The organism is Dokdonia sp. Asnod1-B02 (assembly GCF_045063955.1).
GTDB lineage: Bacteria > Bacteroidota > Bacteroidia > Flavobacteriales > Flavobacteriaceae > Dokdonia.
Map to the genome: position 1 here is coordinate 2,012,888 of NZ_JBEFNW010000002.1, position 57,671 is coordinate 2,070,558.

Genomic DNA, 57,671 nt, shown 5'->3' on the forward strand with positions numbered 1-57,671 from the left:
TTGAGCTACCTGCGCGTTCATGCAAGTCGTCTACATTTTGAGTGATAATTGTAACGTTATAATCCTCTTCTAGTTGTACAAGGTCTTTGTGTGCGGCATTAGGTGTGACCTCTAGCAGCTGTCTTCTTCTATCGTTATAGAAGCGTAAAACAAGTTTTTGATTATTGCGCCATCCTTCTGGAGTAGCGACTTCCATCACATCGTGACCTTCCCAAAGACCATCTGCATCTCTAAAAGTTTTTAGCCCGCTTTCGGCACTTATTCCTGCTCCAGAGAGAACTACTATATTTTGTTTAGACATTCTAGTTTGTTTTGCATTTTAAAAGTACAGTATCTTTGGCGTGTAAACAACAATCATGGATCAAGAGCTTCTGGCATACTTACAATCATTTCTTACAGAAAGACGTGTTCAATTATTTGATAATGTACTTAAAGAGCGTACAAATCATTTTACTGTTGCGGTGGAGGATGTGTATCAATTACATAACACCAGCGCTGTGATACGTAGCTGTGAGTCTTTTGGCGTGCAAGAGTTACACGTGATAGAAGAGGTAAATGTAAAAAGTATAGACCGTGAGATTGCAATGGGTGCTCAAAAATGGGTAGATGTGCAACGTCATAACAGCGCAAAAAGCTGTATCGCTCACTTAAAAAGTCAGGGTTATAAAATAATTGCAACTTCCCCACACAAGGATGCTCATACACTAGAAAATTTTGACATTAATCAAAAGGCAGCGATATTCTTTGGTCGTGAGACAGAGGGATTAAGTGATACGGTGCTTGATATGGCAGACGACTTTATTTATATTCCTATGGTGGGTTTTACAGAGAGTCTCAATATTTCTGTCTCTGCGGCAATAACCATACAGCATATTATGACTAAGCTCAAGCAATCTAACGTGTCTTGGCAATATTCTGAGCAAGAGCTTTTTGATAAAAAACTCGAGTGGACACGTAAGATGATCAAAGATGTGGAAAGAATCGAGCAAAGATTTCTAGAAGAAAGAGGGTAGAAGTACGCTTTCGCGAAAACTTGAATTCCTGAAATATAAGCTGGAAATAAATGTAAAGTTGATGCACTTTTAAAGACCAACATTCAAATTGAAAACGTCAAATTATGAAACTTACCGCATCACTAAAAGAACTTGCAGATAACAGTATTAAACGTCATCCTGGCGCTGCCCAAGACATCATGAGAAAAGCCATTGAAGATCTTGAAGCTACAGATATATTGAAGCACGCAGTAAAGACAGGAGATAAATTTCCAGACTTTACATTGCCAAATGCTCAAGGAAAAACTATCACCCTGAGTGAGCAGTTACAAAAAGGTAAAGTAGTGATTACCTTTTATAGAGGTGGATGGTGTCCTTATTGTAACTTAGAGCTTAAAGCATTTCAAGAGGTATTACCTCAAATTAAAGAGAAAGGAGCAACGCTTATTGCTATTACTCCAGAAACACCGGACAATTCGCTATCTACTAAGGAGAAAAATGAGCTGGATTTTGAAGTCCTTACTAGTGAAAATAACGAATTAGCAAGATCACTCAATTTGGTTTTTAAACTTCCAGAGGCGCTTGCAGAATTATATGGGAAATTTGGTATTGATCTTTTGGAGAGTCAAGGTAATGATGCAAATGAGCTTCCTATCGCAGCCACGTATATTATTGACCAGAACGGAGAAGTTTCTTACCACTTTCTATCAGAAGATTATAAACTCAGAGCAGATCCAGAGGTGATTATAGCAGCATTGTAGCATCATATTTTCGCGAAAGCGTATCATTCAAGATGTTATATAAAACAGAAAGCCCGCTAAATATAGCGGGCTTTCTGTTTATGTATAATAGATAATTAATCTTTTCTTTGAAGAACTCTGTACTCTTCATAACATTCACTTATTGCGTCGAGAATTTGAAGATCATTTGCGCTCATGATAAAATTATCTGAGTAGCTACAATTTTTAAGTATTGCGTCTATATCAACACGATCTATTTGAAGTAAAGCACTTAGCGTCTCGCGGTCAAATTTACGTTCAAGTAGATTACGTACTTTGTCATCTTCCTTCATTTGCCTAAGCTTACGAAGTTGGCCTTTCTTTCTACTAAAAATATTATAAAGAAAATCTGCAGGATTAAAAATAGAGCTCAACACTCTAGATATTGCTCCTGGCTGACTTTTACCTACTTCATAACCAGAATTTAATCCAGATATACTGTATCGCTGATTGCTGTAAATAGGAACTCTCTTTGCGTCAATTTCTAGATATCCAGTAAGCTCAATTTCTTGAACCACAACTTCTTCAAGTGCGATACCTATCTCTGTCATTTGGATTTTTACGTCACCGTATTTAATCCAGTCACCGCTCACGCGTACTTTAAGAGATTTGTATCCTAGGTAAGAGAAGTATAACGTATCATTTACCTCAGCCTTAATTTCAAATTTACCATACTCATTAGTAGTAGCTCCTTTAAAATTTGAGAGGTTGAGAATGTTTACGTTCTGTAATGCAATATCTGTACTACTGCTTAATACTTTTCCATCGATAAATCCATCCTCTAGCTTTTCTTGAGCTTCGGTTGGGTCTGATGTAGTATCTATTTCTTGTGAATATCCTACTGCAACGGCAGAGAATATAAGTAGGTTTAGTATGATCTTCTTCATATGCTAAGGCAATTTATACATTCCATAGGGAAAATCATACCAAATCTATTTATTTACAATAATTCTAACATTTAACGTGCGTCAGACTAGCTTCTGCGACGTCTTTTACCAGAAAATGGGCTCTTATTTCCTTCAGATCTGTTATCTGGAGTTCGTGGAGAAGAACTGCGTTCTGATCTCTCAGATCTTGCTGGTCTTTCTGATCTGCTTCTAGAGCGACCACCTTGGTCATCTCCATAGCTCGATTTACGATCACTACGTTGTCTATCTGAAGATCCTCCGCCACTACGACGACGATCTCCGCCACCACTACGACGACGATCTCCACCACCGCTGCGACCTCCGCCACTACGACGACGATCTCCGCCACCGCTGCGACCTCCGCCACCGCTGCGACCTCCACCACCTTGAGTTTCCTCAACGCTTACACGACGACCGTCAAGTTCGAAGTTTTCAAAATGTGCTATGATTTTATCTTTGTGCTCTGTATCTGTATTGAAGAATGAGAAGGCATCTTTACAGTCTACTCGGTAAACACCATCTTGACCTAATCCTAATTCTTCTTTTAAGAAATCCTTAAGCTTCATCCAGTCAAAATCATCCTTGCTACCTACGTTAATAAAGTAACGAGTAGAGTCACCAGATTGCTCCTTAGCCGCTCCAACTGCATTTTGATTAAGATCTTTTGATTTCTTATAGTAATTAAAGAAACGTGTAAACTCTACAGAAAATACTTTTTTAATAAGCTCTTCTTTAGTGTTGTCTTTTAAAACTTCTTCTATTTCTGGTAAGTAAGCCTCGATCTCGTCATTAATCTCTGTAGTATTAATGCTGTTTGCAAGGTGCATTAACTGTACTTGAGTGATTTCCTTTCCGTCTGGAATGGTTTTTTGCTCAAACTTCTTACCTAAGATCTTCTCAAGTTGTTTGATCTTACGCATCTCACTTTTAGTAACAATTACTAAAGAGATACCTGTTTTACCAGCACGACCTGTACGACCAGAACGGTGTGTATACGTTTCTATCTCGTCAGGTAATTGGTAGTTTACTACGTGTGTAATATCATCCACGTCAATACCACGTGCAGCAACATCAGTTGCAACAAGCATTTGTATCTGACGGTTTCTAAAGCTCTTCATTACCAGGTCGCGCTGGTTCTGACTTAAATCTCCGTGTAATGCTCCTGCGTTGTATCCATCTTCAATAAGTTGCTCGGCAACTTTTTGAGTATCGCGTTTAGTACGACAAAAGATTACAGAGAAGATATCTGGATTTGCATCAGAAAGTCTTTTAAGTGCTTGGTAACGATCTCTCGTGTGTACTACAAAGTACTCATGAGATACGTTCTTTGCTCCTTCATTTTTATGTCCTACCGTTATTTCTAACGGGTTTACCATAAATTCTTTTGCTATACGTGATACTTCTCTAGGCATTGTAGCACTAAATAACCATGTAAGCTTGTCTTCTGGAGTATCTGCAAGAATATTTGTGATATCCTCATAGAATCCCATGTTAAGCATCTCATCTGCTTCATCAAGAACACAGTAGCTTAATTTTGTGATATCTACCATACGACGACGCATCATATCTTGCATACGTCCTGGTGTAGCTACTACAATTTGTGCTCCGCGAGAAATCTCACGAGCCTGCTCTTGTATGTTTGCTCCTCCATAAACTGCAACAACACGCACACCTTTCATGTGCTTTGCATACAATTTCATCTCGTTTGTAATCTGGAGACATAGTTCGCGAGTAGGAGCGATAATAAGACCTTGAGTAGTCTTACTATTTGCATCTATATTTTGTAATAGTGGAAATCCAAAAGCTGCTGTTTTTCCTGTTCCTGTTTGTGCAAGAGCAACCATATCGCGGTCTTCTGCAATAAGTTGTGGGATAGCTTCTTCTTGAATTTTAGAAGGTTTTTCAAAACCTAAATCGGCAATAGCCTGGAGTAAAGGCGCATTTAGGCCTAGTTCATCAAATGTCATAAGACAATAGTATTTATAAGTGTTAGCGTGTATAGGAAGCGCAACGACTTATAAACCAATTGCTTCGATCAACACGTGCCAGAAAAATATGGCAATACCTCACCCTGAGGGTTTTCAAGCTGCAAAAGTACTCAATAAAACTATAATGAAAGCATTAGGGCGTAAAAAACTTATTCCTGATTATGTAGAAATTCAAGAAATGCAGATACAGCAAGCCCTCTGTGGCTTATTTTTCCTTTTAAAGATGGAGCCATTTGTGCAAAAGTTGCATCGTAACCTTCTGGTCGGAAGATAGGATCATACCCAAAACCGCCATCACCGTGACGTTCTTTAGTGATTTCACCTCTGCATATTCCTGTAAAGGTTTCTGTTTTGTTTGCTTTCGCGAAAGCGATAACTGTTTTAAACTGTGCTCCACGATCCTGCTTAGTAGCAAGATTTATTAAGAGCTTGTTCATGTTATCCGAATCATCTTTTTGCTCACCAGCATATCTCGCCGAATATACTCCTGGCGCACCATCAAGTGCATCCACCTCAAGACCGGTATCATCTGCAAAACAATCGTACCCATAGTTAGTTAGCACATGATTTGCCTTAAGAAGTGCGTTACCTTCGATGGTATCTGCATCCTCAATGATTTCTTCTGTGCATCCTATGTCTGTTAAAGATAGGAGGGTAATATGATCAGGCACTAATGCTTGAACTTCGCGAAGTTTATTGTGATTGTGTGTTGCAAAAACTAGTTTCATTAGGATACAAGGCTAAAAATTGCTGCTCCGTATATTGCATATCTTACAAAACGAGCAAGACCAAATAATGCCCAATATTTAAACTCGAAGCGAATCATACCTGCAGCAAGACTTGCTACGGCAAAAGGAAGCGGAAGTAAAGCTCCTACTAGAATTAAAAAGCCTCCCCATTTACGAGCATTTTTTAAGTGCTTCTCCATTTTTACCTCTAGGTAATTATGAACGGATGGAATTTTTAAAGCTGCTCTTCCTGTAAAATAGGAAACTGCTCCACCAGCATATGATAATATTGCTATAAGAGATAGGTATAAAATAGGATTGCTTGTCTTGTCACTCCAGGCGATAAAAAGCTCTGGAGGAATTATACCAAGTATAGATTCTGAAACAAAAAATAAGGTAAGGACAAGCAGGTTTGAATAGTTGTCTATTACATATTGCAATGCCGTATTAAGGTCTATTACAAAGAAGTGAATAAGAACTATAGCTGCTACTACAAGTAAGATAGGAGGGAGTGCTTTTTTAAGAGCGTCCTTTAAAAAAGTATAAAAACCAGTGTACACATAGTACTGGTGCAATAATTGCAGCCTGTTTTTCTTTTTTGTACCTGATTGTGATCCCATTAAATTGTAGTCGTATTAAGGATACAAAAATAACACGTAGCGGTAATAATTATGCTACTTATGCTCATAAAAATAGGTTAAACCCAATAATTATCCAGCATTAATAAATTAGGGCAATTAAAAGACGATTCTAATTCTAGAAATTATGTTTATTGATGATGATATGGTTCACCTTTTAAGATAGTGTATGCTCTATAAATTTGCTCGGTAATAAATAGTCTTACCATCTGGTGAGAAAATGTCATAGATGATAATGATACTTTTCCTTGTGCTTTTGCATAAACCTCTTCAGAAAATCCATAAGGACCACCTATAACAAAGACTAGGGTCTTGATGCCACTATTCATTTTCTTTTGTAAAAATTTTGAAAAGCCTACGCTTGTAAACGTTTTTCCATTTTCATCAAATAGCAAGAGGTGGTCATAAGGGCCAATTTTTGATAAAATAAGGTCGCCTTCTTTATTTTTTTGTTCTTGCTCACTAAGATTTTTGACATTTTTAATATCCGGGAGAATTTCTATGGAGTATTTTACATAAAAGTTGAGCCGTTTACTATACGTGTCTACCAGCGCTTGTAACTGTTTATTATCGGTCTTGCCTACGCAGAGAAGTTTAATATTCATATGGCAAAAATACAAAACTACATTACAGAAGTAAGAAGCTTTACCTTTTGCTTATTTTTACATCAAAGGAACAATACAAATATGATTTCAGAAGCACAATTTCAGATTGAGATAGAAGGTATAATTGCAAATGCTATAAGAGAGGATGTAGGTGATGGAGACCACAGTTCACTGGCTTGTATACCAGCAACCGCCACTGGAAAAGCAAAATTACTTGTAAAGGATGAAGGTATTCTTGCGGGTTGCGCTTTCGCGAAAGCGGTATTTGCATACGTAGATCCTTCATTAAAAGTTGAGGATATATTAACGGATGGAGACGCTGTAAAATATGGTGATATTGCATTTTATGTATCTGGTTCAAGTCAGAGCATTCTTAAAGCGGAACGCCTAGTGCTTAATGCTATGCAGCGTATGAGTGCTATTGCGACGAAGACAAAGTTCTTTGTGAACCTTTTAGAAGGAACAGATACTAAAATTCTAGATACAAGAAAGACAACGCCAGGAATAAGAGCGCTAGAAAAATGGGCTGTAAAAATAGGTGGTGGTGAGAATCACCGTTTTGCCCTGTATGATATGATTATGCTTAAAGATAATCACATTGATTTTGCGGGTGGTGTAACAAAAGCGATTCTCAAAACAGTAGATTATCTTAAGGAAGAGCAGCGAGATCTGAAGATTATTGTGGAAGCAAGGAGTCTGGATGAGATTAAAGAAATACTTGAAAATCACGAGCATGTATATCGTATTCTTATAGATAATTTTAATTATGAGGATACTCGTACGGCAGTTGCATTAATAGGCGATAAATGCCTTACAGAATCTTCTGGTGGTATTAATGAAGAGACGATACGTGACTATGCTCTTTGTGGTGTAGATTATATTTCTAGTGGGGCGCTCACGCATTCTGTCTATAACTTAGATCTTAGTCTGAAAGCAGTTTAATGGCATCAGATAAGACGATAGAGCAACGTTTAATGAGATTCAAGCCATTCTGTTGGCTTGTAAGTATCTTGGATAGTATCGTTATTCCTGGGTTTGAGGGAATGACACTTCTTTACTTGCTACGCGCTTATTTTAATGGGATTATACAGGGAGCTCTGGGATCTCGTGCAAGTTCTATTGCCTATAGTTTTTTTATGGCCATTTTTCCGGCATTGCTGTTTTTACTCAATCTAGTGCCATATGTGCCTATTGAGAATTTTGATATCAAGTTCATGGCCTTTATTTATGAGTTGATACCTGCGCAATCCTTAGATTTCTTTAAACCTATCATAATCGATATCTCACAGAATGAGAGAGCAGGTCTTGCCTCATTTGCAGGTTTACTTGCCTTGTTCTTAACAGCAAACGGTGTTAACGCCATTTTTAGTGGTTTTGAGGGTTCTCATTACAATGAGATAAGCCGTAATTTCTTTAGGCAATATGCGGTTGCTTTAGGGACTTCCATTATTCTGGCATTGTTGTTGGTTACTACTATATCAGTAGTGATATATTTTGAATTGTTGCTTAATTCATTGAAAGAGCGTGACTTTATGAGTAACGATATGGATATCGCGCTATTACGTATAGGTAAGAACCTGTTTTTAATCATTATGATTTATTCGGTGATTGCTACGTTATATTATTTTGGAACTAAAGAAGGGCGTAAAAGTCGTTTCTTTTCACCAGGAGCATTAATGACAACAATATTATTTATGATAACCACTTATCTATTTGGTATTTATATTGATAATTTTGGCACATATAATGAGTTGTACGGCTCTATTGGTGCATTATTAATAATGATGCTTTATATTTGGTTAAATTCCAATTTAATTTTATTGGGTTATGAGCTGAATGCAACCCTTCAAAAATTACGAATTTTACATAAAAACCCTAATTCAAATTAAATAACTCACAAACACAAAGAAAAATTATGAAAAAGTATTTATTAGCTTTAGTAGCTGTATGTAGTCTTACAGTTAGCCAGGCACAAACAGTAGTAGGAGATGCAACCTTACCTAACTCAGTAACAATGGGAGGTACAGAACTTATCCTTAACGGTGCTGGTATGAGAGAGAAGGTAGTATTTGACCTTTATGCTGGAGGATTATATCTAGTGTCAAAAAAGAGTGATGCTGCAGCAATTATCAATGCAGACGAGACTATGGCACTTAAATTAGACATCGTTTCTGGAATGGTTTCTAGTAAGAAAATGATAGGAGCTGTAGATGATGGTTTTGACGCTTCAATGAATGGAAACACAAGTTCGCTAGATGCGAAGATTGAGCAGTTCAAAGGTTTTTTCAGCGATAAGATTGTAAAAACAAACGTTTTTGACATCGCTTATATCAAAGGAAAAGGAACTGTAGTTTACAAAAACGGAAAAGAAGTAGGATCTATTGCAGGTCTTGATTTTAAGAAAGCTCTTTTCGGAATCTGGTTAGGTAATGACCCAGCAGATGATGATCTTAAAGATGCGATGTTAGGTAAAAACTAATTATCACAATCATATTAAAAATGGCGATCACTTGTGACTCGCCATTTTTTATACATTATAATCTCTCTGTAAATCACATTAATTTTAGAATCTTAAAACTTGAATACTATGAAAAAACACATAACCCTACTTATGCTGCTATTTTTTGCAGTGAGCATACAAGCGCAACAAGGAACTATTTTTGGACAATGGAAAACTATAGATGATGAGACTGGTGAGGCAATGTCTATCATAGAAATTTATAAAAAGGATGGTAAAGTGTTTGGTAAGATTGTAGATATATTAAATCCAGCAAATCGTGACAAGACTTGTATTTACTGTAAAGGTGAAGATTATGATAAACCACTCATAGGTCTTGATATCATTAAGAATCTAGAAAAAGATGATGATGAATATGAGGGAGGAACCATCTTTGATCCAGAAAAAGGAAAAGAATATAAAGCCAAACTGTGGATTGACGAGGATGATAAAGATGTCTTAAACGTTCGTGGTTATATTGCATTCTTATTTAGAACACAACAGTGGATAAGAAGCTAGAAATCTAGCTGTCTAAAATTGAAAGCCGTTTCTTTTGGGAGCGGCTTTTTTTATGCTTTCACGAAAGCGTATGTCAAACATTAATATTCTTTTTATTTATGATTAGCACCTACGTTTGATCTGCTTCTGTAACTTTGTATATTCATACTTTCTTATCACAATTTACTATGCCTTATTTTATAGATGTTATACTTCCTATCCCTGTAGAGAATACGTTTACGTACCTTGTCTCTGAGGCAGAGTATAACTATATTCAAAAGGGGATGCGGGTTGCTGTTCCTTTTGGTAAAAAGAAAGTATATGCTTCTATCGTAAAAAACAAACATGAGCAGGCGCCTACCATTTATGAAGCCAAGGAAATACAGCAAATTCTAGATGAGGACCCAATAGTCACTGAAGAGCAGCTGAAATTCTGGAGTTGGATTGCAGATTACTATATGTGTACCGAAGGAGAGGTAATGCGTGCTGCGCTCCCTAAGGCTTTCTTACTGGAAAGTGAGACTGTGATAAGACTTAAGGAAGATGGGCTTGATATAGATGAGACATCACTTAAGGATGATGAGTTTCTTATTTATGAAGCATTGCAGCATCGTTCAGAATTAAAGGTTCATGAGGTGATGGATATTCTAGACAAGAAGAAAATCCTTCCATCTATACAGCGTTTAATTGATCAAGGTGTGATTGAGATGCAAGAAGAGATTTATGAGCAATACGTACCTAAACTTGTAAAATTTATCACTATTGCGCCAGCATATGAAGGCGAGGAAGGGCTCACTAATGTACTAGAAGAATTATCTCGAGCTCCAAAACAAAGAGAAATGGCGCTCACATTTTTTTCGCTTAAAGCGAAAACAAATAAACCTATCTCATCTCAAGAATTACAAAAAGCATCTGGCGCTACCGCTAGTCAGCTCAAGGCGCTGGTGGATAAAGGTGTTTTTCAAACGTATCAGAAACGTCAAGACCGCGTAGGCTTTGACGGTGAAGTTTTTGAAACAAAGGTTCTCAATGAATACCAGCAAACGGCTTATAATGAGATAAAAAGTCATTTTGAAACTAAAGATGTTGCCTTGTTGCATGGAGTAACTGCATCGGGGAAAACAGAGATTTATGTGCAGCTTATTGAAGAGATGCTTGAATCTGGTGATCAAACACTCTACTTACTTCCAGAGATTGCACTTACTACGCAGTTAATAACTAGGCTACAAACATACTTTGGTGAGCGCGTAGCGATTTTTCACTCCAAATACTCCGTAAACGAGCGAGTAGAGGTGTGGAATAATGTATTAAAAAAGCTAGATAAAGCTCAAATTATTATTGGAGCACGTAGTGCACTTTTATTGCCCTTTAGAGATTTAAAATTTATCGTAGTAGATGAGGAGCATGAAAGTAGTTTTAAGCAATACGACCCTGCACCTAGGTATCATGCTCGTGATGCTGCTATTGTGCTAGGAGCAATGTTTAAAGCAAAAGTATTACTAGGGTCTGCAACGCCATCTATAGAAACAGTATACAACGCACAGCAAGGGAAATATGGTTATGTGTCTTTAAAACAACGACATGGAGGTATTTTAATGCCTGAGATTAATCTTGTAGATATTAAGGAGAAAAGCAAAAAACGTGAGATGACGGGTCACTTTTCTGACACCTTAATACGCGCAATTACAGATGCACTAGCATTAGGGGAGCAGGTAATTCTCTTTCAAAATCGTAGGGGTTTCTCACCTATATTAGAGTGTACTACTTGTGGTCACGCACCGCAATGTCCTAATTGTGATGTAAGTCTTACCTATCATAAATACAGATCACAGCTACGTTGTCATTATTGTGGTTATAATATCGCATTACAGCAAAAATGTATGGCTTGTGGTAGCGCAGAGCTTACTACAAAGGGCTTTGGAACAGAGCAAATAGAATTAGAACTGAAAGAGCTGTATCCAGACAAATCTATTGCAAGAATGGATTCTGATACTACTAGAGGTAAGTATGGATTTGAAAAGCTTATTACTGCCTTTGAGCAAGAGCAAATAGATATTCTTGTGGGTACGCAAATGCTTACTAAGGGGCTTGATTTTAGAAATGTAACTCTTGTAGGGATTATGAATGCAGATAGTATGCTCAATTTTCCAGATTTTAGAGCACATGAACGCAGCTATCAACTCATAGCTCAAGTATCGGGTAGGGCAGGGCGAACAGAAAAGCAAGGTAAAGTACTTGTGCAGACGTATAATCCTTATCATCAAATCTTACAGCAGGTTTCTGCAAATAAGTTTGATGAGATGTACAAGGAGCAATTAGAAGAGCGTCGTAATTTTAAGTATCCACCGTTTCATAGATTGATACGTATTACATTAAAGCATAGAGATTATCAAAAAATAGAAGAGGCTAGTATTTGGCTCGCAAAAGCACTAAGGCAAACGTTAGGGCCAGACGCGGTCTTAGGACCAGAAACGCCTTCTGTGGCAAGGATACGAAATCAATATAGGCGTAATGTGCTAATTAAGATAAGTCGCCGCCAAAAGTTATTAGAGACTAAGAAAGCTATAAAGCGTGTTGTGACAAGTTTTAATGCAATTGCTCCTTACAGAAGTGTACGACTTGTGATTGATGTGGATTGTTATTAATAGTTTGGATTTTCAAGTGTAAGTCTCAAACTAAATTTAGTTGAATATAGAATATAGAATATAGCACTTATTTTACCTGGATATGGATATGGTCATCATGTCTAACAGCACGACAACCGTGAAATCTAATTTTATTATTAGAAAGGTTTAACCGACTTTTTAGATGAGGCTCTATAAATAGTTTGCTTAGATTATTATCCTTTAAGATTTCACTAATAAGGTTTTTTGTTCCGCTGTTTGAAAATATAATATCATCATTTATAGTTCCAAAAGATAAGTATTTGGGGAAGTCATATTGCCAAAACCCGCGTTTTTGGCAAGCCAAATTCTGATTATACTCTCTAAGCTGAGAATTCTCAAAAACACCATATCCACTTACTGACTTTTTTCTATTTGTGAGCGCTGCGTTGTCGTCTTGATGTATAAGGGAAATGTCTATTTTTTTTCCATCGTTATGACTTAAATGAGGGAGTAATGGAAATTTATCAAAAAATGGAAAGCTGGCGTCTAAATGAATTAGCTTTATGTTTTTATTACTTTTTGCATAGGCCTTAGAAGTGTTGTCAAGTAGTTGCTGTAATTCTGGCTTGACGTAATCCCTATTAGCTAGCTTGTAAAAGAAGGAGTGTGCTTCTAGAAATTCTGTTTCTTTAATTTTTTCTCGTCCAAAAATTGGCGCTAGAATTGGTGTAACTAGAAATGTTGTTATAAAATATAGAAAAATAAATAGAGAAGATCCTTTTAAAATTGATTTGCTCTTTACTTGTTGTAGCGTTATTAGTGTAACTACATAAACAACCCCGCCTATTTGAGTAACAATGGTTAGTGCTATGATTGCGATTAAGTGTAATAGATTTTTCAAAAATGGATAATGGTTATATTAAAACTACAACGTTTAAATATCACAACAATTATAATAAATTAAATTAACCGCATAAAAAATCCCACTCAACGAGCGGGATTTTTAATTTTATATCTAAATTTTATCTAACGTCTACTTATGCAGATAGAGCATCTATAAGTTCTGACTTTTTATGTCTTGATAAAGGAATTTTTTCTCCGTCTATCTCAATGTTTCTACTGTTGTATTTATCTACCTTATCAATATTGATAATGTAAGACTTGTGTATACGCATAAAACGCTCTGGTGGTAATTGTGCTACAAATGATTTCATCGTTGCAAGTACAACGATAGGATCATGCACAGTAACTAACTTTACGTAATCTCCAAGAGCAGTGATATATTTAAGTTCATTGAGCATCACTTTCTTTTTCTTTAGGTTACTTTTTACAAAAATATAATCATCATCTTCGACAGCACCTTCAGTTTTTAGTTTGTGTAAACTTATTGCTTTGTAAACAGCATTTGTAAAGCGATCCTTAGTAAGTGGTTTACGTAAGTAATCGATTGCGTTATAGTTAAAAGCCTTGTAAGCGTATTTTGTTTTACCTGTCACAAATATAATCTGTGGCTTATGGATAAGATCATCAAGTAAATCAAATCCAGAGAGGATAGGCATTTCAATATCAAGAAAAAGCAGGTCTACTTTAGTCTCGATGAGACCATTTTTAGTTTCTATGGCATTGTTATATTCGGCAACTAGTCGTAAGTTAGGGTGATCATTGATCATCTTTACGATAGCTAGACGTTGTAAACTTGAATCATCCACAACTGCGCAGTCTAATAGTACTCCTTCCACAGCAATTAGTATTTAAATTAGGTTAAGTTTGTCAATATTAAGTAAAAATAACCTATTTACCAACAAAATCATGACTTTCATCGGGTATTCGTGCGATTGGTCGAATGATTTTTCCTTTATTCTCATAGGGAACGGCGATTTTAACGTCTTAATCGGTAAAAATTTGACTATTGACGATTGGGCGTAGGTTTAGACGAATTAAAGAGACCTAGAATTACAGTTTTTAGACGACTTAGCTTTAACTATAATCTATGAACTAGATGATAATTAGAACTACTTTGAGAAGTGTCCTTATTATATAGTACTTGCGTGGTTTTATAAATTCACTTTTTCGCGAAAGCAAAGCTAAAAATGAGGTTTTATAATTAGGCAGCTTTTTTTTTAAATTTATAAACTAATTGCTATTTGAATATTAAAAGTAAATCGTTACTTTTGCACTCATTTTTAATTAAACTCATATTATATGAACCATTACGAAACTGTTTTCATCTTGAATCCCGTTTTATCTGATGATCAGATAAAGGAAACAGTAAAGAAGTACGAAGGTCTTCTTAAAGAAAAGGGCGCTAAGATGATTAGTAAAGAGGATTGGGGCTTAAAAAAGCTTGCATATCCTATCCAAAACAAGAAAAGCGGTTTTTACCACTTACTTGAATTTACTGTTGATGGACAAGCTATCAATGATTACGAACTAGCTTTTCGCCGTGACGAACGTGTGATGCGTTACCTTACGGTAGCACTTGATAAGCACGCGATCTCGTGGGCTGAAAGAAGACGTGAAAAACTAAAAAAGCAAAAAGCGTAAGTTATGGCATCTTTACAACAACAAGCAAAAGGAAAGAAGGACGGAGATATCAGATATCTTACGCCTCTTAACATTGAGACTAACAAAGCAAAAAAGTACTGTCGTTTTAAGAAATCTGGTATCAAGTATATCGATTACAAAGATGCAGACTGGCTAGCAGGTTTTGTAAACGAGCAAGGTAAATTGTTACCACGTCGTCTTACAGGAACTTCTTTAAAGTACCAACGTAAAGTGTCTGTAGCAGTAAAACGCGCACGTCACCTTGCATTGATGCCTTATGTAACTGATTTATACAAATAGAAACTAGATAACAGATGGAACTTATATTAAAGAAGGACGTTGAAAATCTAGGATTTGCAGACGATCTAGTAGAAGTAAAGAACGGATACGGTAGAAACTACCTAATCCCTAACGGTCATGCTGTACTTGCAACGCCTAGCGCAAAGAAAGTACTTGCAGAGAACCTTAAGCAACGCGCTCACAAAGAACAAAAATTTGTGGACGATGCACAGAAGCAAGCAGATAAACTTAACGGACTTGAGGTTAAGATTACTGCAAAAACTGGAGATGGAGACAAGCTTTTTGGATCTATTAACAATGCAGACGTTGCAGAATACCTAGCAAAAGAAGGTGTTTCTATCGATAAGAAATTTATTTCTATCGCAGGAAATGTTGTAAAACGCTTAGGTAACTATGAAGCAAAAGTACGTTTCCACAAGAATGTGGTAGCTACACTTCCTTTTGACGTAGTAGCAGAGGCTAACTAAGTCATTAGACATTATATGAAAAGCCGTTCTTACAACCGTAAGGACGGCTTTTTTATGAAATTTATTTTTTAATACGCTTACGCGAAAAAGTGATTCACAATGAAATACGCTCGCCTTACAAAAGAACAACTAGAAGAACTAAAGCCAGAATTTATAAATTTTCTAGCAACGCAATCTATCACTGGTGATGAATGGGCAACCATTAAAGAAAAACAACCACAAGTAGCCGAAGAGGAAATAGATGTTTTCTCAGATCTTGTGTGGGAAGGTGTGCTTACCAAAGCACAATACCTAGAGCACGTATCCCCTAACCAGATGCACTTATTCTTACTAGGAGAAAATAATATGTCACTTATTGCCGTAAAAATCAATAAGGAAGATATAGACATCACCACTGCCGAAGGCTATGCATGGCTTAAAGAAAACTTAGGGGATGATGATGTTGTCTTTATGAGTGCAAGCAAAGATTATAGCGCAGATCGTAATGTAGATAAGTTTAAACTTATAAGTGAGGGTGCTGTGATAACTAGAGGTGACCTTTATAAATGGTTTGCTCGCTTTGTAGAAGTAAAGTAATTCTTATAACCAAAATTGGTTATCATTAAAAAAGGATTGTAAAGACTACTTATTAAATGTAGTTTTTACAATCCTTTTCTGTTTTACAAATGCTTCTCTAGGCGTGTTGTATTCTTAGTTTTGCCTTTTTAAGTCGCTTATTATCTAGTCTTTGTATCATTTCTTCTGCAATACTTTTATGTACAGCTACAAATGATTGTAAATTTTTGACCTCTATAGTACCTAGATGTTCTCTATCTATGTTTCCTTCTTTAAAAAAGAAACCAGCAATATCACCTTTAGAAATCTTATCCTTACGTCCTCCAGAAAGCTCTAAAGTTCGCCATTGTGATCCGTCAGGGATACCTTTGTCATGTATGAACTCTTCATCCATTTGTGGCATAAACTCTGGAAGTTTCTCATCTTTCCAGTGTAATACGTATGCTGTACCTTCAGACTGCATACGAGCTGTACGACCATTACGGTGCGTAAACTCTTCTGCATGAATAGGTAAGTGGTAGTGAAGTATAAATTTTATTTCTGGCACATCAATACCACGGGCTGCAAGATCTGTAGCAAGTAGTAATTGGTGCGTACCGTTACGAAACTTAAGTAACGATAGCTCACGCTCTCTTTGTTCCATACCGCCATAAAAAGTCCCGTGAGCAATACCACGATCACTAAGGTATTCACTTATACGTGCGATAGTTCCTTTGAAATTACAAAAGATAATCCCTGGCTGATCGCCTAGATGGCACAACGCCTTAACAAGCATATCTAGCTTATCCTTATCTGGAGATACAATAGCTTTTATCTCAAGTTTTGATCCTCCTTCATGCAGGTAGTCTACTTCCACCGGAGTAGTAAGGCCTACAAACTTTGGGATCTCTATTCCTTGTGTAGCAGAGGTAAGCACTTTCTTTTCTAGAGCTGGTAGAAAACTAAGGATTTCTGTCATTTCTCCTTCAAAACCTACCTCTAGTGATTTATCAAATTCGTCTAGAATTAAAGTTTTAATGTGATCTGTAGAAAATGTCTCTCTACGCATATGGTCTGCGAGTCTACCAGGCGTACCTATTAAAATAGTTGGACGATGTTTTATAGCTTGCCTATCTGTATTAAAACTTTGCCCACCATAAGCAGCATGAATTTTATAGCCAGTTCCCATATTGCGAGCTACATTTTCTATCTGGATAGCAAGTTCTCGAGAAGGTACTACTATAAGTAATTGCACTTCTTCACAATTAGGATCAAGAGCCTCTATCACCGGTAATAAAAAAGCAAGTGTCTTACCCGTACCCGTAGGAGAGAGTAAAATCACCTCTCTTGCAGATTGTATTGCTAGTTGAGCTGCTTCTTGCATCTCATTGAGCTTCTTAATCCCTAGCTTGGCAAGGATTTGTTTTTGCGTTTTTTGGTTACTTGTCATAGACTGCAAAGATAATTATTCATTCATGAGTTATCATCTTTTATAGAGTACATGTGTAATTGTTGTTTGTGAATTAAATAAGTTATTTTAGGAAATTTTGGATTGATAACATGATGATAATGAGGTGTTATTGATATTGTTTATGATGATTTTACGCTTTCGCGAAAGCGCACCTAAAAAGTATTTAACAATTGTTAAGAAAATGCTAAAGAAATGTTACTAAAATGAACGTCTACCTTGATTTACTCTAGTATTTTTACGGGAAACAAATTCAAACTTTATGTTCAAAAAAATTTTCTTATTAATTGTAGTACTTGGCGCTTTTAGTTTGCAAGCACAAGTAACTACTTCCTCTATTTCGGGAGTAGTAAATGGAGGTAGCGAGACTTTGCCAGGGGCAAATGTACTTGCAGTACACACTCCTACAGGTACAAAGTATGGAGCTATTACAAACTTTGACGGTCGTTTTAGTCTATTAAACCTACGTGTAGGTGGACCTTATACGATCACAATGAGTTATGTAGGTTTCCAAAGTCAGGAATTTACAGGCGTAACTCTTAATCTAGGAGAAACGTACAACGTTGAAGTAACACTGAGTGAAGATAGCAATGCGCTAGAAGAGGTAGTAATTACAGGTTCTCGTAATAATACTTTTAGTGATGGCCGCACAGGTGCAGCGACAAATGTAGGTGAGAGACAATTAAAGTCACTTCCTACAATATCTAGATCTGCAGCAGATTTTTACCGTCTAGAGCCTAGTGCTTCTAGTAATGGATCTTTTGGAGGACGTAATGATCAGTATAATAACTTTAGTCTTGATGGGGCGGTTTTTAACAACCCATTTGGACTTGATGCAGCGACTCCAGGAGGACAAACAGGTTCTCAACCTATATCTCTTGATGCTATTGAGCAAATTCAAGTAAGTACAGCTCCTTATGATGTAACACTTTCTGGATTTACAGGAGCTTCTGTAAATGCAGTAACAAAAAGTGGTACTAATGAAGTAAAAGGAACTGTTTACGGTTTTTACAGAAATGAAGATCTTACAGGAGGTAAAGTAGGAGGAGATGACGTTTTTGTAGCAGACCAGAGCCAGAATACTTATGGTATCTCAATAGGGGGACCAATCATCAAAAACAAACTATTTTTCTTTGCAAACTTTGAAAAGGAATCTAGATCAGATCTTGGAGCTCCATGGGCACCTAACAGAAATACTGGAGCAATCAATGAGTCTCGCGTATTACCAGCAGATCTTGATGCTGTTTCTGCTGCACTAGGAAGTATCCAGTATGCAGACGGTTCTTTTTATGAGCCAGGAAGATATGAAGGATTTAACTTTGATGCAGGTTCTACAAAAGCACTTTTCAAGTTAGATTGGAACGTGAATGACAAGAACCGTGTAGCACTTGTTTATAACTTACTACGCTCTTCTAAGGAAAATCCAGCAAACCCAAATGCAATTGCACTTCGTGGACCTAATCAGACTACATTGCAGTTTGAAAATGCAGGATATGAAATTAACAACAACATAGATTCTTTCCAGTTTGAGTGGAATAGCGACATAGCTAGTAACATCTCAAATAAATTACAAGTAGGTTACACGTTCTTTGATGATTTTAGAAAGCCTTTTTCTACACCAGGTCCGTCTATAAACATTACAAAAGGAGGACAAAATTATATAATAGCTGGTCATGAGCCATTCTCAATTTCAAATGTACTTGAGCAACAAGTTTTCCAAATCACAAACAACTTGAATATTGTTTCTGGAAGTCACACATTTACTTTAGGAACGTCATTTGAGAAGTTTAGCTTTTACAACTCATTTAACTTAACAGGATACGGTTTTGATTTATTTGGAAGCGTATCAATCGATCAAGACATGGATTTTGATGGTGATGGAGTACTAGATACAGATTATGTAAATGATACAACTGGAGAAACTGACCTTGTAGCTTTTCAAGATTTCTTAGTAAACCAATATCAAGGAACTTTCTTATCTGCAGAGGAAACGTTTAATGATAATAATGGTCTTCCTATTGGTGATCCAGCAGGATGGGCACTTGCTGAAACTAACGTAGGGCAGTTCTCTCTTTATGGACAAGATCAATGGAAAGCAACAGATGATTTAACTCTTACAATAGGACTACGTCTTGACAAGCCATTATATTTTGACACAGAAGATAAGATTCAAGAGAATATCGAAAGAAAAATACAAGATTATCAACCTGATAACGTTTATGTAGATCCATCAACTGGAGAAGATATTCTTCTAGACAGTACAGTACTTCCAGACAATGGATTCTTATTCTCACCTAGATTAGGTTTTAACTGGGATGTAGAAGGCGATAAGACTTTCCAAGTACGTGGAGGAACAGGAATATTTACAGGTCGTTTTCCTTTTGTATGGTTAGGTAACCAAGTACAAGGTGTTGACTTTTTCTTCTACCAGACGGTAGATCAAGATTTCAAATGGCCACAAGTGTGGAGATCTAACATAGGTGTAGATTACCGCCTAGATAATGGTGTAGTACTTACAGGAGACTTCTCTTACACAAAAGATCTTAATGCTGCACACGTTCAAAACTGGGCACTTGATAATCCATCTGCTACATTACAAGGAGTAGATAACAGACCTATCTATCAAGCTTCAGATTTTTCTACTAATGCCTTTGGAGGACCTACAAATGCGTATGTATTTACAAACTCTGATAACGGTCGTACAATTAACGCTACGTTAAAAGCAGAAAAATCATTTGGTAACGGACTTTATGCAAGTGTAGCATATAACTACCTAGATTCTAAAAATGTAAACTCTATTGACGCAGAGATTACAGGTGATGCATTTAATGCAAATGCAATACGTGGTAATGCAAATGATGCAGTATTATCAAACTCACGTTATGGTGATCAACACAGAGTGATTGCTGTAGCTTCAAAGAAATTTGAGTATGGTGACGGAAAGTTTGCTACTACCATTTCTACATTTGCAGAGTGGGCTAGAGGAGGACGTTTTAATTATACGTATGCTGGAGATGTTAACGGTGACGGAAGTAACTTTAACGACCTTATTTACATCCCAACTGCTGCAGAAGTATCACAGCAAAATTTTGCTACACCAGAGCAAGCAGCAGCATTTAATCAGTACATCGAGCAAGATGATTACTTAAGTGATAATCGTGGTCAATATGCAGAGCGTTATGGAGCACTTGCACCATGGAGAAGCCGTGTTGACTTCCGTTTATTACAAGATTTTAATTTTGATGTAAAAGGAAAGAAAAACACAATCCAGTTTAGTGTTGACGTTCTTAACTTAGGAAACTTCATCAATTCTGATTGGGGACTTGTTGAGCAACCTAACAGTATCCAGCCAGTAAGTGTAAGCGTTGCAGACGGTGTACCTACATACACGTTCAACGAAGAGCTTACTCAAACATTTGGAACAGATGCAAGTCTTTTAAACAGATGGCAAGCACAACTAGGACTACGTTATATCTTTAACTAGTCTATTGTAGCTCTTTACTATTAGCAATAAAAATGCCCCTCATTGAGGGGCATTTTTTGTTTTATAATCTTCGAAAGGCTTAAACTCCTACGTAGTTGTAAACTGCAATAAAGTGAGAGGCTGTTCCTCCCAAAACAAATACATGAAAAATAGCATGATTATAAGGAATGCGAGAAATGCTATAAAGAACAGCACCTATCGTATATAAAATACCTCCAGTAAAAAGCCATTGCACACCAGCAGGGTCGAGATTTGCTAGTAATGGTTTGTATGCAAAAACGATAAGCCAACCCATCGCTACATAAAGTATGGTAGAAAGAATATCAAATCGTCCTGTAAAAAAAAGTTTTAATATTATTCCGAATAAAGCAATAGACCATGCAATCCCAAAAATCCACCACCCAGTAGTTCCTTCTAGAGTTACAAGTGTAAATGGTGTATAAGTTCCTGCAATGAGCACATAGATAGACGCATGATCAAATATCTTTAATCTTGCTCTAAGTATAGGTTTTACCGCGCTGTGGTAAGCTGTAGAGGCAAAATATAGCACAGACATACTTACTCCAAAAATGATGAGACTAACGGTTGCTGTGGTTGATACGCTTTCGCGAAAACATAAAAAACCCAATGCAACTACACTTGCAACAAAACCAAAACCATGTGTCCAAATGTTGAGTTTTTCCTCAAGTGGGGAGTAATCTGGAGTTGGTTCTACGGTGTTTTCCATTAGTTATCTGCGAGTAAGTAATCTAGGTGTTCCTTAAGAATTTCTGTAACCTCTGCTGCTGGGCCTCTTCCTTGAGCCATTACCGCATTTTCTACAAAACGTACGGTACCATTGCGATCCATAAATACGAGCTTAGGATACGTATTGGTTTTTAAGTCCTGTTTTAAATAGCTGGCACCATCTACTAGATGCTCAAAATCAAAAGGTTTCTTGGTTAAAAAATCGTCGATTTTGCTTTTTGGCTCAAAAGTGATGGCTACAAAATTTACGCGATCCTCATATTGCTTTTTTAGATCATTGAGATATGGAATCTCTGCGATACAAGGAGGGCAGCTCGTAAACCACAAGTTAATGAGTGTAATTTTATCATTATAACTCTCCTTAGACTTAAGCCCGTTTGCAAGATCTTGCAGCTGAAAGTCGGGTAGGGGTTTATTAATTAGTCCATTCACACCAACATTAATGTCTAGAGGCGCGCTATTAGATTGCGAAAGCATCACCTCGACCTCTTGTATAATTGAGTCTTGTCGCACACGAGAATGGCGAACTTTAAAGTTGGCTTTAGTGTATTTCCAGCTTCCTTGCGCACCATAAACCTCCTCAATAGATTTTAGTTTGGCTTGAAAAGCCTCCTCATCATAGGTGTCACCTTGAAAGGTATAGTAGTTTTGTTGAGCGTTTAAAGAGAACGCAACAAATAGTATAAATAGGAAAGGAATATTTTTCATGGTATATGTATGAGTTACAAAGATAGCTATTGCTATCAAACACACACCTATATACATTTATCATGCCTTAGTGGGGGTTAGGGTTATTTCTATTAGATTACGTTCCGTCTCCGATACAGTCAGAAGCTTGTTTTGTAATACATTTCTTTATGAGCTTTTAGTTTTGACGCTACAGATTGAGCACTTTTTATTGTTATTCCTCTTGAGTGATAATCCCTCTTTATTCAGTTAATTTATTGTAATATGGCATTATCAAATCTTCTAATTTTTTCCGTTGCGATTTAGTCAAAGAATTTCCTTTTGGTGGATATGCTTTGGTTGGTTTAATAGCCAATTCAATTAATAATTCTTTTATTATTTCGTTACGCTCAATTCCGCGTGATAATATTTTGAACGTTGTATTATTCTGAATAACTGGTCTGTCCCAATTCGAATTCTCAAATAATTGAGAAGAAATTGAAAAAATGGAAGCAATTCCAATCCAATCATTAGGAACAATTTCAATAATCGCTTTAACGTCCTTTTTCGAGATAGAATGATTTGGTTCGTTATTTATTTTTTCGGTTACGATTTTCTTTTTTCAAAACAATTAAAGCTAAATGACCACGATATAAAGAGGGCCACGCTCCCATTAGCTCTCAAGATTTACGGTGAGCCTGTTTCGTGATTTTTAATTGATTATTTAAATATACAGATATTTGCGTTTTCACGCATCGCATAGACAGTTTTCAATTTCCGGTGTAATCGGGACGCTTCATGTATTGTTGTGACCGTTGCAACCAATATTGAACTTTCTATAAATGAGACGTATACTCTTTGGCAAACAGCCGCAGTGGTTTTATGTATGGTGAGTTTTTTTAAATATCCTTTCTTAGTTTGTCAGGATTTTGTCTTGTATCAAAAATTGTAATGATTTCAATTTCGTCTAGTCCTGTCGAAATTCTATAATAAAAGGTAGTTTGTTTTGTTACAACACATTTATACAAGCCTTTGAGTTCTGAGGATTGAGGGCAGCTTTCTGGTTGAAAAGATATCTGTTTAATTTTTTCAGTTAGCTTTTCAATAAACTGATCACGTGTTTTTGAATTCCAATTTTCTAAAAGATATTCGGATAGTATCAGGAGTTTTCCTTCTGCTAATTCAGATAAGAATACCTTCATTAAGAAATCTTTTTCAAGAATGAATCAAAAGAAACTCGTTTTCCACTATCAAGCTGATTAATTCCTTCATTAATTTCACTTTGTTCAGAAGTAGTTAATTCATTCCAAAAATCAACTTTTTCAGCATTTACAAAGTCAGCTACTTTTTGAATAAAATCACTATTTTCTATCGCTAAGATAGTTTTTACTAATTCTATTTTTGTTGATTGAATATCCATATTAATTGAGTTAACTCATCAAATATACAAAAAGAGTTTTTATCAGTTTGATGAGTCTTATGCATCCCAGCATGATACTACATAAAGCAAGCGCATCTCCCGTTAGCTATCGGCGCTTCTAATATTCCTGTTTTATTATTTTTTAATTGATCGTTTATATACAAGTATTTAAGAAGGATGATGCTTTCGCGGGAGGGTAAATTGGAGAGGGCTCTGCGATGTGAATTATAAATCAAAATTAGCTTAAAAGCTTGTGCTAAGCGTAGCCGAAGTAGACTTGTTTTTTAACTCAGAACTTTGTTAGCACTAGTTTATTTCGTTTTCATTCGATATGCTAAATATAAAAACATAATCAGAATTATCGTAGACTTGAAAATTAGTCCCAATAAATTATCTCCATTCATAAGGTAGTCCGATAAAGTTATTAATAAATTTAAAGTCTGTGTATAAAACACAATCCCAATACAGACCAATGAAAATTTTAACTGATTTTTAAAATTAGCTCCAATGACTATTGCAAAGTAAACCAGAAAAAAAGTCAGAAAACTATTTATATACCGAGTGTTTTTTGTCCAATTAGATTTTCTTAATCGCTTTTTCAAGTGCGTGTTCTTTGTTATTTCGTTTTGTAATTGAAATAAATCTCTGCGATTAAATTCTGTTGGCAACTCGTTTTTTGAGATTCCATATTCGTTAAGCTCCGTTTTTGAAAAGTCACTTTGAATTATGCTATCAGGAATTTTTTTAAACAAGTCTGAGATGATTGTTTTTTGAGACTTGTTTTCAGTTTCTAAAGAGTCAGAATATTGGTTTATATATCCAATACTCATCATATCAACATTTGTTTTTTTGAATTCGGCAGCTTTTTCAATTCTTTCTTGGGAGGTAAATGGTTCTTTTCTTGCGTTTTCATACCTCTCCAAGTATGATGTCATTCGAAGTTTTGGCACCACACTATTAGATAGTAAGAATATTAGTCCACCAAAGATTAATGATGCTATAAGTCCGAATTGGAAAAATTGTGAGACAGATTTTTTCTCTTTTAATAATTCCGCTGTAACCAAGATTAAGGCAATGAAAACACCAAAATTAATTACTGCTGGTATTTGACTAAAACTAAAAAGTATTCCATTGGTTAGGTCAAATCCAAATTCGCTAAAATATAAGCTGATGGTCTCAACAACTAAAAAGAAGTAATAAACTAAACAACTTATTATAAAATATAATATAAATTTTCGCAGGATTATTGCCATAATTGTGCCTAACAGGCCACTACATTAAGCGAGTGCGTTGCGGTACTGCCTGTTTTATTGTTTTTTAATTGATTGCTTAAATATACACTTATTAGTGTATTCGTCACCGCACAAACAGCCCTAAAAATTTAGCAATCAGGCCACAAAAAAAGTGGATACCTATTGCTAGATATCCACTCTTCATCATCGTCAATTAATCCTTATTCTTCTTCTCCTGTAATTTCTGCTTCATTTCTAAAGACTAATTTATCGTCAAAAGAATCTACGAGTATCACACTGTCTGATGCAACTTTACCGCTCAAAATTTCTTTTGATAACTGGTTAAGCACCTCGCGCTGCATTGCTCGCTTTACAGGTCTTGCACCATATTCTGGCTGGAAACCTGCTTCAGAGATAAAGTCTATTGCTTGTTTTGTAGCATCTAGGGTAATGTTCTGTTGAGAGAGCATTTTTTGAATCCCTTTAAACTGCAACTTCACAATATCTCTAATATCTTTTCGCGTAAGCGGACTAAACATCACAATGTCATCTATTCTATTTAAGAATTCTGGTCTTATGTTTTGTTTGAGTAAACCTAATACGTCAACCTTTGCAGACTCCATCGCAGCATCTACATCCGGAATCGCCTCAAAACGTTCTTTGATAATCTCACTTCCCATGTTTGAGGTCATGATAATAATCGCGTTTCTAAAGTCGGCAGTACGTCCTTTGTTATCTGTAAGTCTACCTTCATCAAGCACCTGTAACAACACGTTAAAGGTATCTGGGTGTGCTTTTTCAATCTCATCGAGTAATACCACGGAGTAAGGACGACGTCGTACGGCCTCCGTAAGCTGGCCACCTTCATCATAACCTACATATCCTGGAGGCGCTCCTACAAGACGACTCACACTGTGACGTTCTTGATACTCACTCATATCAATACGCGTCATTGCATTTTCATCATCAAAGAGATACTCTGCAAGTGCCTTTGCAAGTTCTGTTTTACCTACACCAGTTGTTCCTAAAAATAAGAAGGAACCAATTGGCTTTTTTTGATCTTGCAATCCTGCACGACTACGTCGTACAGCATCACTTACTGCTACAATAGCTTCTCGTTGTCCCACTACACGTTTGTGCAGCTCGTCTTCTAGCTGAAGTAACTTCTCACGCTCACCCTGCAACATCTTTTGAACAGGAATACCTGTCCATTTTGCTACAACTTCTGCAATGTCTTCGCTTGTTACTTCCTCTTTAATAAGCGAGGTATCTGCATGACTTGCGAGATCTCTTTGAAGTTCTTCTAGATGTTCTTGAGCATCCTTGATTTTCCCATAACGCAACTCTGCTACAAGGCCATAGTTTCCTTCACGCTCTGCGATTTCTGCTTCTATTTTATAGTTTTCTATGTCTTGCTTTGCCGTCTGTACACTCTCTACAATGTCTTTTTCTGATTGCCATTGTGCATTGAGATCGTTACGCTCCTCCTTAAGGTTTGCAAGATCTGCACGTAGGCTTTTGAGTTTATCTTCATCTTTCTCACGTTTTATCGCCTCAATCTCAATCTCTAGCTGCATCACACGACGGTCTAATACATCCAGCTCTTCTGGCTTAGAGTTGATTTCCATACGCATTTTTGCAGCAGCTTCATCCATCAAGTCAATTGCCTTGTCTGGTAAAAATCTGCTCGTGATATAGCGTTGTGATAATTTTACCGCTGCGATGATTGCATCATCTTTGATACGCACCTTGTGGTGTGTTTCATATTTATCTTTAATACCTCTTAATATAGAGATGGCACTCTCTGTATCTGGCTCATCTACCACTACTTTCTGGAATCTACGTTCAAGTGCCTTATCTGCTTCAAAGTATTTTTGATACTCATCAAGCGTGGTAGCACCTATGGCACGCAGTTCGCCACGAGCAAGGGCGGGTTTTAAGATGTTTGCGGCATCCATCGCTCCTTGTCCGCCACCAGCACCTACAAGTGTATGTATCTCATCTATGAATAGTACGATATCGCCATCACTTTCTGTGACTTCTTTAATAACCGCTTTAAGACGTTCTTCAAACTCTCCTTTAAATTTTGCTCCAGCAATAAGTGCACCCATATCGAGGGCAAATATTTGCTTATTCTGCAAGTTTTCTGGAATGTCACCATCTACAATTCTATGCGCTAGACCCTCGGCAATGGCTGTTTTACCAGTCCCTGGCTCTCCTACGAGGATAGGATTGTTCTTTGTACGACGCGTTAAGATTTGTAATATGCGTCGTATCTCTTCATCACGGCCTATTACAGGATCTAGTTTGCCATTACGCGCAAGTTCATTTAAGTTTTTTGCGTATTTGTTTAAAGAATTATAGGTTTCTTCGGCACTTTGAGAAGTCACACGATTTCCTTTACGTACTTCGTCAATCGCGGCACGTAAATGCTTTTCTGTCACTCCTTGATCTTTTAAGATTTGAGCTACTTTGCTTTTAGTACTAAAAATAGCGAGTATCAAATGCTCGATAGAGACATACTCATCGTTCATTTTTTTAGCAATAATACTAGCCTCCGTGAGTGCTTTATTTGCCTCCCGACCTAGTACAATATCTCCACCAGATACTTTTGGATAGCTCTGTAACGTACTATCTAAAACTTGCTGGAATAACGGAATATTTACATCAAGCTTTTGAAGTAAGAATGGAGTAACGTGCTCATCTATTTCAAAAATTGCTTTAAAAATGTGCTCATTTTCTATCTGCTGGTGGCCCATTTCCTGTGCAATTTGCTGTGCTCTTTGGATGGCCTCCTGTGATTTTATGGTATAATTATTTATATTCATAGTATATGTTTAATAGACTTTAAAAGAGATAAGTACCTCTCTTTAATGTCTTGGTTTGTCCTTTGTTTGATGGACTAAAGTCAATTATTATTCCATAGCGGCTTATAGACAAAATGTCTTGTAAACTCTTGTATCAGCTGACTTTATGACTTATTTAAGAACTATTTCACGCTTTCGCGAAAGCGTAACACAGACACAACGACTACCTTTGTAAAAAAGAACTTAATTACAATGGGAATATTCAATTCAATGTTTGGAGGAGATAAGGAGCCAAAAGAGGAAAAAGCACCTATGCCTTGGAAGCAATTAACCACTTTAGAGCAACTCGATCAAATCGCAAAAGATTCTGAAACGAAGCCACAGGCAATTTTTAAGCATTCTACAACTTGTGGTATAAGCCGTATGGTAATACGCCAGTTAGAATCTCAGTATGATATAGACCCTAATCAGTTAGATATTTATTATTTAGACCTTAAGGCGTATAGAGAAGTGTCTAACGAAGTGGGATATAAATTTCAAGTAATACATCAAAGTCCGCAAATGATTTTAATCAAAAATGGGACAGCGGTTTATGCAGATAGTCATGGAGCGATAAGTGCACAAGCACTCGCCGAAAAGATTTAATCTAACGCTCTTTTTGTAACCCAGATTCTATACCCAAAAATCGCAAGCTGCACTTTACTAGCTTGTGTAAGGTCGAGACCACGTTTTGAATAGGAGGGAAGTACTGCCTTATTAACTTTGGCAAGAAATTTATAGAGTGTTTGCATACCGTCAAAAGTAGCTAAAAAACAAAGCCGTAACGCATAGCGTTACGGCTTTTATCTGTTTGTAAAGACTAGTTATTATTTCTTAGAATAATATCCTTAATGCGATTTTTAATGTCTTCACCAGCGTCGTACACCATTTGCTCATTAGTAGGAAACGGAACTGCTCTATTGCGAGTGCGATCATAAAGCTCATCTTCTAGTGCTCTTCTATCACCTCTATAGGTAGCATATCTGTGATCAAAAATAAACTCAGATGCTAGCGGAAGCGATTGTAGAACCTGATTTGTATTACTATCAGAGTAGCGCACGCGGCCTACTACATTTACAGCTTTGTTTTGGATAAACTCAAAGTACGTGCAACGTACCGTAATCATATTATCTACCAGAACTTTCTCTCCATCCTCATCATAAACCACATTACCATCTTCATCCTTTAGAACGATGGTACCGTCTTTAATGAGTTTTTCTTGTTGCACCTCTCTTTCTTTGATGCGTTCTGGTGAAATATTAATCTCTGTAAAAGCAACTTCCATATTGTAGTCGTAGGATACCTCATTAAGCGGATTGCTATGATACACGGTCCAGAAATCGTTAAGGCCATAAGTAGAAAAGTCTAACAGCTCGTTTTCTAATCGTACTGGTAACGCTATATTACTATCATTAAATAACGTCACGGCAACAAAGTCTGTCCCTTTAAGATGTACAGATTCCATCATATTTTTGATGTCCTTATAACCTGGCTTAAGCGTATTTAAGTAGGCTAGATCATCATAGATATTACGATAATCCTCTTTTGAAGATGCTGTAGTGATAGCGTCAAGGCTACTGTTATATAAGGAAGCAGCTAGCTTTTCCTTAGAAGATATGAGTTTGTCGGTGTAGTTTACAAAGTCAAAACGTGCAGATCTATTCTCGTTAATTACTTGTAAAGGTAAGATAGGTCTTATACGATCTTGACGTCTTTGTAACGATAAATAGGTCTCATAAATTTCCTCAAGATTTGCCTCCTGATTTTCTTTTACAAGAAATGAAATACGATCTGCATCGCGCGCAGATGCTTTTGCAAAAGCATCTTCAAGGAGAAGCACGAAGTCTTGCTTATTCTTTTTATCTGGATTGCGTTGCAACTTCTTAAGAGTAATCGCGATGGCATCATCATAATTACCGCTATTAAGCGTTGCAGTAGTCTTTTTTACCGAATTGCAGCTTACTACAAATACGGTAGTAAGGATTGCGAGAAATATATTTTTCATCGTACAATGGGTATTGATTGGTGATGACAACTCCAACGAGCGTGCCAAAATTATAAAAGCCCAAATGTAGCTGAAAATATACTATCGGAAAGAATGGGAGGGATGTGATTAGTACGCTTTCGCGAAAACGTGCTATATCTAAAGTAAGTTTTTAAAAAACACACACAGAGCAGGCCTTAACTCGGCGGTGTGAAGAGGTCAATTATTTATCCGAAGATAAGTTCTAATGCAGTGATGATAATTTGGATCATTTTTGATTGTTTTTAATTGATTGATAAAGATTGATAAAGATTGATGAATGTTGATTGATGATTGCTGATAGATGAATGATGAATGATGATTGATGAATGTCGGAGTGATTAATTCCCTAAATGTAAAAAGGTTGTGACTATATAAGAAATACTGAGGCTTACCATAAATACGGTATAGATTCCTAATACTTTATTTGTTTTTACTTGCGGCTTGTTGTTTGCTTGCGTTTTCATAATGGATGGTTTTTGATGGATTAGTAAAGATTGATGAATGCTGATTGATGAATGCTGATTGATGAATGCTGATTGATGAATGTCGGAGTGATTAATTCCCTAAATGTAAAAATGTAGTTACTATATAAGAGATACTAAGGCTCACCATAAAGATGGTATAGATTCCTAATACTTTGTTTGTTTTTACTTGCGGCTTGTTGTTTGCTTGCGTTTTCATAATAGATGTTTTTGATTGTTACTAGATACGTTGTTTGTTATTGATGAAGCAAAGAAGTCACCTTGAGCGCAGTAAAACAAATTGAAAAGAAGTTTTTAATGAAATTAACATGAATATTATAACTAGATTAATGACATAGATTAAAATGTGTAATACCAATGTCTTCAAGTTGGTTGATATATGTTAACCACAATGCTAATAATCATTCATTGTGTTAGTTCTGTAGGGACTTTTTGAGCCATTTAGATTTTTTGTAGAGAAAATATGGCTCATTTTAACCATATTAATATGATTCCATCATTTTGGAGTGAATTTTCATAAGTAGTATTTGAAAAAAACAGCGCATAAAAAAAGTCCGCTTTCTGATTGAAAGCGGACTTTTACTCAAGATTAATTACCTTTTACTCTTTTGTTTCTATTACGACAACACCATTAACAGCCTCTTTACCGTAGAGTTCAATTGCTTTTTCCCCTTTATAGACTGTTAGAGTCAAAATATTATTAGGAGCCACATCCATTTCTTTTAGTTGGCTCACTGACATCTTTTTATCGTTAACATAATAGATAGGTTTATCGGAGGAGTCAGATTTTAAAATATCTTCTTCAGGTAATTGTTCCATTAACTTATCCTGTGATAAACTAGATACAGTCGAGGAAGCTTCATCCAATAGCTTTTGATAAAGAGGAGTATCTTCTTTTATTTGTTTCCCCCATCGATCATAGAAACTCTTAGATCCTTCTGGGCTAACCACAAAGTAGTAAGTTTTTTCGTCGAGTGTTACGTAGCGCATGTCTCTTTGTTGTCTGCTATTTTTATAGTTTTCCCTATCGCCTTTTAAATTCTCCTGTCGCTGCTTCATTTGCATTTTCATGCTATCACGGCGTGATAGCATATCTTGTCTCATAGAGTCTACCTGAGCTCTCCCTTGTAGATTTCTACGCTCTTCCATACGAGCGCGCATATCCTGCTTGCGAGCTTCCATAATTGTACGCATACTATCTCTAGTATTCATCATAGTGTTACGTCGTTCTTCTAAGCTGGCTCTCCTGTTGTCATATGTATCTCTAGTATTGTTCTGCATGTTTACACTACCCATACCTGTACTACCGTCAGCATTGCGGTATATATAAATGTCATTGATAGGGTTAGAGCTCTTTAAGGTGTAATTTTTATTATTTCCATTCTCATCTCTAAGATCGATTGAAATTTTTTCTATTTCTTGATTTCTATTTCTCTTAATTCCACTTACTTTAAGAGCGACATTATGTGTATCCTTTAAAATGGTTACGAGATTTTCAATTTCTTGATCTGTACTATTTTTCGTGATTACGAAATTGTAGGTTTCTTGAATTGATTTTATCACTGCTTTAGTAGTATCTACCTTAGGACTGTTATGTACAATAAGAGCACCGTCTTGAGCCTTAGTACTATATTTCTTGACAGCTTGTGTAGGAGTTAGCGTTGTGATACTATCGGCAGTAAAACTCTTTTCTTTCTCTCGAACGATGTTATTATTTACAACTATTACCGGATTAGAACCTAGCGATTCATTTGTAACACTATCTTTTTTTATAGTGGTATCTTCTGTTACTGCTGTTATTTTATCATCTGCAATAGTTGTTTTATCTGGAGTAATGTTTATAAATGTGCCATCTTTTTGCTCCATCACGACAACCTCCTTTTCGGTATTAACCATGAGGCTATAGCCATCCCACTGTTTAATTTCTTTAGAATTAAAAGAAAGCTTATTTACAAAACCTTCCTCCTCGTCAAATTGTATCTGCAACGTAAAAGCTGACAAGTCATTTTCAGAGGTATAGCTTCTTTTTGAAAATTTGATTGCGACTTCTTTCCAATGGTCTGTGACATACTTTTCTATTCTGTCTAGTTTGTCATTTGTGGTCTCACGATCTATAAAGAAGACATCTCTTCCTTTATTAGATGGGGTTGTGGTTGTTTCCGCTTTCGCGAAAGCGGTATTGTCCTCTTCAACATAAGTGACTACTTCTTTTACATTAAAAGAATACAGAAAGAAAGAGACGAGCGGGATGATTAATCCCAGTTTCCAAAGATGGTGTTTACCTGATTGTGGTGTGTTGAGCATAACGATTCGTTTTTTGATAAATGATTGATAAAATTGATTAGTAAGCGCTGGTCGAATGGAGGGAGATGAAACCTTAACCAGTGTACGTTGATATTGCTGCGGATTATTAATGCGCTGGATAGCATGAGCGTCTGCAATATATTCTAAATTTTGTTCTAGACTCTGCTTATATAACCACGCCAGCGGATTGCACCAGTGAAGTGCTAATATAATTTGTGTGATTAGTATGTCTATGGAATGGCGTTGTCCTGCATGAATTTGCTCGTGAGCTAAAATCATCTCGAGCTCTTCTAGCGTATGAAGCTCGGGATTATATACGATATACGAGAAGAAGGAAAAAGGTGCTATATTATTTGTGACAGTTACATATGTGTATGCATTCCTTTGTACTAAAGTTCCGGAAGAAATGAGATTTCTAAGTGAGAATAGTTGCATACCTAATCTAATACACATGACAATAACGCCTGCAATATATATAAGCAAAGCAATTTGCCACCAATCAATTGTTGGCACCTCTACTGTGGTTGCCGTAGGAAGATATTCAACTTGCGATAATGGAACTATATTTGCAGTATCAAACACTTGCTGTGAAGGCAATACGATTTCTGTAACTTGAGTAAATTCTAAAAAGGGTAGCGTGAGCGCTGCAATGATACCAGCAATGAGAAAATGCCTGTTTGCTGTAAAGAGCGTGTTTTTGTGCAAGACGGAAATGTATATCACATAAAACAAGGATAGAATTCCAATACTTTTTGCTATTAAAATAAGGATTTCCATAAGTTACTTTTTTTCTATGATTGCTAAGATTTCCCTAAGCTCATCTGCAGAGATTTTTTCTTCTTTGGCGAAAAATGACACCATATTTTTATAGGAGTTCCCAAAAAACTTTTGACTCGTAGTTTCCATAAACTCTTTTCTATAAGCCTGAAGAGATACTACTGGAAAATATTGATGGGTCTTTCCAAACGCTTGGTAGCCCACATATCCTTTATCTGCGAGGTTACGCACAATGGTAGATATGGTATTGTAATGATTGCCTTCTGGCAAGCTAGCAACCACTTCTTTAACAAAAGCGCGCTCTAACTTCCATAGTGCGTGCATTACTTCTTCTTCTTTATTTGTTAGTTTTTCCATGTATAGAATTGATTATCTAATGATTGATAATTCAAACTTACAACGAAAAGTATAGTTACACAACTATTTTCATAGTTATTGAACGAAATTTATAGTTTTCATTCATTTTTCACATAAAAAAAACGACAGTTAACACATTGGTTAACTGTCATTAATATAATCTTTACTGTAATGATGGAGTAGGAGTTATTGCCCTAAATAGTCATGTGTAAGTTGTACAAATGTTTTTACTCCTAGCAGCATCCCGCTTTCATCAATGTAAAAATCTGGAGTGTGGTGAGGAAAAGCTTCTGTGCTTCCTGGTGTTTTACCTCCTAAAAAGAAATAAAGCCCTGGAACTTCTTTTTGAAAGAATGAAAAATCTTCGGCACCTGTAATGGCTTTTATCACAGAGACATTATCCTTACCAGCAGCTTTCTCAAGTGATGGAAGCATTTGTGCGGTAAGTGCTACGTCATTAAATGTGATAGGGTAGCCGTCAGGAATAGTTAGCGTAGCTTCTGTACGATAGGCTGCAGCAATAGCAGGAATCATCTCCTTCATACGCTGGTTTATAAAAGCTTGCATATCATAGTCTAGCGTGCGTAATGTACCTACTATATGTACTTCTTCTGGGATAATATTACTTCTCACACCTGCATTAATCTGTCCTATAGATAATACAGCCGCTTCTTCTGTAAGTGGGATTTCTCTAGAAATAATGGTTTGCAGTCCATCTATAATTTTTACAGCAGCCATGATAGGATCACGACTCGTCCATGGTGTAGAACCATGACTTTGCTTTCCTTTTACATGGATTTCAAAACTCTGGGAAGCTGCCATAATCCCTCCAGGTTTATAGGCGATGGTATTTACATCTTGACCAGAACCTATATGCAGTCCGAAGATGGCATCTACATCTGGATTTTTAAGAACATTTTCTTTTACCATCAACTCGGCTCCACCTTCTTCTCCCGGAGGAGCACCTTCCTCTGCTGGTTGAAAAATGAATTTTACCGTTCCCGCAAAATCATTATTTTTTGCAAGTACTTCGGCAACACCCATAAGGATTGCAATATGTGTATCATGCCCACAAGCGTGCATTACTGGAACTGGGTTACCTTGATATTCACCCATCGCTGTAGATTTAAATGGTAAATCTGCACGTTCCTTTACAGGTAGTGCATCTATATCTGCTCGCAAAGCAACTACTTTTCCTTTGCGTTTTCCTTCAAGAATTCCTACTACACCTGTTTTGGCAACTCCTGTCTGAACTTTAATTCCTAAAGACTTAAGATGTTTTGCAATTTTATCGGCAGTATTGAATTCACGATTTCCTAATTCTGGGTTTTGGTGAAAATCTCTACGCCACTCGATTACTTTTGATTCTATAGCTGTAATTTCTTTATCTAGATTTGTTTGCGCTTTCGCGAAAGCGGTAAACAGTAATACACTAGAAAATAGTAAAGTTTTTGTATACTTCATTTATGGTAATGATATTATTAATTAATCGTTTTGCTGAAGGCCGTTTCTCCGCCTACAACTGGTAGTGTAAGTTTGGTTTTTGATAGATCTACTGTTAGCTCTGTTCCAGGATTAGGAAGTACTGTAAACTCGCTATCACTAGAAAAAATCATTAAGCCTATTTGCTGTCCTTTTCTTATAATTTGATCATCTGGCATTAGGTCAAATGTCACTTCATAAAACTCACTTTTTTTAAGAGGCTCACTCTTACGTATGGAGGCATGATTTTGAGGATCTGCCCATCCACGAGTGATGAGATTATCTGTTATTTTAATTTCTTTTCCTTCTTCATAAGGTAATGAAACTAGATAGACGCTCAGGTTTGCTGCTTCCTTACTGCTAGATACACTAATAGTCACTTTAGGTGTTCCAGAAATATGTAATTTATCCTTAAGAGTAGGGGTGAGGTACAATAATCTGTTTTGAGATGCAGAAGCCTTCATCATATCTTTAGCGCTCACAGAAGCATCGTCTACAAGTGTTTCCTTAGGTAGTTTTTTTGCTTTTTGGATAGATAACGTTCCAGCTCCATTAGTACTTTTTCCTAAGTATAATGTAATATCCTTTGCCTCAGGATTTGGATAGTTTTCATAAGGTGTAGGTTGATCTCTAGCATCGTTTTCTCTTACAATTTGCGCTTTGGGATCATTTTCAACGCCATTATCTATGCCGTGTAAATATTTTGTAAACCATCGGTTCATCATATTCATAGGTGGTGGCCCTCCGTGACCATTCTGATGATAAAAAATCTGACTAGGGATTCCCATTTCTTGAGCTCTCTTGTAGATGCGGTAGCTATGTTCTGGCATTACATTCCAGTCATTAAAACCATGCGACATTAATAATGCTGCTTTCATAGGCTTCATATCATTAAGGTAATCTCTACCTGCCCAGAAATCATTGTAATCCCCTGTTGCACGATCCATTCCATTTTTAAGCTCGATATCTCTCACGAGACTATCTGCATACGCTCTTTTAGATTCGTCTCCGCTATGTATAAAGTTGTACAGTACATCGATATCTTCACCCAGATACCCTCCAGGAGAACGCACTAAGCCATTAGATCTGTAATAATGATAATATGAAGTGTTAGGAGCTATAGGAATGATAGCTTCAAGACCATCAACTCCTGTTGTTGCAGCAGCTAATGGTAAGGTGCCATTATAAGAAGTACCCGTCATTCCTACTTTGCCCGTAGACCAGAATGCTTTTACCTCTTCATTACTATCTATTTCTTTATAACCTTTTGCTCTACCATTAAGCCAGTCTATCACAGCTTTAGGCGCTAGTGACTCATTATCACCACCCACTGTAGGAGATCCTTCTGATAGTCCAGTTCCTGGAGAGGAGGAATGCACTACGATATAACCCCTAGGAATCCAAGTCTTAATGAGCGAATTTGAAATTACAGGACGCTTTCCTCTTCGTACAACCACTCCGTTTGCTATTGGTTTTTCTTGAGCTCCTATTTCATGCTTTACATCATAAAACAAGTTTGGATCATTTGCTGCAACACCAGCATAGTAAGGGCTTGTCTCATAAATAACGGGCAGTTTTAGTCCGCTTTCGGTTTGTAGGGGTCTTGTCACATCTACGTGCATGCGATCTAGCTCGCCATCACCATCTGTGTCAAATTCTGTTTCAACCCATAAATCCTCGCGAATCCAAGTTTTAGGCGTATCAAATGCAGGAACTACTTGCGCTTCTCCGTCCTTGAAAATTGGTTGGTCATTCTCTTGAGAATGTAAGGTGGTTGCGGCCAATGCAGCAATGGCAAATGGCATTAATGTTTTAAAAAATAACTTCATAGGGCTCAATTTTTATTTACCGTTTAAGTAGTCAATACTCATCTGGCTTAATGCCTTAACGCCTAGTTGGAATCCAGCTTCATCAATTACAAAATCTGGTGTGTGATGAGGAAAAGCTTCAGTACTTCCAGCGGTCATACCGCCTAAAAAGAAATAGAAGCCAGGTACTTTCTCTTGAAAGAAAGAAAAGTCTTCTCCGCCAGTAACCGCTTTCTGTAAAGACACGTTTTCTGTACCACCTACTTGTTGTAAGGTAGGTAGTATTTGTGCAGTAAGATCAAGATCATTGTAGGTCACGACAGTCATATTCTGCCAGTCTATCGTAGCCTCACCGCCATACGCTTTTGCTATGCCAGCAGCCATTTCATTCATACGTCGTATGATTTTCTCACGCATGTCTGGATCAAGTGTACGTACTGTACCTATCATTTCGGCACTTTCTGGGATGATGTTAAAGCGTGTTCCAGATGTAATTTTACCTACGGTAATTACAGCAGCTTCCTCGGTTAATTCACTCTCACGAGAGATAATACTCTGGAAACCATTGATAATCTGTGCAGATATTAGAATAGGGTCGACTCCTGACCAAGGCTGACTACCATGAGATTGCTTTCCTTTTACATTTACTACAAAACGCTCTGTAGCTGCCATGGTGCCTCCTGGTTTATATTTTATAGTATTTACAGGAGTAGCACTATTGATATGTAATCCAAAAATAGCATCCACCTTAGGATTGTCTAGCACACCTTCTTTTACCATAAGTTTTGCGCCGCCTTCTTCACCTGGAGGAGGTCCTTCTTCTGATGGTTGAAAGATGAATTTTACAGAACCTTTAATTTTGTCTTTATTTTTAGATAGCACTTCTGCCACACCCATAAGAATAGCAGTGTGCGTATCGTGACCGCAAGCATGCATTACACCTGTTTCTGTTCCTAAAAAAGAAGTAACTACCTCAGATTTGAAAGGAAGGTCATTTCGTTCTGTAACGGGAAGGGCGTCTATATCTGCTCTTAAAGCAACCACTTTACCTGGCATATCTCCTTTAAGTAAGCCTACAACTCCAGTTTTAGCAACTCCTGTTTGTACTTCAATTCCTAAAGATTCAAGGTGTTTTGCTATTTTCTCTGCAGTTTTGAATTCGCGATTTCCTAATTCTGGATTTTGATGAAAATCTCTGCGCCATTCTATGACCTTTTTTTCTACAGCGGCAATGTCTTTGTCAAAAGAGGTTTGCGCTTTCGCGAAAGCGGTACCAGCAATAAGGGCACTTAGTATTAATACTTTTTTCATAAGGTATATGTTGTGATGATTTAAAATCAATATGTATTGTTATCTAATAATCTGGCTAGGGAAAGCAACAGGACTTTCATGACCATCTTTACCTACTGCAGCAACGCCAAAGAAAAAGTTGTCAATTACGATTCCCTTTAGTGTAGCCGAAGTTCCATCTGTAATCAATCGTGCATTATCCCAAGTAGGAGAAGTGGTATCTCTCCAGTATATTTTATAAGCAACTGCACCTTCAACTTCATCCCATTGTAATCTTGCATTTGCCTCTACAATACCACCAATACCTACATTTTTAGGAGTAGGAGGAGCCCAAGCAATACTTGCAAGGTTAATCGCATTTACTGCGGTAAGCTTTGCGTTATATGGGAAGTTTACATGCTCAAACGTATCTCCGTAATTAATGCCATTTTCTGTACGGATATCTTGATGTTGTTGTGTGTAGTTTTCATGAGCTTCCATGATACGGATACCTGCAAAACCAGCGTCGTTAAAAGGTCTGTGGTGACCACCACGACCAAAACGATCTAAACGATAAACCATCATTGGGTTCATTTCTGGCATGTAGTCTTGTGTAGTTTTGTAAATAAATCTTGCTAGTTGGCGAGAGATTCCATCTACCTCACCACCATAAAAACGGCGAGCTCTGCGTTGCTGCTCTGTCTCTGTTGGAGGTACAGGCTCAGAGAAAATTCTAAACGTACGGTTATCAATAACACCATCTACACCTTCAATGTTACCTATCATGTCATTATTCATAATCCCGATGATTTCCCATCCTTTTTCTTTAGCATGGGCAGCAAGTCCTTTTCCACCATAAAGTCCTTGTTCTTCACCAGAAAGACCTACGTAGATAATGCTGTTCTCAAAAGAATATTTAGAAAGTACCCTTGCAGCTTCCATCGTTCCAGCCATTCCGCTTGCATTGTCATTTGCTCCTGGCGCGTCATCTGTATAATTATTAGGATCAGATATACGGCTGTCTATATCCCCACTCATAATTACATAGCGATTAGGATATTTAGTTCCTTTTTGCACAGCCACCACATTAACAACCATCACATCTTTTGTGATACGATCATTATCGCCTTTTTTTATAAGGTTACTTTGATAAAATACATCTAGACAGTTATTACAGTTTTGCGAAGTCTTTTCAAATTCGCTTTTTATCCATCTTCTCGCAGCTCCTATTCCTCTTGTGTTTGATACGGTATCACTTAATGTATGCCGTGTCCCAAAATCGGCTAATTTCTTTACATCTGCTCTCAAGCGATCTTCAGAGACAGCGTCTATGATTTCGTAGATTCTCTTATCGGTTTGTGCATTTGCTGTTACTACAGAAAAAAGTAGTGTAACCACCATAAAACCTAAGGTTATGGGTAGTCTTTTAGTAGCTCTAAATAGGGTAGAAGTATGCGTGTTTAACATTATAAAGTGTTTAATAAATTGTTATGTTTTAAAGATACTAAAACAATGTATGTGCTAGAAGTACGCTTTCGCGAAAGCAAAAAAAAATCCCAAACCTATGTTTGGGATTTTCACTGTCTTATTTTATTACTCTACTAGCTCTATGGTGCCAAAGATTCCAGCGTCTATCCAGCCTCTATTTTTATCTTCACCAGGCACAGCTACAGAACCTATAAAGTTCTCTCGTTCTGCACTGGTATCGTTATCACAATAAGCAAGCGCAAAACCTAGTCGCTGATGTACATCCAGAATTTTAGGTTCATTGACACCACCATCTTTGTAGGTGTCATTATAAACGGTCATCTTACATTCCCAAATCATGGTGTTTTCTCCTGTCTTTATAATCTTAGACTCCACATGATTATTATACAGCGTAGGGACTTGACCAGGAGCAACGTCTACCACATTTCCATCTAGCGCTACATGGTAAGCAAAAGCATTGTGTGTAAACTGGTGCCCACCACCAGAATTATCTGCATCTATAAAGATCTCAAGACAATCATCATCCCACCACAATGTAAGCGGATCATCTTCTTTATCATAAATAATATCGTCTGTAATCTCAGCTATGATGTATAAAGCCTCAGGCGTCCAAGTGAGTTTGTATTTACCTGAGAAGTCCTCTGCTGTATAGTCTTCTCCTAACCATTTTTGATCAAGTGATTCCCATTGTACGTCTTTCCAAGCCGGGTCTGTCGCTAGTCCGTCTAATTCTGGTGTGATGGTCGCCTTTGTTACTTGGCGTAATTGGTGATCTGTTTTTGAGTTGGGTATTTCTGAGGTGTCCTCAACAAGGTCTGATTTTTTTTTCTGTGTATTTGGGTTGTTCTTACAACTCGATAATGAGAGCGTAGTGATGCATATTGCCAAAAATAATTTCATAGTAATGCTATTAATTGTTGTGATCTAAAGAAATGTAACTCTGTTGATTTTTCCATTTAAAACTTCATTGATTGCCACACCGTACCATGTATTACCATTTGCAAATAGCTTTTCATGATCTATGGTTATGTTTCCTATTACGATTCTGTTATTAATAATGGCCTTGAGGTCTGGAAGCTGTGTAAACATATCTCCATAGGTCTTAGTAATAACTGATCTTTCCGTAAGTTCTGGAACGGTAGGATAGCGGTATAACGCGATGCTATCTGTATACAAATCCATAAACCCTTCTATATCGCCGTCGTTATAACTCTTTAGCTGCTTGTCTACTGTAGGCTCTGGATTTGTTGCATCTCTATTATCTCTTATAAATGACATAGAAGCTATCTTGCCATTGCGTACTTCGTAAATAGTCGCTTGCTTATTAGTAACACCATTCACTGTTACTTCCTCTTCATCAATAACTATATTACCCTTAATGATTCTGTTAAGTACAGCAACTTTTGATGTTGTCGTTTTCTTGAAATAAGCTTCATAATGGTCACGTAATGCATCTCTCCCTGTATAAAGTGTATCCTTAAAGAAATTGCGTACTACAACATCTTCAGTAAAAGAATTTGCAAAGGCATTTAAGTTCCTATCATTAAAAGGTTTTAAATGTTTATCTACCGTTTTACCTGGGGAAACCTCAGAAACGATTGCAATTTGAGAGCCATTTACAGCAATTGCAAAGCGTGAGATATTTTTTAAATCTTCATCATCAAAACTATAGAAAGATGTCCATTGCGCATCTTTCCTTTTTATAAATATGGTGTTTTCTTTTGCAGCAAGAAGACTCCCATCTGGCAACCACGCTATATCTTCTACTCCGGGAATGAGCGCTGTGATTTCTTCAATCTTAAGTGAAGATGGATCAATGGATTTTACCACCCACGCATCTTCAGATTTATCTATGAAGCTTACAAGATTTGTATTAGGTATTTTATGGAAAGACCTGCCTACAGCGATGCCAAGATCATTGCTGCGACCAGTTTTAATATTATGAATAACGAGGTGTAAATCATCTTCAACAATATCGGCAGAGACAATCGTTTGTGCATCTGCCCATGTGTAATAAGCAACCACTGCATCTTTTATGAGCATAGGAGTTTCCTCTTTTCTTGGAAGATAAGCGTACAGTCGCTGTAAGCCGGTAGTGTCCAACCGTACTGCCGAAATACCACGTTTACCAACAATAAATTGAGGAGAATACTCGCCACCGCTTGTGGTTTTGTTAAATACTCGAGTTGTACCTCGAGTGTATTGCATAATTTCTGTTTGCCCTTCCTGAGAACCGGCATATATAAGAATATCTTTTGCTAGAAATTGCGGCTGATTATCATATCCTTCGCTATTACTTATATTCTTTCCATTAACAAGCGATGTTGTTTTACCATCACTAACAATATCAAAAAGGTGAATCTCCGTATTGGTTTGTGCTGCTAGTGTGGTTGCGAGAAAACATAAAAGGTAACTGTGAAGTAGTTTCATAAATTGTTGTATTGAAGGTAGAAGTTAGTACGCTTTCGCGAAAGCGTACTTATTTACATTTTTCTTGGTTTTGATGAGTCGTAGTCTTGATCAAGTTCGTCAATTAGTTCCTCTTCACTTGAGTACGTTGTTGAAGTAGAATCATAGTTGCCCTTTACTTCATTTTGATTGGTAATATCTGGTTCAAGGCTATCGTAGTTATCTCTAGTATCGATATTTTTTGAAAAATAAGTAGTAGTAGTCATTTTATTCCAAACAGGAACCCCTAGAAAATCACCAAGAGCAACGGCATCTTGCTCTATGCTCTTACGATGGCCATGGTCTACCACATTATAACGCGTGCCATCTTCAAAAACGAGATTAATCTCGTAGCTAGTGTACGATCTTTTATCCCCACGAACTTTTTCAGGCAAGATTTGGAGTGCCTTTATAGTGTCTAGTTTAAAGGTATTTGCATCTTCTGTGATAGTAAGGCTTTTGATTTGTTGCTTTTTGCCTTTATGAAAATATCCTGTAGACTTATTAAACGTAGTTATAGTGTGTAATTTTTTTAAAAGGAAGATGCCTACACCTATAAATACTAAAGGAAACAGTGCGAAAAGTATTGATTCTATGCTAAAACCGTCATTAATAGTGGTTGTGATACCTACTCCAACGAATATGAGTGGAAATAGAATAAATATCCCGCTAAAAATTTTACCGAAGGATGAGGCCTTGTAACGCAACTCACTATCTGAAACCACTTCTAGTGTTTTGGTTTTAAAATTTGCACCACCGCCAGCCTTTGGAGACCAGCTTGTTTTTGAGGCTAGCTCATGGTCAAACACCGAAGGATCAAATACCGGAGTACTCGTAGATTGTACAAGGTTTTTTAAAAACGAAGAAAGTCCCATTGTACTAAAATAGGACTTTCGATAGAATAATATGTTTGAGAATGACTAGAGTTTTTCTTTCAAGTATTTTCCAGTAAAGGACTTCTTGTTTTTTGCGACCTCTTCCGGAGTTCCAGAAGCGACTAGAATACCTCCATTTTTTCCACCTTTTGGCCCCATATCAATAACATGGTCTGCGCATTTTACAAGATCCATGTTGTGTTCTACCACAATAATAGAGTGACCTTTTGCAATAAGTGCCTCAAAGGAAGCTAAGAGCTTTTTAATATCATGAAAGTGTAAGCCAGTAGTAGGTTCATCAAAAATGAACAGTGTTTTATCCTTTGTAGTTCCTTTTACTAAGAAACTTGCGAGTTTAATACGCTGCGCTTCACCACCAGATAGGGTAGAGGAGCTTTGACCTAGTGTTACGTATCCTAAACCTACATCTTGTAAAGGTTTAAGCTTGCGAGTGATTTTTGCCTCATTATGTGACGTAAAAAATGCCACGGCATCATCAATAGTCATCGTGAGAATATCATCAATATTCTTATCATTGAATTGTACCTCGAGTACTTCTTTCTTAAAACGCTTACCCTTACAAGTTTCACATTCTAAGTGCACATCTGCCATGAATTGCATCTCAATGGTTACTTCACCTTCACCTTTACAAGTTTCACATCTCCCGCCATCTACGTTAAAAGAAAAGTGTTTTGCTTTATAGTTTCTTATTTTGCTAAGCTTCTGACTTTCAAATAATTTACGAATGTCATCGTAAGCTTTAATATAAGTTACAGGATTAGATCTAGAAGACCTCCCAATTGGGTTTTGATCTACAAATTCTATGGTTTTTATATTGTCATAGTTTCCTTTAAGCTCCGTAAATTGGCCTGCCTTTTCACCATAGCCGCCTATTGCTTTAAGCATGGCAGGGTATAATATTTTTCTAACTAAGGTAGATTTTCCGCTTCCAGAAACACCGGTTACAGCGGTAAATACACCAAGTGGAAAACGTACGTTTACGTTCTGTAAGTTGTTTTCTCGAGCGCCAATAACTTCGGCATAAAACTTTGAAGTTCTACGCTTCTTAGGAACTTCAATTTCTAAGGTTCCGTTAAGGTATCCTGCTGTTAAAGAATCGCTTTTTAAAATCTCATCATAATCACCTACAGCAACCACATCTCCTCCAAAGGTTCCTGCTTCTGGACCAATATCAATGATAAAATCTGCTTTTTTCATGATATCCTCGTCATGTTCTACAACGATAACGGTATTACCGAGATCACGTAGCGATTGTAGCACCTCAATGAGCTTTTCTGTGTCTTTAGGGTGTAAACCTATACTTGGCTCATCAAGAATATACATAGAGCCTACAAGACTGCTTCCAAGAGATGTTGCTAGATTGATACGTTGCGACTCACCTCCAGAGAGTGTGTTTGATTTTCTGTTGAGCGTAAGGTAGTTGAGTCCTACTTTGTCTAGAAAGCTCAATCTACTTGTGATCTCTGTAAGTAATCTTTTTGCTACCGTAGTATCATAATCATTAAGCGTTAAGCTATTAAAGAAAGCTGCTACTTCGTCTAGTGGTAGCTCTACTAGGTCTACAATATTTTTACCACCTATTTTCACATAGGTTGCCTCAGGACGTAGGCGTTTTCCTTTACAGGTATTACACTTTGTTTTACCGCGGTAACGCGATAACATTACTCTGTTCTGAATTTTATACGCCTTAGACTCTAAGAATTTAAAGAACTTATTGAGCCCGTCAAATTCTTTATTACCGTCCCAAACAAGCTGTTGTTGTTCTGGAGTTAACTCAAACCAAGGCTTATGGATAGGAAAATCAAATTTATAAGCACGATTTACTAGCTGATCGCGATAGTGGCTCATGCTATCACCACGCCATGGGAATACGGCGTTCTCGTAGATTGATAGTCCAGTATTGGGTACTACAAGATCTTCATCTATTCCTATTACGTCACCATAACCTTCGCAAGTAGGGCATGCACCGTATGGATTATTAAAGGAGAATAAGTGAACATTAGGTTCTAAAAAAGTGATTCCATCAAGCTCAAACTTATTTGAAAACTGTCGGCGAGAATTATCTGCTAACTTTTCTATAAAAAGTTCGCCCTTTCCTTCAAAAAATGCCGTTTGTACAGCATCTGAGAGTCGGTTTATAAAATCTTCATCTTCTGGATTATTAATAATCCTATCTACAACGAGTAGTACATCTTTTGCTTTCAGTTTGCTTCCTATTTCGGCAACTTCATCAAGGCGTTTTACTTCGCCTTTTACTTGTATACGAGCATATCCTTGTTGCAATAATGCTTGCAGTTTAGATTCTATTTTTCTTCCTTTTTCTAAATGAATAGGAGCGAGTAGGAGGAGTTTTTCTCTTTTCGCGAAAGCGGAAACATGAGCAACCACATCTGATACTGTATCCTTTTTAACTTCATTTCCAGAAACAGGAGAATATGTCTTACCTATACGGGCAAAAAGTAGCTTTAAATAATCGTAAATCTCTGTAGATGTACCTACTGTAGATCGTGGGTTTGTGCTATTTACCTTTTGCTCAATGGCAATGGCAGGAGCAATTCCTTTTATGTAATCTACCTTAGGTTTATCAAGTCTGCCCAAGAACTGGCGAGCGTAGGAGGAGAGGCTCTCCACATACCTGCGCTGTCCCTCTGCATAAAGGGTGTCAAAAGCCAGAGAAGATTTACCAGATCCAGAAAGTCCCGTAATAACAACGAGCTTGTTACGAGGGATTACTGCATTTATATTTTTAAGATTGTGCAGTTTGGCACCCTTAATGATAATATTCTTCTTAGGATTTACATCCTTAACGTCTATAAGCATCGCAATTCTTTAGTTCTATTACAAAGATACCGAAAGTGCATTGCTATTGAAACCAAGTGCTAGTCGCATTTTGAACGTTATTTTTAATTTATTGTGCAAAATGAATGTTTTTTTGCAAATGTTAACAGATTTATTATATATTTACCGAAATATTCACTAACACATACTCTGCGTATAGCATAATACTACTTTATAAAATTTTGGGCTAAGGGAATTCCCCTTGCAATTTTAACCTACAAAGTAGTACTTATGAAAAGTGTATTAATAGACGATGCTACGCTCGTTAGCAATTACATCAAAGGAGACGAACAATCACTAGCTATGCTCATTGCGAGACATAAGCAACGTATATATAGTTTTATATACTCGAAGGTGTACGATCGCGATATCTCTGAAGATATTTTTCAAGACACTTTTATTAAAGTTATCAAGACGCTCAAGAAGGGCAAGTATAATGAGGAAGGTAAATTTTTACCATGGACGATGCGTATTGCGCACAACCTGGTGATAGACCACTTCCGTCGTAATAATAGGATGCCTAAGTTTGATAACGCAGGTGAGTTTTCTATATTTTCTGTTTTGAGCGATAATAGCCTCAATGCCGAAAAGCAAATGGTGCGAGATCAAGTAAACAGAGATGTTAAGCGTATTATTGAAGAGCTTCCAGAAGATCAGAAAGAAGTACTTAAAATGCGTATTTATCAAGAGATGAGCTTTAAAGAAATCTCTGAGCGTACAGGTGTGAGCATCAATACTGCCTTAGGTAGAATGCGTTATGCACTTATCAATATGAGAAAAGTAATTGATACCAATAATATAATTCTAACAGATTAATATAATATGCGGTACATATTTGCGTTCTTAATAAGAATCAAACAAAAACCGCATGGCAAAAACTTACACTACACCCTCGTCAGGTCATAATAAGACGAACCAATTTGAACCGAAACAAGAGACTGTAGATTTTCTCTTGAATTTTTCTAAGGCTTTAAGTGTTATGCATTATAAATCGATGAAGTTTGAAGCATTCATCAACTAAACTTTGATAAAACCTCGACCAGTCATCGAGGTTTTATTTTTTCTTCCTTTTTGCCATCATTTTCTCATAGTCGGCTATCACTGTCTTACGACCTATGGTTTTTGTAATAATGTCTTTTTCTAGATCCCAGCCTCTTGCTGGTGAGTACTGGCGACCATACCATATAATTTGTAAGTGAAGATCATTCCATACATGCTCTGGAAATAAACGCTTTGCATCTTTTTCTGTTTGTACCACATTTTTACCATTTGTAAAGCCCCAGCGATACATCAATCTATGTATGTGAGTATCTACAGGAAATGCAGGAATGCCAAATGCTTGAGACACCACAACACTTGCCGTCTTATGACCCACCGCAGGAAACTCTGTAAGTTTCTCAATGCTCGCAGGCACCACACCATTATACTTATCTATAAGCATATGTGATAAGCCATGAATTCCTTTTGCCTTCATAGGTGAGAGTCCTACTGGTTTTATGATATCTCTAATATCTTCAACCGTAAGTTTAATCATGTCATAAGGATTATCTGCCACTTCAAATAGGAGGGGAGTGATTTGATTAACCCTAACATCTGTGCTCTGAGCACTCATCAATACGGCAATAAGAAGAGTATACGGATCTTTATGATCTAATGGAATAGGTATCTGAGGATATAATTCTTGTAATGTTTTTATCGTGAAGTCTACCTTTTCTTGTTTAGTCATATGATGTGCATAATTATTCTTTATGGTGTAATCCACAAAGCTTAAACGTATTCCTTTATTGTAATAGCGAGAACTCGTAACTTTATAATTCTATGCTTTCACTGTATGTGATAGTTTACGCTTTCGCGAAAGTATAGAATTGCTATGTAAAGATAATTAACTAGTGCCAATGATGGATGAGATTTCCAGCATTGCCAAAACGAAACACAGATGAACACATTAAAAGTGGGCGATAAAGTCCCTGATTTTACAACAACAGATCAAGATGGAAACGAAGTAACACTTGCTAGTTTTAAAGGCAAGAAACTTATCGTTTTCTTTTACCCAAAAGCAAGTACACCAGGTTGTACCGCAGAGGCTTGTAATTTAAGAGATAATTATAAGGAATTACAGGCGCAAGGATATCACTTATTAGGAGTGAGCGCAGATTCTCAAAAACGCCAGAAGAATTTTGCCGCCAAATATGAGTTTCCTTTCCAGCTACTAGCAGATGAGGACAAAACAGTCATCAACGCTTTTGGTGTTTGGGGACTTAAGAAGTTCATGGGTAAGGAATATGACGGTATTCACCGTATGACTTTTAAAGTAGATGAAGAAGGTGTGGTGAGCGATGTGATACAAAAAGTAAAAACTAAAGACCACGCTGCACAATTGCTTGACGCATAGTTTTGTGAACTTAGTAAAAGTACAAAGGGCGATACATTTAATGTATCGCCCTTTGTTTTATAAGTATTTATGTAATTATTGCTTTTCATAAACCAGTAAAGGTCCATCACACATCATCCAGCTATTCTGTAGTTTACCATCTTTACGTACTAGCAACTCTTCATTATCATTTCCAGTACAACTTCCTACTATTTGTAAACCTTCTGTGTATTTTAATGAATAAAAAATACCCTCACTAGTTTCCTTTGTAGTGTATGTTCCTGATGCTTCTATAGTAGACGCATCTTTAGTTTGCTGCTTTTTAAATGTCATCTCTGGAGTAAAAACATATGTCTGGCTCATAGAAAGCTCAGCTTCTTGATTTGATGGTGGTACCATACCGGCAGTCATCTCAACAAGTTGCCAGGTTTCTCCTTTTATGTCGCTTGTAGTAATCTTACCTCCGCAAGCGGATACAAGAAATAGCAAAGAGATACCAGCTATGTAGTTAATCACATTCATTATTTTTTGGCTTCTAGAAGTGCTTGAGATTGGTACCCAAAAAGATTACGAGACTTAATAAGCTCTGCAACTCCTTCTGGAAGCATACCTTCCCAACCTTTTTCACCGTCAGAAATCATTCTTAAAACTTCTCTAGAGAAGATATCTGTAATTTCTGGGTCGTAATTTTCAATATCAAGTACTTTTCCATTGAGTTTAAAGAACTTATAAAGCTCTTTCATACGTGGATGTACTTTTAAATTATCGCTATTAGTGTATTCTCCAGTTTTTGGATCTTTCATAGGGTATAAGAACACCTTAAGATCTTTAAAGAATAATTTACCAAAAGCTTCAAGAATACCTCCACTTAAGTGACGGTAATAGCTAGTGTCAAAGATGTCAATAAGATTATTCACACCCATTACCAGCCCCATACGTTCCTTAGTATAGTTTGAGAAGTACTCAACAACACGGTAATATTCTTTAAAGTTTGAGATCATTACTGTCTGTCCAAGAGAACCTAATAATCGAGCTCTTGCCATGAAATCTTCCTCATCAATATCACCTTCGGCGCGAAGGTTAGACAGTGTGATTTCAAAAATAGCTTCTGTCTTTTTCTCGTTCACACGATTTGCCTCTACAAACATTTTATATGCTTTTTCAAACATATCCATGTTTACCTTAGTTACTGGACGGAAACTACCGCGCAGTGCAAGTACGTTTTTCTTATATAGTAATGCTGCTGGAAGGATGTTATTTCCTTTTGCGTCAAACATTACGGCCTCTGTCATTCCGTTTTTAACAAGCTGTAAACTCATTAAGCGGTTATCTACGTGCTCAAATTGAGGTCCAGAGAAGTTTATAGTATCAATCTCTATCTGATCTTGATCAATATGGTCGTATAGATAGCGAAGTAAGTTTTTAGGGTTATCATGCTTATAAAAAGCACCATAAATTAGGTTTACACCTAATGTTCCTAGGGTAAGCTGTTGTAAACGAGCATCATTTTCATGAAAACGAACATGTAGTATAATCTCGTTAAATTCCCCTTCTGGAGTGATTTGGAATCTAATTCCTACCCAGCCGTGACCTTTATATTTTTTTGCAAAATCTATGGTAGCTACCGTGTTTGCGTATGTAAAGAAGATTTTATCTGGCTGCTTGTAGCGTGAGATACGATCTTCAATGAGTTTCATTTCATGCGAAAGCATTTTCTTAAGACGCTTTTCTGTTACATAACGACCATCATCTTCCACACCATAAATAGCGTCAGAGAAGTCTTTATCATATGCACTCATTGCCTTTGCTATGGTACCACTTGCACCACCTGCTCTAAAAAAATGACGAACCGTTTCTTGTCCAGCACCTATTTCGGCAAAAGTTCCATATATGTTTGCGTTTAGATTTACGCGAAGTACCTTATTCTTGAGAGGAGGTACTTTTTCAAAGTCTTTGTCTCCTAAAATTTTAACAGCCATAGTGTGTTTTTATCCATTAATTAATGGTTACTCAAAGATACTAAAAGGTTGTAGTAGCCAAAAAAATAACTGTATTTTTGTTATACAATTAACGGCGTGATAAGCGCATTATTTTCTCAAACATTAGTGAAAATCACCTTTCTCGGTACTGGCACATCACAAGGAATTCCCGTAATAGGAAGCACACATCCCGTGTGTTTAAGCACAGATGCTAGGGATAAAAGATTACGTGTTTCTGTTCTAATAGAATGGGAAGATTATAATTATGTAATAGATTGTGGTCCAGATTTTAGACAACAAATGTTGAATACGCTTTCGCGAAAGCGCACTACTGCAGGTGATCCTGCACCTTTACATGGTATATTATTAACGCACGAGCATGCAGATCACGTGGCTGGTCTGGATGACATAAGACCTTTTGTTTTTAGACAGGGTGATATGCCTATTTATGCTCATAAACGAGTATTGAAAACTCTTGCCGAACGTTTTGATTACATTTTTACGACAGAAAATAGATACCCCGGAGCGCCTAGTGTAGCTTCAAAAGAAGTTGTAAATGGTGTACCTATTACATTAGGTAATATCGAAGTGCAGCCTATTGAAGCATATCATGGATCATTGCAAGTCTTTGGATATCGTTTTCAAGATATTGCGTATCTCACAGATGTTAAGACTATTGCAGATGAGGAGATTGAAAAATTACAAGGATTAGATATTCTCGTGTTAAATTGCTTGAGGGAAGAAGCGCATTATACACATCTTAATGTAGAGGAAGCGCTTGATCTCGTGGCAAAAATCAAACCTAAACGCACTTATCTTACGCACATAAGCCATCATCTTGGTTTTCACGCAGAAGCCGAACAAAAATTACCCGAAAATGTCTTTCTAGCTTACGACGGACTTACCTTAACTACATAATTTATGAGACGTAATATTTTTTTATACTTATTCCTTTTTGCAGCATTGTATATTATTTTTCAATATATCAACAGTAGCAAGGGTCTAGAATACCAAGGGAAGCAAATTGAAAAATTAGAAAGAAAACTAGCAGACAAAGATTCTATTGCAGGAATGTATCAAGAACGCCTTGCAAATGTCGAGTACTTCACACTGTTAGGCAATGACAATGCAAAGGAATATTTTGACAATGATGATCTAGACTTAGCTATAATTAAACCAGCTATAGAAGATGGATTATATGCAAAAAATACAGCTCAAGGTAATGAGCTTATCACATTTGTAGGTGATGGAAGACCTTTCCAAATTAATAAAGTACAGATTTTAAACCACCGCTGGATCATCGCCGACTTTTCTGATGGTAAGAAATGGGGAGAAATGCTGGTTGAGTATTTTGTAAATGAGGATGGCACGGTAGATTATAAAACCGTGGAGAGTTTAGTATATCCTAATTAAGTGATTATATTCATGTGATTTTACATCACGATTAGACATAAAAAAAACAGGCTTTACGCCTGTTCTTTTGTGTCTCTATTTACTTTGTAACCATTCCTTAAACTCATAGAAGTTAGTAGGGTGAACTCCGTGACCTACAGGAAATTCACTTAGTGTGGATTCAATCCCTATATTTTTGAGATAGCCTGGTGTTTTGCGAGCAGCATCTATTGGTATTACTTGGTCTACTGTACCATGTGAGTTATAAATATTAAGATGTGCATATGATGGATTACTCTTTAAATCTATAATCTCTTCATTGATGTAACCACTCAAGCCTATAACATTCTTAACTTTTTCTGGGTAGGTGAGTGCTACTGCATAGCTTAATATCGTTCCTTGACTAAAACCTAGTAAGGTTACATTGTGCTTATCTACATTGTATTCTGCTACAATCTCATCTATAAATCGTGCGATGATATCTCTAGACTCACGAGCACCTTCATTATCTGAAGATTTTACACCATCACCATCTATAGTGATATGATACCATGCATTTCCATAAGGTTGCATAGCGATAGGAGCCTTTGCAGATACTATGAAATACTCTTCAGGAATTTCTTCTGCAAAGCTAAAAAGGTCTTCTTCATTACTTCCATAACCATGAAGGAGAAGAATTAAAGGAGCTTTACCCGTAGAAGGTTTTGATGGTTTACGTGTGATATATTCTAATAACATATAATTGAAATAGTAGACATTACAAGGCAAGTAATGTCCTGATGTATAATTGTTGTTGGCTCGAAGCAGTACTAGTTGTTTCCGCCAAAAACGTTTTGGTAAAACGCACCTACTAAAGGTACAAGTTGGCGTTTACCTTGAAAAGCCGAAATAATTCCAAAAAGCCACAGTGCAAAAAACAGCACTAGAAATCCTATAGATGCCATTGGTATGTCTAGGTAACTGAGCGGCATCATTACTAAGAAGTAGCTCAAGGTTAAACCTAATGACTGTCTAAGGTGAAAAGCGGCAAACTCATTTTTTGACTCGCTATTCATAAAATAGGCTATAATTAATCCTACGAAGGTTATGTAGCTTAAGACTGCAGCTGTTTTTCCTTCAAAAACGGTGTTTTCATCCATTAGTTAAGTACTAGTTGGTTATTTGCAATAATTCCATAAACTTCTCCCTTCATCTTTTGATTGAGGAATATGGCATTATTTGAAGTTGATTTGATGTGTTCTTGAGTAAATGTAGCCGTGCCTTTTGTTGTAAATAAGGTAATATCTGCTGGGCTATTTTCTTGTATTGGATTACTTGTACCTATAAATCTACGTCTCCCGGCAGTAAGTAAGGTAACTGCTCGTTTCTCGCTCACTATGGTAAGTAGCGCTTTAAATGTAGCTTCTTGAGATATAGCTCCATACATAGCATTATCAAACTCTACATGCTTGCGCTCAACATCTAGGGGATTATGATCACTAGTCACCATATCGATAGTGCCATCTTTTACACCTTCTATCAATGCATCTACATGCTCTTGATTTCTTAGTGGTGGTAATACTTTATAACGAGTGTCAAAATCATCTATAACAGTATCTAGTAGGTACAAGTTATGTATTGCAACACTGCAAGTAACGTCTAATCCTTTCGTTTTAGCTTGTTTTATAAGTTCCACACTTGCCTTTGTGGATATAGTAGGAATGTGCAGGCTTCCTCCAGCATATTCTAATATATGTAAGTCTCTTGCTACTTGAAGACTTTCGGCTATAGCGGGAATTCCTTTAAGGCCTACTCGGGTGCTTATTTCTCCTTCATTTACCATTCCTTTTCCAGCAATTTTCTGCTCTTGAGGAAATGATAAAACAAGTCCGTTGAATCCTTGCGTGTATTGCAGTGCAATTTTAAGCAAATTTGGATTTGCGATAGGTTGTTGATAATCACCAAAAGCCACAGCTCCGGATTGCTGCATATCGTATAATTCTGCTAGATCTACGCTTTCACTATTTCGCGTAAGCGCGCCTATAGGAAAAAGAGATGTAGCATGTCCTTCTGCCATTTTCTTTACAAAAGTAACATCAGAGCTAGTGTCAATAATAGGGTAGGTGTTTGGGTTGAGTGCTACTGCTGTAAAGCCACTTAATGCCGCAACTTGTAAGCCGTGATCTATAGTTTCTCGCTCCTCAAATCCTGGTTGCCCCATACTCACGCTACTATCAAACCAACCTTGTGATATATGGAGATTATCGCGCTCTATAAGCGTCTCTCCTTTTGTATTTTCTAGATGTTCTCCTATTTCTATAATGAGGCCATCCTTAATTCTTACATCTTTTGTACTACCGTGATGTGGGCTATCACTGTCTACAATTATGGCGTTCTTTATGAGTGCTTTCATTTATAGAATTTTAAAATCAAGATTTCTAGTACTAGGAATAACAAGGCAAAAATAACAAACCATTTCCAAAGCGATTGGACACTATCTGCTGTTTTGAATTCGTCAAAAAGATCCTCTACAGAGGTGTTGTAATGATTTGAACCATCGGTGTTTAATGCTGCATATCGTAATGTGCTTTCGCTACGACTGTAATTATAACTGACTTGCTGTACTGTATTATTTGCTAGCTTAATATTATAGATACTTGCTTTAGATGGAGAGTCACTCGTTGTAATTTGTACTTTATTTCCTTTAGATTGTTGCAGAGGAATAAGTGTATTTGAGGGGTCTGACATGTCTTCCAGACTCAAAATATCATCTTCTTGAAGCGCGACAGGTATGTCGTATGTTGTGTTCTTCCCAATAGGCATATATAATCGTGGCAACTGCAAGCTCTGTCGCGACATATTGTAAAATGTAGGGACTATGAGCGGCGAACTTTGGAGATTGGAATTTGCTACGTCTATACCTCCAGAGATTACAAAGAAATTTGAAGCATATGATAAGAAAGGACTTCCATCTTCAAAACGAAGTAACGCATCTCCACCTTGTAAAGCAAAGGATTTTGAAACTGACGGGTATTGAAAGTTCTTTATCCTTGTATCAAACACATCTTTATAAACAGGATGGTCATAGTTGATGGTGGTTACTAATCGTTTAGTGGTTTCACTTTTTGAGATTTCAAAGTTTCCTAAATCTCTTAACGCATTGTTGTAACTAGCGGCATCTGCATTTGGATCTAAAATAATGGTGGTGATTCCTCCCGCTTTCGCGAAAGCGTTCAAAGCACCACTAAGAGATATGCCTATTTCTGAAACTTGATTTACAACAATGTAATTAAACTCTGGTATGCTGCTATAATCAAGGTTCTTAATGTTTGTGCTTTTGTACTCAAACTCTGGAGCCGTAAAAATACGTGATAAATAATCTGAGTTTGCACCATTTATTGCAAGTACTTTTATGGGCTGACTTTTATTAATGTTAAAAAACATGGTGTTATCAAAAGCGAGTAGGGGATCTTCAATTATGATACGCCCTGCGATTTCTTCTTTTGTGTCTATATCAAAAACTACGGTAGTCGTTAGTTCGCTATCAAAAGACGCCGTTCCCTTAGCCAGTAATTGATCTCCGTTGTATAGAGAAACGGCAGTATTTATATCTTTCTTTTCACCTGCTGAAAGCGCTACAGTAAGGGCTATGCTTCCTGATTTTCTTTGTGATATAAAAACGGAATCTATACTTACATTGTTTTTTATGACAGGCTGGAGCTGCACGTAATGTTTTTCTATACCATCTGTTTGTAGCTGATATGTCTTGCCATTATCCTGAAAATCAGAAATCATAATGAGCCTCTTATCCTTTGATTGGTCTCTAGAAAATTCTTTCTGTGCTCTGAGTGTTACGGCAGTTTCAGATAACTGTGACGCTGCATATGGAAGTTGTAGCAGCTCGTTACGCATATTTTTAATAGAGGTGTTTCTATACGTATCTGTATTTGTAATTAAAGTGAAGGTTTGATCCTCGGGAATATTAGTAATAATATCTTGGGTAGCTGTGCGTAGCAATTGCCCAGAAGGACCTTTTGCTTGCATACTGAATGAGTTATCCAAGTAAATGATAGTTTCCTTTTCTCGCGTTGCACTATCTGACTGTGTGATAAATGGTTGAGCAAATGCCAGCACAATTGCCGCAATTGCCGCCATACGAGACAATAACACAAGCCATTTTTTTATGGAATTACTCTTACGAGTTTGAATGTTGAGCTTCTGTAGAAAGGCAACGTTTGTAAACGCTTCTGTTTTAAACTTACGTAGTTGGAATAAATGAACGAGAATAGGGATGAGCAGTAAGAACAGTGCGTAAAGGAGTTCTGGATGTCTAAACTGCATGTGCGTTTTTAAGTTTGTTCAAAAATACTTAAAACGGACTTTATCGCCTAATGGTAAAAGTGAAAATACTCCCTTCTCCTACCACAGAAGAAACACTAATAGTACCACTCAATCCTTCCACCAGTTTGCGCACGGTTGCAAGACCCATCCCAGATCCTTGTCTACCATTACGATCTTTAGTGCCGGTAGTTTTAAAGAGGTCAAAAATGATTTCTTGTTTGTCTTCTGGAATCCCAGTGCCGTTATCTTTTACGGAGATAGTGTAGAAGTCTTTTGATTCGTTTCCGCTTATTTGGATTGTTGGTGCCTCCTTATCGTTGTATTTGGTGGCGTTATCAACGAGATTTGACAATATCTGGTCTATAGCAATTGCAGAAACAGCGACTAGTTTCAAGTCATCTTCAATCTTAATGGCAACATTACTAGATTTATGTAAATCTGCTACATCCTTAACAAGTGTAAAAAGAGTAGTATCTTCTTTTGTTGCAAGTAGGGTGTCTGCCCTATAATATTCGAGAAGCCCGTCTATATAATCTCGCATAGACTTAGCCGAAGTATCTAAATGCTTTAAATATAATGCAAAGTCTTCATCATTCTCTCCGAGATAATCTTCTTTTAAAAGGTTGAGTAAACCTTCTATACTCGCTAGTGGAGACTTAAGATCATGCGCAACTAATCTTGCAAAATCTTCTAAACGGTCATTGCGCTGTGCTGTTTCATTTTGTGCGGCTGCAAGGTCTATATTGCGTTTACGCGCTTCAAAGAGTAATACTGTTTGCTTTGCAAGTCCTCTTAAAGCATCTTGTTCTTCTAAGGATAACGTTCTTGGTTTGTGATCATACACACACAAAGTACCTAGCGCATAACCATCACTTGTGCGTAAGGGAACACCTGCATAAAAAATCGCTTTAAAATCCTTTACAAGTGGGTTGTCTTGAAAACGTTCATCCAAGCGAGCATCTTCTACGATAAATACAGGTTCTTCTGAAAGTATAGCGTGACCACAGAAAGAAATATCTCTAGGTGACTCAGCGATATCTATCCCACGTCTTGATTTTAAAAAATTACGATCTGCATCTAATAAAGTAACTAGTGATATAGGCGTATTACAGATATATGAAGCTAGCTTCGTAATAGTATCGTAAGCATCTTCTGGAAGCGTATCAAGCAGATTATACGACTTTAAAACTTCGAGACGTTTACTTTCGTTAGTGGGCTTTTGAGGTGCTATCACAGTATAATTTTAATCAAAAATAGTCTTTCTTAAATACAGCTTATCATATTCTATATAAATAATACTTATGGTACATAGAGAATAACTAAAACTTCTCAAACGCTCCTAATCCAAATAATGCAAAATCATATTTAACAGGATCCTTAGGATCCATCTTTCTAAGGGCTTTATCAAGCTCTAATAAGGTTTTTCCATCGTTTTGCTTTCTTGTAAGCAGTTTGAGTTTCCTTGCTACATTACTCGTATGTACATC

The 57,671-nt window shown here is 36.9% G+C and carries 55 protein-coding genes (2 of these 55 running past the window's edge); 17 read left to right on the forward strand and 38 right to left on the reverse strand.

Annotation, left to right across the window (positions count from 1 at the left end):
• Window positions 1-301 carry the beginning of an SIR2 family NAD-dependent protein deacylase gene (locus ACJJVU_RS09215; RefSeq protein ID WP_405224504.1) on the reverse strand. Its footprint begins 383 nt before the window's first position, so 301 of the gene's 684 nt are visible here — the first part of the coding sequence; the start codon lies at window positions 299-301; the stop codon falls past the left edge of the window.
• Window positions 302-356: 55 nt separating this feature from the next.
• On the opposite strand from ACJJVU_RS09215, the gene ACJJVU_RS09220 reads away from it, so the two are divergent.
• Together ACJJVU_RS09220 and ACJJVU_RS09225 are read left to right on the forward strand one after the other, a co-directional pair.
• Complete coding sequence (locus ACJJVU_RS09220; RefSeq protein WP_405224507.1) at window positions 357-1,013, forward strand: TrmH family RNA methyltransferase; 657 nt, start codon at window positions 357-359, stop codon at window positions 1,011-1,013.
• Between the two features lie 104 nt (window positions 1,014-1,117).
• Window positions 1,118-1,753 (forward strand): peroxiredoxin-like family protein, encoded by a 636-nt coding sequence (locus ACJJVU_RS09225; RefSeq protein ID WP_405224510.1) that lies wholly within the window; start codon window positions 1,118-1,120, stop codon window positions 1,751-1,753.
• A gap of 95 nt (window positions 1,754-1,848) precedes the next feature.
• Here ACJJVU_RS09225 and ACJJVU_RS09230 read toward each other — a convergent pair whose 3' ends face one another.
• From ACJJVU_RS09230 to rlmH, 5 genes are all read right to left on the reverse strand, one after another.
• Entirely contained in the window at window positions 1,849-2,658 is an 810-nt protein-coding gene (locus ACJJVU_RS09230) for a carboxypeptidase-like regulatory domain-containing protein (RefSeq protein WP_405224513.1), read from the reverse strand.
• Between the two features lie 86 nt (window positions 2,659-2,744).
• Entirely contained in the window at window positions 2,745-4,646 is a 1,902-nt protein-coding gene (locus ACJJVU_RS09235; protein ID WP_339844279.1) for a DEAD/DEAH box helicase, read from the reverse strand.
• Window positions 4,647-4,816: 170 nt separating this feature from the next.
• Window positions 4,817-5,395: a non-canonical purine NTP diphosphatase gene (locus ACJJVU_RS09240; protein WP_405224517.1), complete on the reverse strand. Its 579-nt coding sequence runs from the start codon at window positions 5,393-5,395 to the stop codon at window positions 4,817-4,819.
• Window positions 5,395-6,015 (reverse strand): short-chain dehydrogenase, encoded by a 621-nt coding sequence (locus ACJJVU_RS09245; RefSeq protein WP_339844284.1) that lies wholly within the window; start codon window positions 6,013-6,015, stop codon window positions 5,395-5,397. Before ACJJVU_RS09245 ends, ACJJVU_RS09240 begins: the two co-directional genes overlap by 1 nt.
• 149 nt (window positions 6,016-6,164) lie before the next feature.
• Window positions 6,165-6,638, reverse strand: a complete 474-nt coding sequence (gene rlmH / locus ACJJVU_RS09250; RefSeq protein ID WP_298325288.1) for a 23S rRNA (pseudouridine(1915)-N(3))-methyltransferase RlmH — start codon at window positions 6,636-6,638, stop codon at window positions 6,165-6,167.
• A gap of 81 nt (window positions 6,639-6,719) precedes the next feature.
• On the opposite strand from rlmH, the gene nadC reads away from it, so the two are divergent.
• From nadC to priA, 5 genes are all read left to right on the forward strand, one after another.
• Entirely contained in the window at window positions 6,720-7,580 is an 861-nt protein-coding gene (gene nadC, locus ACJJVU_RS09255) for a carboxylating nicotinate-nucleotide diphosphorylase (RefSeq protein WP_405224521.1), read from the forward strand.
• Window positions 7,580-8,527, forward strand: coding sequence for a YihY/virulence factor BrkB family protein (locus ACJJVU_RS09260; RefSeq protein WP_405224524.1), 948 nt, complete (start codon window positions 7,580-7,582; stop codon window positions 8,525-8,527). Before nadC ends, ACJJVU_RS09260 begins: the two co-directional genes overlap by 1 nt.
• Window positions 8,528-8,553: 26 nt before the next feature.
• Window positions 8,554-9,117: a chalcone isomerase family protein gene (locus ACJJVU_RS09265; protein WP_298325280.1), complete on the forward strand. Its 564-nt coding sequence runs from the start codon at window positions 8,554-8,556 to the stop codon at window positions 9,115-9,117.
• A gap of 108 nt (window positions 9,118-9,225) precedes the next feature.
• On the forward strand, window positions 9,226-9,654 hold the full coding sequence (locus ACJJVU_RS09270) for a DUF2147 domain-containing protein (protein WP_298325279.1): 429 nt from the start codon (window positions 9,226-9,228) through the stop codon (window positions 9,652-9,654).
• A gap of 167 nt (window positions 9,655-9,821) precedes the next feature.
• Entirely contained in the window at window positions 9,822-12,278 is a 2,457-nt protein-coding gene (gene priA / locus ACJJVU_RS09275) for a primosomal protein N' (protein ID WP_405224528.1), read from the forward strand.
• 67 nt (window positions 12,279-12,345) lie between these two features.
• On the opposite strand, the gene ACJJVU_RS09280 is transcribed toward priA, so the two are convergent.
• The gene (locus tag ACJJVU_RS09280) at window positions 12,346-13,140 is read right to left on the reverse strand and encodes a hypothetical protein (protein WP_405224531.1); all 795 of its coding nucleotides are present in this window, start codon (window positions 13,138-13,140) and stop codon (window positions 12,346-12,348) included.
• Window positions 13,141-13,276: 136 nt separating this feature from the next.
• On the reverse strand, window positions 13,277-13,978 hold the full coding sequence (locus ACJJVU_RS09285; protein ID WP_013752083.1) for a LytTR family DNA-binding domain-containing protein: 702 nt from the start codon (window positions 13,976-13,978) through the stop codon (window positions 13,277-13,279).
• A 463-nt stretch (window positions 13,979-14,441) separates the two neighbouring features.
• Here ACJJVU_RS09285 and rpsF point away from each other — a divergent pair, with 463 nt between their 5' ends.
• From rpsF to ACJJVU_RS09305, 4 genes are all read left to right on the forward strand, one after another.
• Window positions 14,442-14,783, forward strand: a complete 342-nt coding sequence (gene rpsF, locus ACJJVU_RS09290) for a 30S ribosomal protein S6 (RefSeq protein ID WP_035336833.1) — start codon at window positions 14,442-14,444, stop codon at window positions 14,781-14,783.
• Window positions 14,784-14,786: 3 nt separating this feature from the next.
• A complete protein-coding gene (rpsR, locus tag ACJJVU_RS09295) occupies window positions 14,787-15,083 on the forward strand; it encodes a 30S ribosomal protein S18 (protein ID WP_108878900.1) in 297 nt (98 codons plus the stop codon).
• A 14-nt stretch (window positions 15,084-15,097) separates the two neighbouring features.
• Window positions 15,098-15,550, forward strand: a complete 453-nt coding sequence (gene rplI, locus ACJJVU_RS09300; RefSeq protein WP_013752086.1) for a 50S ribosomal protein L9 — start codon at window positions 15,098-15,100, stop codon at window positions 15,548-15,550.
• 99 nt (window positions 15,551-15,649) lie between these two features.
• Window positions 15,650-16,126: a DUF6495 family protein gene (locus ACJJVU_RS09305; protein WP_405224536.1), complete on the forward strand. Its 477-nt coding sequence runs from the start codon at window positions 15,650-15,652 to the stop codon at window positions 16,124-16,126.
• 97 nt (window positions 16,127-16,223) lie between these two features.
• Here ACJJVU_RS09305 and ACJJVU_RS09310 read toward each other — a convergent pair whose 3' ends face one another.
• Window positions 16,224-17,534, reverse strand: coding sequence for a DEAD/DEAH box helicase (locus ACJJVU_RS09310; protein ID WP_405224539.1), 1,311 nt, complete (start codon window positions 17,532-17,534; stop codon window positions 16,224-16,226).
• A 280-nt stretch (window positions 17,535-17,814) separates the two neighbouring features.
• Between ACJJVU_RS09310 and ACJJVU_RS09315 the strand changes: the two genes are divergently transcribed.
• On the forward strand, window positions 17,815-21,036 hold the full coding sequence (locus ACJJVU_RS09315; RefSeq protein ID WP_405224542.1) for a TonB-dependent receptor: 3,222 nt from the start codon (window positions 17,815-17,817) through the stop codon (window positions 21,034-21,036).
• Between the two features lie 79 nt (window positions 21,037-21,115).
• On the opposite strand, the gene ACJJVU_RS09320 is transcribed toward ACJJVU_RS09315, so the two are convergent.
• From ACJJVU_RS09320 to clpB, 6 genes are all read right to left on the reverse strand, one after another.
• Window positions 21,116-21,763, reverse strand: coding sequence for a hemolysin III family protein (locus ACJJVU_RS09320; protein ID WP_405224545.1), 648 nt, complete (start codon window positions 21,761-21,763; stop codon window positions 21,116-21,118).
• Window positions 21,763-22,491, reverse strand: a complete 729-nt coding sequence (locus tag ACJJVU_RS09325; protein WP_405224548.1) for a TlpA family protein disulfide reductase — start codon at window positions 22,489-22,491, stop codon at window positions 21,763-21,765. The genes ACJJVU_RS09320 and ACJJVU_RS09325 overlap by 1 nt, the downstream gene beginning before the upstream one ends.
• 857 nt (window positions 22,492-23,348) lie before the next feature.
• Entirely contained in the window at window positions 23,349-23,651 is a 303-nt protein-coding gene (locus ACJJVU_RS09330; RefSeq protein ID WP_405224551.1) for a type II toxin-antitoxin system RelE/ParE family toxin, read from the reverse strand.
• Window positions 23,651-23,869, reverse strand: coding sequence for a hypothetical protein (locus ACJJVU_RS09335; RefSeq protein WP_144784115.1), 219 nt, complete (start codon window positions 23,867-23,869; stop codon window positions 23,651-23,653). Before ACJJVU_RS09335 ends, ACJJVU_RS09330 begins: the two co-directional genes overlap by 1 nt.
• Before the next feature lie 311 nt (window positions 23,870-24,180).
• Window positions 24,181-25,122: a hypothetical protein gene (locus ACJJVU_RS09340; protein WP_405224554.1), complete on the reverse strand. Its 942-nt coding sequence runs from the start codon at window positions 25,120-25,122 to the stop codon at window positions 24,181-24,183.
• A 200-nt stretch (window positions 25,123-25,322) separates the two neighbouring features.
• Entirely contained in the window at window positions 25,323-27,929 is a 2,607-nt protein-coding gene (gene clpB, locus ACJJVU_RS09345) for an ATP-dependent chaperone ClpB (RefSeq protein ID WP_405224557.1), read from the reverse strand.
• Window positions 27,930-28,160: 231 nt separating this feature from the next.
• On the opposite strand from clpB, the gene ytxJ reads away from it, so the two are divergent.
• Complete coding sequence (gene ytxJ / locus ACJJVU_RS09350; RefSeq protein WP_013752097.1) at window positions 28,161-28,553, forward strand: bacillithiol system redox-active protein YtxJ; 393 nt, start codon at window positions 28,161-28,163, stop codon at window positions 28,551-28,553.
• On the opposite strand, the gene ACJJVU_RS09355 is transcribed toward ytxJ, so the two are convergent.
• The 14 genes from ACJJVU_RS09355 to uvrA form a co-directional block, all read right to left on the reverse strand.
• The gene (locus ACJJVU_RS09355; protein ID WP_405224561.1) at window positions 28,550-28,699 is read right to left on the reverse strand and encodes an SsrA-binding protein; all 150 of its coding nucleotides are present in this window, start codon (window positions 28,697-28,699) and stop codon (window positions 28,550-28,552) included. The two genes, ytxJ and ACJJVU_RS09355, sit on opposite strands and share 4 nt — an antisense overlap.
• Window positions 28,700-28,767: 68 nt before the next feature.
• A complete protein-coding gene (locus tag ACJJVU_RS09360) occupies window positions 28,768-29,952 on the reverse strand; it encodes a hypothetical protein (protein WP_405224564.1) in 1,185 nt (394 codons plus the stop codon).
• A gap of 359 nt (window positions 29,953-30,311) precedes the next feature.
• Entirely contained in the window at window positions 30,312-30,437 is a 126-nt protein-coding gene (locus tag ACJJVU_RS09365) for a hypothetical protein (protein WP_379953211.1), read from the reverse strand.
• Window positions 30,438-30,528: 91 nt separating this feature from the next.
• Complete coding sequence (locus ACJJVU_RS09370; protein WP_405224567.1) at window positions 30,529-30,654, reverse strand: hypothetical protein; 126 nt, start codon at window positions 30,652-30,654, stop codon at window positions 30,529-30,531.
• Between the two features lie 401 nt (window positions 30,655-31,055).
• Window positions 31,056-33,536, reverse strand: a complete 2,481-nt coding sequence (locus tag ACJJVU_RS09375) for a M56 family metallopeptidase (protein ID WP_405224570.1) — start codon at window positions 33,534-33,536, stop codon at window positions 31,056-31,058.
• Window positions 33,537-33,539: 3 nt separating this feature from the next.
• A complete protein-coding gene (locus ACJJVU_RS09380; RefSeq protein WP_144784027.1) occupies window positions 33,540-33,893 on the reverse strand; it encodes a BlaI/MecI/CopY family transcriptional regulator in 354 nt (117 codons plus the stop codon).
• Between the two features lie 186 nt (window positions 33,894-34,079).
• The gene (locus tag ACJJVU_RS09385; RefSeq protein WP_405224575.1) at window positions 34,080-35,357 is read right to left on the reverse strand and encodes an amidohydrolase; all 1,278 of its coding nucleotides are present in this window, start codon (window positions 35,355-35,357) and stop codon (window positions 34,080-34,082) included.
• A gap of 17 nt (window positions 35,358-35,374) precedes the next feature.
• Window positions 35,375-37,204, reverse strand: a complete 1,830-nt coding sequence (locus tag ACJJVU_RS09390) for a Xaa-Pro dipeptidyl-peptidase (RefSeq protein ID WP_405224578.1) — start codon at window positions 37,202-37,204, stop codon at window positions 35,375-35,377.
• 12 nt (window positions 37,205-37,216) lie between these two features.
• On the reverse strand, window positions 37,217-38,494 hold the full coding sequence (locus ACJJVU_RS09395; RefSeq protein WP_405224581.1) for an amidohydrolase: 1,278 nt from the start codon (window positions 38,492-38,494) through the stop codon (window positions 37,217-37,219).
• Window positions 38,495-38,533: 39 nt separating this feature from the next.
• Window positions 38,534-39,853, reverse strand: a complete 1,320-nt coding sequence (locus ACJJVU_RS09400; protein WP_405227493.1) for a M28 family peptidase — start codon at window positions 39,851-39,853, stop codon at window positions 38,534-38,536.
• 192 nt (window positions 39,854-40,045) lie between these two features.
• Complete coding sequence (locus ACJJVU_RS09405) at window positions 40,046-40,840, reverse strand: sugar-binding protein (protein ID WP_405224584.1); 795 nt, start codon at window positions 40,838-40,840, stop codon at window positions 40,046-40,048.
• A 24-nt stretch (window positions 40,841-40,864) separates the two neighbouring features.
• A complete protein-coding gene (locus tag ACJJVU_RS09410; protein WP_405224587.1) occupies window positions 40,865-42,370 on the reverse strand; it encodes a nuclear transport factor 2 family protein in 1,506 nt (501 codons plus the stop codon).
• A 53-nt stretch (window positions 42,371-42,423) separates the two neighbouring features.
• Complete coding sequence (locus ACJJVU_RS09415) at window positions 42,424-43,263, reverse strand: hypothetical protein (protein ID WP_405224590.1); 840 nt, start codon at window positions 43,261-43,263, stop codon at window positions 42,424-42,426.
• A 45-nt stretch (window positions 43,264-43,308) separates the two neighbouring features.
• Window positions 43,309-46,104 (reverse strand): excinuclease ABC subunit UvrA, encoded by a 2,796-nt coding sequence (gene uvrA / locus ACJJVU_RS09420; protein WP_405224592.1) that lies wholly within the window; start codon window positions 46,102-46,104, stop codon window positions 43,309-43,311.
• Window positions 46,105-46,353: 249 nt separating this feature from the next.
• Here uvrA and ACJJVU_RS09425 point away from each other — a divergent pair, with 249 nt between their 5' ends.
• Window positions 46,354-46,938, forward strand: a complete 585-nt coding sequence (locus tag ACJJVU_RS09425) for an RNA polymerase sigma factor (RefSeq protein WP_298325200.1) — start codon at window positions 46,354-46,356, stop codon at window positions 46,936-46,938.
• 238 nt (window positions 46,939-47,176) lie between these two features.
• Here ACJJVU_RS09425 and nth read toward each other — a convergent pair whose 3' ends face one another.
• The gene (nth, locus tag ACJJVU_RS09430) at window positions 47,177-47,848 is read right to left on the reverse strand and encodes an endonuclease III (RefSeq protein WP_339845315.1); all 672 of its coding nucleotides are present in this window, start codon (window positions 47,846-47,848) and stop codon (window positions 47,177-47,179) included.
• Between the two features lie 210 nt (window positions 47,849-48,058).
• Here nth and bcp point away from each other — a divergent pair, with 210 nt between their 5' ends.
• Window positions 48,059-48,514 carry a thioredoxin-dependent thiol peroxidase gene (gene bcp, locus ACJJVU_RS09435; protein WP_405224596.1) on the forward strand — a complete coding sequence of 152 codons (456 nt, stop codon included), beginning with the start codon at window positions 48,059-48,061 and terminating at the stop codon, window positions 48,512-48,514.
• Window positions 48,515-48,589: 75 nt separating this feature from the next.
• Here the strand turns inward: bcp and ACJJVU_RS09440 are convergent, their stop codons facing one another.
• Both ACJJVU_RS09440 and ACJJVU_RS09445 read right to left on the reverse strand, forming a co-directional pair.
• On the reverse strand, window positions 48,590-49,009 hold the full coding sequence (locus ACJJVU_RS09440; RefSeq protein ID WP_405224599.1) for a hypothetical protein: 420 nt from the start codon (window positions 49,007-49,009) through the stop codon (window positions 48,590-48,592).
• Window positions 49,010-49,014: 5 nt separating this feature from the next.
• The gene (locus ACJJVU_RS09445; protein WP_144784037.1) at window positions 49,015-50,472 is read right to left on the reverse strand and encodes a TonB-dependent receptor; all 1,458 of its coding nucleotides are present in this window, start codon (window positions 50,470-50,472) and stop codon (window positions 49,015-49,017) included.
• A 126-nt stretch (window positions 50,473-50,598) separates the two neighbouring features.
• Here ACJJVU_RS09445 and ACJJVU_RS09450 point away from each other — a divergent pair, with 126 nt between their 5' ends.
• Window positions 50,599-51,390 (forward strand): MBL fold metallo-hydrolase, encoded by a 792-nt coding sequence (locus ACJJVU_RS09450; RefSeq protein ID WP_405224603.1) that lies wholly within the window; start codon window positions 50,599-50,601, stop codon window positions 51,388-51,390.
• A gap of 3 nt (window positions 51,391-51,393) precedes the next feature.
• On the forward strand, window positions 51,394-51,885 hold the full coding sequence (locus ACJJVU_RS09455) for a hypothetical protein (protein ID WP_035336867.1): 492 nt from the start codon (window positions 51,394-51,396) through the stop codon (window positions 51,883-51,885).
• Window positions 51,886-51,960: 75 nt separating this feature from the next.
• Here ACJJVU_RS09455 and ACJJVU_RS09460 read toward each other — a convergent pair whose 3' ends face one another.
• From ACJJVU_RS09460 to ACJJVU_RS09485, 6 genes are all read right to left on the reverse strand, one after another.
• Complete coding sequence (locus ACJJVU_RS09460) at window positions 51,961-52,602, reverse strand: alpha/beta hydrolase (protein ID WP_405224606.1); 642 nt, start codon at window positions 52,600-52,602, stop codon at window positions 51,961-51,963.
• 71 nt (window positions 52,603-52,673) lie between these two features.
• A complete protein-coding gene (locus ACJJVU_RS09465) occupies window positions 52,674-53,003 on the reverse strand; it encodes a DUF4870 domain-containing protein (RefSeq protein ID WP_013752163.1) in 330 nt (109 codons plus the stop codon).
• A complete protein-coding gene (locus ACJJVU_RS09470; protein ID WP_405224609.1) occupies window positions 53,003-54,256 on the reverse strand; it encodes a dihydroorotase in 1,254 nt (417 codons plus the stop codon). Before ACJJVU_RS09470 ends, ACJJVU_RS09465 begins: the two co-directional genes overlap by 1 nt.
• Window positions 54,253-56,184 carry a BatA domain-containing protein gene (locus ACJJVU_RS09475; RefSeq protein ID WP_405224612.1) on the reverse strand — a complete coding sequence of 644 codons (1,932 nt, stop codon included), beginning with the start codon at window positions 56,182-56,184 and terminating at the stop codon, window positions 54,253-54,255. Before ACJJVU_RS09475 ends, ACJJVU_RS09470 begins: the two co-directional genes overlap by 4 nt.
• A gap of 40 nt (window positions 56,185-56,224) precedes the next feature.
• Window positions 56,225-57,418 carry an ATP-binding protein gene (locus ACJJVU_RS09480; protein ID WP_405224614.1) on the reverse strand — a complete coding sequence of 398 codons (1,194 nt, stop codon included), beginning with the start codon at window positions 57,416-57,418 and terminating at the stop codon, window positions 56,225-56,227.
• Between the two features lie 85 nt (window positions 57,419-57,503).
• Window positions 57,504-57,671, reverse strand: partial view of a TIGR02757 family protein gene (locus ACJJVU_RS09485; RefSeq protein WP_405224617.1) — the 3' portion only. 597 nt of this gene lie beyond the right edge of the window; only the last 168 of its 765 coding nucleotides appear in the window; its start codon lies beyond the right edge, outside the window; it ends in the stop codon at window positions 57,504-57,506.

What these genes read in the sequence shown, in the direction of transcription:
- ACJJVU_RS09220 (WP_405224507.1), top strand. Translation starts at nt 357, where the DNA reads ATGGATCAAGAGCTTCTGGCATACTTACAATCATTTCTTACAGAAAGA.
- ACJJVU_RS09225 (WP_405224510.1), top strand. Translation starts at nt 1,118, where the DNA reads ATGAAACTTACCGCATCACTAAAAGAACTTGCAGATAACAGTATTAAA.
- ACJJVU_RS09230 (WP_405224513.1), bottom strand. Translation starts at nt 2,658, where the DNA reads ATGAAGAAGATCATACTAAACCTACTTATATTCTCTGCCGTTGCAGTA.
- ACJJVU_RS09235 (WP_339844279.1), bottom strand. Translation starts at nt 4,646, where the DNA reads ATGACATTTGATGAACTAGGCCTAAATGCGCCTTTACTCCAGGCTATT.
- ACJJVU_RS09240 (WP_405224517.1), bottom strand. Translation starts at nt 5,395, where the DNA reads ATGAAACTAGTTTTTGCAACACACAATCACAATAAACTTCGCGAAGTT.
- ACJJVU_RS09245 (WP_339844284.1), bottom strand. Translation starts at nt 6,015, where the DNA reads ATGGGATCACAATCAGGTACAAAAAAGAAAAACAGGCTGCAATTATTG.
- rlmH (WP_298325288.1), bottom strand. Translation starts at nt 6,638, where the DNA reads ATGAATATTAAACTTCTCTGCGTAGGCAAGACCGATAATAAACAGTTA.
- nadC (WP_405224521.1), top strand. Translation starts at nt 6,720, where the DNA reads ATGATTTCAGAAGCACAATTTCAGATTGAGATAGAAGGTATAATTGCA.
- ACJJVU_RS09260 (WP_405224524.1), top strand. Translation starts at nt 7,580, where the DNA reads ATGGCATCAGATAAGACGATAGAGCAACGTTTAATGAGATTCAAGCCA.
- ACJJVU_RS09265 (WP_298325280.1), top strand. Translation starts at nt 8,554, where the DNA reads ATGAAAAAGTATTTATTAGCTTTAGTAGCTGTATGTAGTCTTACAGTT.
- ACJJVU_RS09270 (WP_298325279.1), top strand. Translation starts at nt 9,226, where the DNA reads ATGAAAAAACACATAACCCTACTTATGCTGCTATTTTTTGCAGTGAGC.
- priA (WP_405224528.1), top strand. Translation starts at nt 9,822, where the DNA reads ATGCCTTATTTTATAGATGTTATACTTCCTATCCCTGTAGAGAATACG.
- rpsF (WP_035336833.1), top strand. Translation starts at nt 14,442, where the DNA reads ATGAACCATTACGAAACTGTTTTCATCTTGAATCCCGTTTTATCTGAT.
- rpsR (WP_108878900.1), top strand. Translation starts at nt 14,787, where the DNA reads ATGGCATCTTTACAACAACAAGCAAAAGGAAAGAAGGACGGAGATATC.
- rplI (WP_013752086.1), top strand. Translation starts at nt 15,098, where the DNA reads ATGGAACTTATATTAAAGAAGGACGTTGAAAATCTAGGATTTGCAGAC.
- ACJJVU_RS09305 (WP_405224536.1), top strand. Translation starts at nt 15,650, where the DNA reads ATGAAATACGCTCGCCTTACAAAAGAACAACTAGAAGAACTAAAGCCA.
- ACJJVU_RS09310 (WP_405224539.1), bottom strand. Translation starts at nt 17,534, where the DNA reads ATGACAAGTAACCAAAAAACGCAAAAACAAATCCTTGCCAAGCTAGGG.
- ACJJVU_RS09315 (WP_405224542.1), top strand. Translation starts at nt 17,815, where the DNA reads ATGTTCAAAAAAATTTTCTTATTAATTGTAGTACTTGGCGCTTTTAGT.
- ACJJVU_RS09320 (WP_405224545.1), bottom strand. Translation starts at nt 21,763, where the DNA reads ATGGAAAACACCGTAGAACCAACTCCAGATTACTCCCCACTTGAGGAA.
- ACJJVU_RS09325 (WP_405224548.1), bottom strand. Translation starts at nt 22,491, where the DNA reads ATGAAAAATATTCCTTTCCTATTTATACTATTTGTTGCGTTCTCTTTA.
- ACJJVU_RS09330 (WP_405224551.1), bottom strand. Translation starts at nt 23,651, where the DNA reads ATGAAGGTATTCTTATCTGAATTAGCAGAAGGAAAACTCCTGATACTA.
- ACJJVU_RS09335 (WP_144784115.1), bottom strand. Translation starts at nt 23,869, where the DNA reads ATGGATATTCAATCAACAAAAATAGAATTAGTAAAAACTATCTTAGCG.
- ACJJVU_RS09340 (WP_405224554.1), bottom strand. Translation starts at nt 25,122, where the DNA reads ATGGCAATAATCCTGCGAAAATTTATATTATATTTTATAATAAGTTGT.
- clpB (WP_405224557.1), bottom strand. Translation starts at nt 27,929, where the DNA reads ATGAATATAAATAATTATACCATAAAATCACAGGAGGCCATCCAAAGA.
- ytxJ (WP_013752097.1), top strand. Translation starts at nt 28,161, where the DNA reads ATGGGAATATTCAATTCAATGTTTGGAGGAGATAAGGAGCCAAAAGAG.
- ACJJVU_RS09355 (WP_405224561.1), bottom strand. Translation starts at nt 28,699, where the DNA reads ATGCAAACACTCTATAAATTTCTTGCCAAAGTTAATAAGGCAGTACTT.
- ACJJVU_RS09360 (WP_405224564.1), bottom strand. Translation starts at nt 29,952, where the DNA reads ATGAAAAATATATTTCTCGCAATCCTTACTACCGTATTTGTAGTAAGC.
- ACJJVU_RS09365 (WP_379953211.1), bottom strand. Translation starts at nt 30,437, where the DNA reads ATGAAAACGCAAGCAAACAACAAGCCGCAAGTAAAAACAAATAAAGTA.
- ACJJVU_RS09370 (WP_405224567.1), bottom strand. Translation starts at nt 30,654, where the DNA reads ATGAAAACGCAAGCAAACAACAAGCCGCAAGTAAAAACAAACAAAGTA.
- ACJJVU_RS09375 (WP_405224570.1), bottom strand. Translation starts at nt 33,536, where the DNA reads ATGGAAATCCTTATTTTAATAGCAAAAAGTATTGGAATTCTATCCTTG.
- ACJJVU_RS09380 (WP_144784027.1), bottom strand. Translation starts at nt 33,893, where the DNA reads ATGGAAAAACTAACAAATAAAGAAGAAGAAGTAATGCACGCACTATGG.
- ACJJVU_RS09385 (WP_405224575.1), bottom strand. Translation starts at nt 35,357, where the DNA reads ATGAAGTATACAAAAACTTTACTATTTTCTAGTGTATTACTGTTTACC.
- ACJJVU_RS09390 (WP_405224578.1), bottom strand. Translation starts at nt 37,204, where the DNA reads ATGAAGTTATTTTTTAAAACATTAATGCCATTTGCCATTGCTGCATTG.
- ACJJVU_RS09395 (WP_405224581.1), bottom strand. Translation starts at nt 38,494, where the DNA reads ATGAAAAAAGTATTAATACTAAGTGCCCTTATTGCTGGTACCGCTTTC.
- ACJJVU_RS09400 (WP_405227493.1), bottom strand. Translation starts at nt 39,853, where the DNA reads ATGGTGGTTACACTACTTTTTTCTGTAGTAACAGCAAATGCACAAACC.
- ACJJVU_RS09405 (WP_405224584.1), bottom strand. Translation starts at nt 40,840, where the DNA reads ATGAAATTATTTTTGGCAATATGCATCACTACGCTCTCATTATCGAGT.
- ACJJVU_RS09410 (WP_405224587.1), bottom strand. Translation starts at nt 42,370, where the DNA reads ATGAAACTACTTCACAGTTACCTTTTATGTTTTCTCGCAACCACACTA.
- ACJJVU_RS09415 (WP_405224590.1), bottom strand. Translation starts at nt 43,263, where the DNA reads ATGGGACTTTCTTCGTTTTTAAAAAACCTTGTACAATCTACGAGTACT.
- uvrA (WP_405224592.1), bottom strand. Translation starts at nt 46,104, where the DNA reads ATGCTTATAGACGTTAAGGATGTAAATCCTAAGAAGAATATTATCATT.
- ACJJVU_RS09425 (WP_298325200.1), top strand. Translation starts at nt 46,354, where the DNA reads ATGAAAAGTGTATTAATAGACGATGCTACGCTCGTTAGCAATTACATC.
- nth (WP_339845315.1), bottom strand. Translation starts at nt 47,848, where the DNA reads ATGACTAAACAAGAAAAGGTAGACTTCACGATAAAAACATTACAAGAA.
- bcp (WP_405224596.1), top strand. Translation starts at nt 48,059, where the DNA reads ATGAACACATTAAAAGTGGGCGATAAAGTCCCTGATTTTACAACAACA.
- ACJJVU_RS09445 (WP_144784037.1), bottom strand. Translation starts at nt 50,472, where the DNA reads ATGGCTGTTAAAATTTTAGGAGACAAAGACTTTGAAAAAGTACCTCCT.
- ACJJVU_RS09455 (WP_035336867.1), top strand. Translation starts at nt 51,394, where the DNA reads ATGAGACGTAATATTTTTTTATACTTATTCCTTTTTGCAGCATTGTAT.
- ACJJVU_RS09460 (WP_405224606.1), bottom strand. Translation starts at nt 52,602, where the DNA reads ATGTTATTAGAATATATCACACGTAAACCATCAAAACCTTCTACGGGT.
- ACJJVU_RS09465 (WP_013752163.1), bottom strand. Translation starts at nt 53,003, where the DNA reads ATGGATGAAAACACCGTTTTTGAAGGAAAAACAGCTGCAGTCTTAAGC.
- ACJJVU_RS09470 (WP_405224609.1), bottom strand. Translation starts at nt 54,256, where the DNA reads ATGAAAGCACTCATAAAGAACGCCATAATTGTAGACAGTGATAGCCCA.
- ACJJVU_RS09475 (WP_405224612.1), bottom strand. Translation starts at nt 56,184, where the DNA reads ATGCAGTTTAGACATCCAGAACTCCTTTACGCACTGTTCTTACTGCTC.